The following is a 57,671-nucleotide window of genomic DNA, read 5'->3' as shown; positions in this document are numbered from 1 at the left end:
ATTCTTGTTGGTTTCAATTTCAAATCTCCATTAATCTTGTTCGTGGCTTTTTCAGTATAGCCAATAAAACACGGAATCGCAGTCTCTACCTGGGCAACAGAAGGAGGGAACTTTACGATTTCCTCTACATATACTCCAGGCGTTTTGTAAGTTGTTGCCATAATTGAATTGTTTTTTAATTATTAAATAAATATTTCTGAATAGTAATCACTATTGAATTTTGTTATTGATTTTACAGAAGGATTTGGATATTGGCTTTCTGCTGGTTGTGAGGGCGTAAAATCGGTAAGAGGGTCAATTTCAACAAAGCCAGATTGCGTTAATGGTTTTGCAGCATTGGTCTTGATGACGGTTCCTGCCTTTCGATTTATGAACTTCCAAAGCGTTTTTCGATTATCAAAATGAATTTTAAAACTTGGACTTAACATTTTCCCCAGATTGTTTACAAGGTTTCCAGAACTGTTGTCTCCTTTAGCGTTAATCGAAACCAAACCAAATACATTTTGCTGTTCTGATGGCTGTAGTATCGAAATTAAATTGGCTGTGGTTTCTCCAGATACCAAGAAAGCATTTGAAATGAGTTTATTGTCGCTTATTTTGGGAAGATATTCGAATGTAACGGGTTCAGTCAATGGTTTTGCATTGCTGAAGAGATATGCTTGAGTAAAAGCAAAATCAAGATTAGTATAATTTTCAAACTGATAATCGTTAATTTTAATTAGAAATTTTAAGTTCAAGTCGTCAGGAATTTTAATAAACGGATCCAATTCATCTGTTGCTTTCACTTTAACATAGACTCCAAAGCCTGTTTTCGTTTTTTTGAATACCATTTTGTAGTTTCTAAGTACTGTATTGGTTTCCAAAGTCGGTGTTATTGTTGCAAAGGCGTCGGTGTTATAAGGCTGCAGCATTTTTTCTTTTTTAGCATCAGACATGCTTGCAAAAGTTTCTTCGCCGTTATTCAAAAAATAATTATGAAGAACCGTTACATTAAACAGCAATCCGTATGTAGTAGCAAAACTCATGACTGTTCTTTCTTTTTAGTTATTCCTGAAAACTCGCCAATAAGCTGTCCTTCAGCCTGTGCAATATCGCGCTCGATTTGAATCATGCTCACTTTATATAAAGCTGATGGAAGCTGTTTTCCGCCCAGTGTTCCCCAGATGTAATTTAATTCTTCAAAAGTGGGTGTGTAGAGTTCTACCGTAAATCTAAAGTTGTCTACATTGCTCATGGCACTGCTGTTTCTGTTATAGATCGTATTGGCCTGGGTGAAAAGTTTTTTTCCCTGAAAAAATTCAATAATTTTTGAAATGTCTTTCAAAGAATTAATATACTTGTCTCTGTTGGCGCTAAAAAGGATAAACAGATTTAAATTGACGATACTGTTTTTATATATAGTTTTAGTATTTTCAATAATATGATTAGGGAAGTTTTTTAAAGTAGCTTCTTCATCTAAATTGATCACAGTAAGTGCCACGCCATCTTTTAAGGCTGTAGCTATATCTTCATTTTGAGACTCAAGGAAAGCAATATTTTCTGGCACAACGGTTTTTTCTAACCCGATTTCTTCGAGATAGCTGTTTACTTGTTCTGAAATTATTTGTATGACTTCAAAAATCATCTTTGAATAAAGTTTATTATAAATACTAAAGTGAAATTTTATAGAGAGAAAAAGATTCAAAGCGTAGATAGTAATTGGAAATAAAGCTTCTAACTAGACCTTAAACCGATGACTAAAACAAGGGCTGATAAGATTGGACTAAATTAGATAAAGGGCAGTGTACCATAAAAGGGGAAATATCCCCTTTTTTATTGCTTAAAATACTGTTTTTTAATCTCTTATATTCTAATGTTGTTTTTCGAAACTAGAAAGAATGGCAGACAGAAAAGGCTCCAGATTTCTCTGAAGCTTCTATTTTTGTGGGAATTGCGACACCAATCGAAAATCGGTTCAGGCAAGATTTAAGAAATGGGCAGTTTATTTTTTAAAACTTAAATTTTTATGTTTGATTCTGGCAGATGCGACAGAACAATGCTTTGTGAATTCCTTTTTTAGCTTATCTTCGCTTTTTATAGATCTCTAAAAACAATTAAATTCTTAAAACCTAATCTGTGGAAAAAAATCATGATGCTGTAGAAGAGACTCAGCTTAAACGTGGACTAACTAATCGACACATTCAGTTAATTGCCTTAGGCGGATCTATCGGAACGGGTCTTTTCCTTGGTATTGGTCCAGCGGCCGTGTTAGCAGGGCCATCTGTTATCTTAGGATACGCCATTGCCGGAATTATCGCTTTTTTTATTATGAGACAGCTTGGCGAAATGGTGGTTGAAGAGCCCGTATCAGGAAGCTTTAGCTACTTTGCCTATAAGTATTGTGGTTCATTTGCAGGTTTTGCATCAGGTTGGAATTATTGGATTTTGTATATCCTGGTAAGTATGGCCGAACTTACAGCGATTGGAGTTTATGTGCAGTTTTGGTGGCCCGAAATTCCGCTTTGGACATCCAGTTTGTTTTTCTTTCTGGTTATTAATGCCCTAAATTTTGCCTCTGTAAAAGTATATGGAGAAACCGAATTTTGGTTTTCTATCATAAAAGTGGTGGCTATTATTGCTATGATTCTATTTGGAACTTATTTGTTAATAAGCGGAACAGGAGGAGAGCACGCTACCATTCATAACTTATATAACGATGGAGGTTTCTTTCCAAAAGGATTCTTCGAAAAAACGGCAAAAGGAGATTTTCAAGGTTTATTGTCTGCAATGGCGCTGATTATGTTTTCTTTTGGCGGATTAGAACTGATCGGAATTACCGCTGCCGAAGCCGAAAATCCAGAAAAAAACATTCCAAAAGCAACCAATCAGGTTATTTATAGAATCCTTATATTTTATGTAGGTGCATTGGTTATTCTATTTGCTTTGTCGCCTTGGAGACAAATTACAACAGATAGTAGTCCGTTTGTGATGGTTTTTCAAAACTTAAACGGAATGGAATTTACGCTGTTTGGACAAAAAATCTTTTTTACAAAACTTATAGCCAATGTGCTTAATCTAATTGTATTAACTGCCGCTTTATCGGTTTATAACAGTAGTGTTTATAGTAATTCACGAATGTTATTTGGTTTAGCAGATCAGGGAAGTGCGCCTAAGTTTTTAAAGAAACTAAACAAACATTCGGTACCTGTTAATGCCATTTTAATTTCCTCTTGTTTTGCTGCGATTTGTATTTTAATAAACAAAGTGATGCCAGAAGAAGCTTTTAGCATTTTAATGTCTTTAGTAGTGTCTTGCTTGGTTATTAACTGGGTTATGATTTCGTATACGCATCTAAAATTTAGACAAACGAAAGACAAAGAAAATACCAAAACGAAGTTTGCTTCTATATTTTATCCAATAAGCAATTATATCTGTTTCGCCTTTTTATTGGGTATTTTAGCCATCATGTGGATGACAAATATGGAGTTATCTGTAGAATTAATTCCGGTTTGGTTGGGGATTCTTTTTGTGTTTTATAAGGTTTTTAAAACGAAAGAGAAATAGGTTTTCCTAAATTATTTGTACACCCCAATTAAAATTTAACTAAATAAAAAAATGAAGCAAAGAAATATCTTTCTAATTGTATGTATAACTGCACTTTTTAATTTTATCTATTCGCAAAACCCTGAAAAGAAAAAACTAGGTATAATTTTTAATATTAATGGCCCATACAGAATAACCAGACAAGTAATGTCTAATACCGTTGAAATATCAAACGTAGACAAAAAGGATATGTTTAATGGTGCTTATAAATTTTTAGAAACTGGAAAAGGAAACCCGATTGAAAGAATAATGAATGCCTATTTAAAAAATTTAGCTTCATTAAATGTTGAAATTATTCAAATAAAAGATACCGTTAGTAGAGCAAATGACCCAATTTTCGTTTGGACAAAACGACAATATGTAAACGACGATTTAAAAAAAGCAAGAGTGAAATATAATTTGGACTATTTACTTATTGTTGATGGGTATTTTGGAATAGAGTTTGAAAAAGCGGGAGTCTTTGATGGAGATAAAAGAACAAATATATTTTTGAATAATGATTTTATAAATTTAGAAACGAATGAAGCAGTTTCAGATTTTAATGTTGGGAATATTAGCAATGTGAAAAAGAAAAATATGCTAAGTCCTCCAAATTTTCCCAATTTTGATGAAAGCATGAATAATCTTTTAAATAATAAATTGTTACCTGAAATAGAACGTAAAATTAAAAAAAGAATAGTTATACCTTAAAAGTAGTTCTTTTTGTGTTTTATAAGGTTTTTAAAACGAAGGAATAAATAAGTTTAAAAAAGTCTCATTGCATTAGAAATGGGACTTTTTTTGTTATGCTAATGTCTTGTCTACAAAATACAAGCGCAACGATAGCGCAGATTTGTAATCTGTGCCCGCAAAGTATTTCTTTAATATCTTATAAATAATATATAAGATTTTTCTTTATATTTTTTATTTTTGTTTGAAAAAAATGTCTACAAAATACAAAGCAACAACAACTGACGAAGCCTATTTTATAACTATAACTGCTGTAGGCTGGATCGATATATTTACTAGATTAAATCAGAAAAATATTTTAATAAATGCTTTAAAATATTGTCAGGAAAATAAAGGCTTAGAAATTTATGCGTATTGTATTATGAGCAGTCATATTCATTTGCTCTGCAAAGGGACGAACGGTTTTGTATTATCTAATATTATTAGAGATTTTAAAAAATTTACATCCAAAAAAATAATACAAACAATAGTAGATGAACCCGAAAGTAGAAGAGAATGGATGCTGGAATATTTTCAAAAAGCCTGTGAGCATTTAAAAAAGGATCAGAATTATAAAGTTTGGCAAAATGGTTATCATGCAGAACATATTTACAGCAATAAATTTATTAAGCAAAAAATAGAATACATCCACAATAATCCAGTAAAAGATAAAACTGTTAGTTCAGCTGAGGATTATTATTTTAGCTCGGCAAGGAATTATTCGGGACTAGAAAATGATTTAGATGTTGTTCTATTATACTTATTTTGAAATGCTCAAAGTGTTGCGTTTACTCAACTTTGCGGGCACGGATTGCAAATCCGCGCAATCGGGTTTTAAATCAACTTATAAATTTTTATAAATGAGAATAAAAAATGGAAAATTTTCAAGAAAAACTCAATGAGTTTAAAAGTCAAATAAAAAGAAGAAAAATACAAACCGATACTTCTGGAATATTATTGTTTAAAGATTTTTTATCAAAAATGGAAGAATGGAATGTTACATTTGGTTTTACTGAAAATTGGGTAAATAAAATCAGCATGCAACATCATTTTTTGAATATTGTTGAATTGATAGCGCCAGATTTATTGAAAAATGTAATTTCTTTAAATGATTTTAGAAGAAACGATCCGCAAAAAGGAGATACATTTAATTTGTCTAGTGCTAGAGGGCTTGACGCAGGTTTAATTCATGCGCTATTCTGTTGGGATTTATTTAAAAACCATTTAACATTTGAAAATTTTGACAAATTACCAGATCCATATGTTCCCATTAAAGCCTTATATTTAAGAGGCCACTTCGTTAATAAATCTGACATACGAACAATTACAATAGACGATATAACTGCAATTAAAAAGCAAACAGATTTTAGATTACCGTCATTAGATCATGATTTCTTAGATTATATTGATTCTGTATGCGAAAGAAATGGAGGAAGTGGAGGAATTCCTAATCAAGAAAGAACAAATCAATTATGGGAAGAATTTAAAATGAAAAAAGGTTATTAAGCCGAAGATATTAAACCTGAACATTTTGGGTCTTTTCATCTATACCCAATTGTACAGATTACAAATCATAAGTGTTCGATTTATACAGTGGGACAAATTTCGCTATAAACTGTCAGACTTTTTATGGAAAACCGTAATTTCATGTCTGGTTTTTAGCGTAGTATTGTGAAATATTACATTAACGAATATTAATAGTAATTATTTAGAGATTTAAATATGAAGACATTTTATGCCGATGACACATATTGCAAATCAGACAAATCAGATAAAACGAATAGAATTCATCTTTTTGGTGGTATTTTAATTAGTAAAACTGACGAAAAAAAGTTGCTTAAAATCATAAGTGATGCTAAATCAAAATATACGCATCCAAATTTGCCGATGAAATGGAACTTTAAGGACACGGTGATAAAAGATAAATTTCAGGAATTCAATAGGCTTGATGAATATAAAGTTATGCTTGCCGACTCAAACTCTTGGCGCAAAGAAATAATTAAAAAGTCACTAGAATTAGATTATAAAATAGTTTGTGGAATTATTGAAAGTTTTTCAGATGATGTTAAATTGGCAAAAAAATCTAAACCAGATTTTCTAAAATATTCTTTTGAAAATATTCTAATGCGTATCGGAATTGATGCTATGAACAAAGATTATGAAACCTATGTTGTTGTAGATTGGCCTCCAGACGGCAATCCACAACCATTAGTCCAAGCATACTATAAGCTTTTTCATCAAGGGAAATCATCAGCAGGAACTCCTTCAAAATCTGGGAAATTATCGGATTGTAATTTCTTTCATTCACTTCTTTTTGCAAAATGCAATCACAGTCCGCTTTTACAATTCAGTGATTTAATAATTGGTTCTATTAAAGATTATTTAGAAGCGAAACTTTCAAAACGTCAAAATTTATTTGCCACAGAAATTTTTGAGTTATATAAATGCAAAATTAGATTTGGAAATGGAACTATGTTAGGTTACGGAATTATTCCTCCTAGTAGTAATCAATCTTTTAGAGCAAAGATTAAAAGAATTCTAGAAGAGTAAGATCAAACAAAAAGAAACTCAAAAAAGTTTCTTTTCAAATCAATATATCTCTCAAATAATTACTTCCCAATCAACTTCTCAAGCCTAACCATCATTTCCTCTTTCTCTTTCAACATCCTTTCGTACAAAGCAATCTTTTCTTCGTGAAGTTTTAAACCCTCTTTTATAGGGTTAAAAGTTGGTTGAATATAATTGAAAAACTTCTCAAAAGGCTCGGCTATGTTTTTTAAATATGCAAAGTTGCAACCATTTGCACAACATTTTGCAGGTAAGAGGAAAGTTTATCACAGGTTTTAATGCCTAAAGCTATATTAGAGAAATTAATTGTGTACATTTGAGATATGAACAAACAAATATCTTTTGAAGTATGTGGAGAATCATTTTCGGCTCCAATGCACATTTGTGGATTTTTCGATTCCAAAGAACAGCAATATGAAGTAATCGTTCCTTATATTATGGAAGGTTTAGCAGCAAATGATAAAGTCATCAATATCCTTGAAGAGAATCGTCATGGCGAACATTGCCGATGTCTGGCTGATAATGGAATATCTATTGCTGAAAAATTATCGTTGGGTCAGCTGGAAGTTTTGGCTTCTGAAAGCACTTACATAAAAGATGGCAATTTTGCTGCTGAAAAAATGTATACTATGCTAGAGCAGACCTTATTGTCTGCATCAAGAGCAGGTTATGAAAACATAAGAGCTTGTGGAGATATGGTTTGGGCTCTCAAAAATCTGCCAGGAACCGATGAGCTTTTGAAATACGAAGCCAGCCTGAATCTGTTAACTCCAAAACATGCTGTATCACTAATATGCATGTATGATATAAATAGTTTCAGTTCAAATACACTTGCAGACATATTACTTACTCATCCTTACGTCATCAAAGACGGAAAGATTAGCAAGAATCCGCAATATGTAGAACCTGTAGAATTAATTGCAAAATTTTCGGATTTCTCATCCAGTCCACTTAAATTTTAATTCGTTTTTTTTCCTACGATGCGTTTTGACTGAAAATTTTCAGATTGAAATTCTCCTTACTGTAAGAACATTTTGTACTGCAAGATTGATAGTCTAAATTGAAATGCAAATAAAAAGACTACAAAAATATTCCTAAATAAAACAAAAACAATAGATTTTGTTATTTTTATATAAGCAAACTGATTATCAGTGTGTAGTAGTTTGATTGTTAAAGAAAAAGTGGATTTTGAGGGATAATAAAAAAAAGTTAAAAGCATTCTTTATTTTAAAGTGGCACAATTCGTGCCAAGCAAAAAATCATAAATAAATAATCAGAATGCTTAATCGGTGTTCTAAAAAATTAAAAAATGATGAAAAGATTTAAATGTATGTATGTTTTTGTAGTAGTGTTAGTATCAACATTTACATATGCTCAGGAAAATTTAAAAATGTTTGTAAAAGAAAATAAAGTGTCATGTCAAGGTGTTGGCCCAATGGAATGTCTTCAAGTAAAATATGGCAATGACAAAGAATGGCAACTGTTTTATGATCATATTGAAGGTTTTAATTTTGAAAAAGGAAATCGATATGAGATCGTGGTAACAAGAACAAAAAGACCACAACCTATTCCTGCTGATGCTTCTTCTTACCAATATAAACTAAAAAGTATTGTTTCGAAAACACCTGTAAACGCAGAAAAAGGAATTTATAATACCAAAATGATCTTGACCCAGTTAAACGGAAAAAAGATAAATAGCGGTAAAGCGTTTATCACAATTAATGATGAAACGGGGACAATTAGCGGTAAAAACGGATGTAATAATTTTAATGTAAAGTATACCAAGCTTTCAAAAAATCAAATTAAAACCGATTCTCCTTTTGGTACTTTAATGGCTTGTGACAGCGAAAGCATGAAATTAGAACAAGATTTCAGCGCCGCGATAACTAAGAAAAAGTTCAAAATTGTAAAGAAAAACAATACAGTACAATTTAAAAATGCTAAGAACAAAACGGTTATGGAATTTTCTATACCAACTCAAAACCAACTGTGGAGTTTTATTGAAAAAAACAATTGGAAATTAATAGCGCTTGAAAATGTTGGACAAGATTACGGCAAAGCTTCTATTAAGTTTAATGTAGCAGAAAAGAGAGTTAGCGGCAATACAGGTTGCAACAACTTCACTGGAACTTATGAAACCAATGGCGATCATATTTCTTTTGATAAAGTAGCGGCTACATTAATGGCATGTATTGGTGAAGAAGGAAATAAAACAGAGCAAAAAATGCTATTTTATTTAAACAATAAAGACCTGCGTTTTGATGTAGCAGACCAAACCCTTAATTTTTATTTAAACGATAAATTGGTCATGATTTTTGGCATCACAAAATAAATTCAGTTTTATAAGTCATCTTAAAACAGAAGATGATTTATAAGAAATAATTACAAAACCAGTGAAGTTAATTCACTGGTTTTTTTATGGATAATTAGTTTTAAAGTTTGCGACATTTATAATATAAGAATGCTTTGTATAATGGGGGAATGCATAAATTACATCGTACTGATTTTTACTGCTTAGCTGTTTTACCAGCATATAATTTTGTAATATTGTTATGCCTGATTTTTGACAATTTTTTTCGGATTTATGGATAACAATCAATTACAAATGGAAATGGGTACTTACAAAATTCGTCAGTTACGAGATGACGAAGCCCTTCTTTACAAAGCAATGCGCTTAGAGGCGATACAAACGGAGCCTTCTATGTTTCGTAGCAGCACTCCAGCAGAAACAGACCTTACAGATGCCGAATGGCAGGAACGTGTAAAATATCCTCGTGGAGTTTTTGTTCTTTTGGATAATGACACACCAATTGGCATGACAAGCATTCTGCGATTGAATGATGATGAAGCTTATTTAGGGCAGTCTTATATAAAAAAAGAATATAGAGGAAAGGGTTTATCTGCATTTCTTTATAAAATTAGAATGGAATGGGCGTCTAAACTGCCTTTGAAAAGATTAACCGTAAGTCATCGTGAAAGTAATGTGATTTCCAAAGCTGCCAATCAACGTTTAGGATTTGTATATACCCATAAAGAAACACTCAATTGGCTTGATGGCACTACAGAAGATGTATTGTATTATGCTTTAGAATTATAAAAAAACTATAGTTCGAGCGTTTGCTTGCAAGGATAAGAAAGGACTAATGATTTATAAAAATAATTACAAAACCAGTGAAGCTAATTCACTGGTTTTTTTTATGGATAATTAGTTTTAAAGTCAAATATTTTAGGAAATAAATAATTAGAATACCAATAGAAAAATTAAGATTTAACTCATTTTTTTTAGATAAAATTCTTTCTTTTTATATGTTAAATGTAAGTTTTTTCTTTGTTTATTGATTTGTTTATTATATGTTAGCCAGAAATATAAACTACTAACCATGGAAAAAATCACAAAAATTTTACAAGCCTTTGTTGTTATCTTTGGATTGTCATTGATGACAAATTGTACACCAAATGAAATTGCAGATAACAAAAATGCCGATGCTTCTGATAAAGCTAGGATATGGTTCTATAACCATAAAAATGATTATAACGCAATTATTCTGCAATACATTGAGAATATAGATTGGGAAAACGCTATTGTCTCTTATGGAAATGACGAAGAGATAATTGAAGTGCCTTTTACACTTGATGATAATTTAAAAACGTCAAATGAAAATGCAACATTACAAAATGACAGCCATCGTCTAGTTTTTGTAAAAGACACGCAGCAAAATTTTAAAGCATATTACATTCAAATTTTCGCGGACGATGATTCTAGAAGCTTAAACAAAATTTCCGCTTATTATGGCGCATCAAATAATTTTAGTGGTAAAATTTTTAAACAAAACTTGCTTACAAATAATGTTACTGCGAAAGAATATAAAAATGGTAAAGAAGTAAAGTTATCGATATCTTCTAAAATGCGTGAAGACTATTATGATTGTACTTTTTTCGGTTATTGGGAAGGAGGTAATTTTACGCCACTTAAATTACTATATTGCGAAAGTATTGGGGGTGTAGATCCAACTATAGAAGGTGGGCCAACTGGAGGAGGTAGTGGAAGCGGCGGAACTAGTCCTAAGTCTTCAGATAGTTGTCCTGCAGGATATAGGTACAAACTTGGAGAGTGTGTTTTAATAGAAGAGGGGAAAAATCTGACGATGCCTCCCCCTCCTGATTTGCCAATTACAAGCATAAAAGATTTCCTGAAGTGCTTGGATATTTCTAAATCGGCAAAACTTACTGTCTATGCAGAAACAATGTGGGGAGAAAATGGAGTAGGACATGCATTCATTGGCATATCACAAGGAAGCAATTCTGCAGTTTATGGCTATTATCCTAAAAAAGGATTACTTGGTTCCGTGACAGGGCAAGGCATTATGGGAGATAATGGAGGGGCTCATTACAACGTATCTGCCAGTTTGGCCATTACTGGAACGCAATTGAATCGCATCATAACGCTCTCGCAGGCTTACCAGTCTGATAATTATGATATAAGTTTTCACAACTGTGCTGATTTTGCCACAGATGTGCTAAATATTGCCGGTGTTTCAACCTCTGGATATATTGATAGTCCAGACACCACTGCAGAGATATTAAAAGGCATTCCAAATTATACCACAGGATCATTTAATGCTCCTAAAACAATAAAATCATGTTTATGAATCTGAAAGTTTTAAAATTAATAACCGTAATAACTTTTTTATTAACTTTTGGCATTCAAGAAAATGGAGTGCCAAATTTTATTCTTCTAATTATATTTTTTGGCACGTTTTTGAATGATCTCTTTAATAACTCGTCATCAATATTTTGGCAAGGATTAATGGTTATTCCTACAGTTGGACTTCTTATTTTGTTTTTAAGAAGCAAAAATTATAAAATTTTGACAAGCTGTTTTGTAATTTTACTGTTTATACTGTTTTACATTACAGGAGTATTCCACTATTGCGACAGAATACATGAAGGATTTATAATTCCGGCAACCATGTTCCTGATATCCTCTATTTATGCTATAATATTGACAAGAAAAGGAGAGTCCTAATAATTTTTGGATTGATGATTATTAGTCCTTTGAAAGAATGGGTTTTGTATTTCAAAATTTACATTATAATTATATAAATAATTTAAAGTAAAAGATTTCTAAGTATGGAATAAATCGTAATTAAAGATTTTGATTATTTATTATTGATTTTGCAGATTTTAAATGTTATATTTTTGGATTGCAGTAATTTATTTCTCTATAAAATTTTAAAGAAAATGAATAAAAGTTTGTAATATCAGAATATCATATATACCTGTGGAAACACAGGTATTTTTTAATTTAAATAATATGGTAGAAGAAGTTTTAAAAAATTTGATTTACATTTTTTACCCGAAGAACATTTCATTTGAAAAGGAAAGTGAAAAGTATTTTGAAAGTGAGGAATATCTTAGATTGAATCAGACAATCAAAACTTTTCAATCGGATTCAAAAGAACTTTGTTCAAAAAATATTCTTAAGGAATTTGAAAATGATTATACTTTAAAAAATTTTCAAGATTTCACCTTATTTGATTATGGTGATAAATGCCTGACTTTTAATTTTAGTATTATTGAGGATAGGCAATTGTATACGGTATCGTTGTTGATTAGCATTATAGCTCCTTATTATGCTATTAAATGCCAAAAGAATATTATTGAATTATTTTTCTCTGAATATAGAATTGATGAATTAGAAGAATCTAATTTGGAGAAACGAAAATTAAAAGAAATTATCTCTGAAATAGAATCTATTGTTGAGAAAAAATTGTTTTACAGTAAATTCCCTAAGGAATTGTATGAACTTGTTATAGAAGATGTTAGTTTCCAAGAGGCGGACTTTGGCTATTTTAAGATGTTCAATGCTTTTTTTAATAATTTAATAATGACAGAAAATGAAGAATAAATTTTTAGTGTTCTTAACAATTTGCATCGTGCTTTTTATTTTTTTTTACTTTTCCGATTACTATTTTACCCTTAATATTGGTGACACATATTATGTTATAAATTATTTTTACTCTATACTTATTCTTTTAATAATTGGAAGTGCTATTTTCTTTTATAAGCGAAGAGAGAAATGATAGGATAACCATTGTTCACAAAACCGTTCGTAATTAATAAAAGTTTTTTTTAAATCTGTTAAGATATACTTTGTGTGCACGGATTGCAAATCCGTGCGATCTGGAACGGGTTGTTGAATAAAAAATATCTCGCAAGTTTCAGATTGCCTTGCTTATTTCTAGCATTTATCTTTGTTATTATAGTACAGTGAAAATGAGTAAAGAACTGGTAAATTATTATAGAATTGAAAAAGCTATCGGTTATTTAACCGAGAACTTTAAGGAGCAGCCCGACTTGGATGAAATTGCCAAGAAAGTATATATGAGCTCTTATCACTTTCAGCGAATTTTTACAGATTGGGTTGGTATTAGTCCAAAAAAATTTATAAAGTATCTTACTTTAGAATATCTGCGTACCAAGATTGCCGAAACTGAAAATATGATTGATGCGGCTGAGATAGTTGGATTATCAAGCCAATCAAGAGTGCATGATTTATTTGTAAGTATTGAAGGAGTAAGTCCGCAACAATATAAAACAGCCGGAAAAGGTCTTGAAATTTTTTATGGATATCATGCTTCACCATTTGGCTTGTGTTTTATAGCCGTTACCGAAAAAGGAATTTGTGCATTAAAGTTTATTGACGAAGAAAGAACCAGAAATGAATTTGAATTGTTTTCGCAACAATGGCAATTTGCTGATTTGGTTCATAAACCTGATTATACCCAACAATATATTAAGAAAATTTTTCAACCTGATAAGACAAATCCTGAAAAACTTAACCTATTAATACAAGGAACCGACTTTCAAATAAAAGTTTGGGAGGCTCTGCTTAAAATTCCATTTGGATCTGTTAGCTCCTTTCAACAGATCGCTCAACTCATCGGTCAGCCAGAAGCGGCTAGGGCTGTAGGCTCTGCGGTGGGAAAAAATTCTATCCTTTATCTTATTCCCTGCCATAGAATTATCTCAGGAGATGGAACTTTAGGGAATTACCATTTTGGTAAAGTTCGTAAACAAGCAATGATTGGGTGGGAAATGAGTAAAACTAAATTTTTATAATCAGAAGTCCATAGATTATATAGTATTGTAAATTCTGTGGCTTTTAAATGCTGCAACAGTAAATAGGAGATTCTAAATTAGCAAGAATTGGATTGTCAAACCATAATGATGAATCTACATTTGTGTTAACTAAAAATCCAAATACTATGCAAGCACTTATTGTAATTGATGCCCAAAACGAGTTCTCTCAAAACGGCAAGAGACCTGTGCCCAATCATGCTGAAGCTATTACTGCAATTAGTAAAAGAGTTGAAGAGGCAAGAAAAGAGAATCGCCCAATAGCATGGGTCAGACATTTTAACAAGCCTACAGAATCTCTTGCCTTTACGCCAGGAACATGGGGCGCTGAATTCGTTTCTGGTTTTGGCCCAATTAACGGACATGGCATTGAAAAAGAATTTCAAAAAAATGTATATGGCGCTTTCACAGGAACCGATATTGGGAAATGGCTAAAAATAGTTGATGCTGAGAAAGTATTGATTGTAGGTTTTTATACTCATGGTTGCGTTTCTACTACTGCCCGTGAAGCTATTATGGAAGGTCTTGATGTTTCGCTTGATCCAGAAGCAACTGGAGCGTGTGAAATTACCAATGAACTACTAGGAAAAATTTCAGCCGACGAAGTTCGTCGTTCAGCTTTATTGCAATTATCAAGTATGGGTGCATCAATAACTTCATTGTAGCATTTTAACCAAAGAAATAAAACGATTAAAATGACAAGAAGAGAATTGTTAAGATATAGTGCATCAGCTATTTCTATTGCTGCTATACCATCAGTATTAAAAGCGCAACTCAATACTGCAGAAAATGAATTACCGCAAAACAATACTACTATGAAAATACAAAGACTTGCTTGGGCGGGAATTAAAATTGAACTTGATAAAACAACATTGTTTATTGATGCTACTTCCTACGCAGAAGAGAAAGATAGGAAACTAACTGTGGATACCGAGTATTGCCATGCTCTTATCACACATCATCATTCTGACCATTATGATCCTGAGGCACTTAAAACAGTATTTAATAATAGAAGCCGTTTATATTGTCACCAAGATGTAATGCCTTGGCTTGATACAAGAGCATTGCAAACTCAATCTGTACCATTATACCAGCCTATAGATGTTTCGAAATGGACATCTGATTTAGTGGCTATACCGGTGCCAGCAGTAGACGGTTTCGGTCATCCGCAAGTATCTTGGATTGTACAAGGTGGAGGAAAAAAAATTATTCATTGTGGCGATACACTATGGCATGGCTACTGGCGTGATATAGCAAATGCATACGGACCTTTTGATATTGCTTTTATGCCGATCAATGCTGCCCGCTTGAACCAAGGAAAAGTAATTGATACCGGAATACCCGCTGTAATGAATCCCGAACAAGCTGTTGTGGCGTCCAAACTTTTAAATGCAAAAGTAGTTTGTCCTATTCACTACGGTCGTGCCTCTGAGAATTATTTTGAAACGCCTCAACCTGAAGAAAATTTTTTACATTTTGCAAAGGAAAGAAATGCCAAACCACTGTTATTGAAGGAAGGGGAATATATTAAATGGACTCACGTTTAACCCTGTTTCCTAATGAAATGAATATGCTTAAAAATTGCGCCATCTCCGAATCTTTTGAGATGGCGCAATTTTTATTTGCTCACAAATATATATTTCTGTTTAACTATTTTTGATAAAAGTTAAACAATTAGTATCTTTATAGTATAAATCGAGATTTTATTAAGCTGATTTAGTGAGAGAAATGGAAAAAATAGTTGTAATAGGAGGCAGTAGAGGAATTGGGAAGGCAATAGTTTTGCAACAGTTAGAAAAAAGACAGATTTTTAATATCAGCAGAACTGCTCTTGAAATTTCACATCCCAATTTAGTTCATCATTCGGCAGATGTTTTAGAGGATGTACTTCCTGAAATTGAAAAAATAGACGCTCTTATTTACTGTCCAGGCTCGATAAATTTGAAGCCGATTTCAAGTCTGAGCATCGAGGATTTTAAAAATGATTTCGAAATCAATGTTATTGGTGCAGTAAAGGCAATACAACATTATTTACCCGCTTTAAGAAGAGGTACAAATCCGTCTATTGTTCTTTTCAGTACGGTTGCCGTAAAATTAGGAATGCCTTTTCATGCCAGTATTGCCACAGCAAAAGGCGGGATTGAAGGTCTTGTAAAATCTTTAGGCGCAGAGCTGGCTCCTACGATTCGTATTAATGCTATTGCGCCAACAATCACTGAGACTCCATTATCTGCTTCTATCTTGAGAAATGATCGTATGAAAGAAAATATGATCGAGCGCCATCCGCTGAAAAACTATTTAAAGCCTGAGGAAGTGGCACAAATGGCAGATTATCTAATTTCTAGCGCCACAAGATCCATTTCGGGACAGATTTTTCAAATGGATTATGGTCTTGTTAGTTTTAAAATTTAATAGGTTAAGAAATGAAAATTCTATTAACAGGTGCAACAGGGTACATCGGCAAAAGACTGCTGCCTTTGCTGCTTGAGCAGGGGCACGAAGTAATCTGTTGTGTGCGGGATAAAAACCGATTTTATTATCCTGAAGTATTTTCAGCAAGCATACAGCTTATTGAAGTAGACTTTTTAGACCAGAAAAGTGTAGATAAAATACCTGAAGATATTGATGCAGTTTATTACCTAATCCATTCCATGTCTGGCGCTGTAAATTACGATGAGCTCGAGCGTATTGCGGCCAATAATTTCAAAGAAAAAGTAAACAGAACCAATGCAAGACAGATTATTTATTTAAGCGGTATTGTAAATGACAAATCGTTGTCAAAGCATTTGTCTTCCAGAAAAGCCGTAGAGGAAATTCTAAAATCAGGAACAACCCCAACAACAACACTCAGAGCTGGAATTATTGTAGGATCTGGCAGTGCTTCTTTTGAAATTATACGCGACTTGGTTCACAAACTGCCAATAATGATTACTCCTAAATGGCTTAACACTAAATGCCAACCCATAGCGGTTACTGATGTTTTAGAATTTTTAAGTAAAGCACTGCTTGATCCTAAAACTTACAATGAAAGTTTTGATATTGGTGGTCCCGATATTCTTACCTATAAGCAAATGTTATTGCGGTTTGCAGAAGCGAAAAAGCTTAAAAGATATATTTTTACCCTGCCCGTAATGACACCAAAATTGTCTTCCTATTGGCTTTATTTTATAACCTCAACATCCTTCAAACTTGCTTCGGCTTTAGTGAGCAGTATGAAAGTGGAAGTGATTTGCCGTGATAATAGAATTAATGATTTACTTGAGGTAAAGCCCATTACTTATGCTGAAGCATTGCAGAAAGCATTGATTAAAATTGATGAAGATGCCGTGGCCTCGAGCTGGAAAGATTCGCAGATAAGCGGACAGTTTAAGGGAAGTGTAGAATATTATCTGAAAGTACCCAAAAAAGATTGTTTTATTGACAGAAGAAAGAGAAAAATTACGGATCGTGATGCTGTTATTTCAAAAATTTGGTCAATAGGCGGAGAGACTGGATGGTATTATGCAGACTGGCTATGGAGTCTGCGCGGTTTTATAGATAAGATTTTTGGTGGCGTAGGAGCAAGACGGGGCAGGACAAATAGACAAAATATTCATGTGGGTGATGTGCTGGATTTTTGGCGCGTAGTTTATGCCGATAAAAAGCAAGGAAAATTAATCTTGTACGCCGAAATGAGATTACCAGGAGAAGCTTGGCTGGAGTTTAAAATTTTCAAGAATACCTTGTACCAAGCAGCAACCTTCAAACCGAAAGGAATAGCAGGTAAGCTGTATTGGTATGCTGTATTGCCTTTTCATGGTTTTATCTTTAATGGTATGATCAATCAATTAATAAATCAAGAGCGATAGTTCTTTTTTTAAATTAAAGAACAGCTATTTCTTAGACGACCTTTGCGTTAACCTGCTTTGTGGGCACAGATTGCAAATCTGCGCTAACAGACTCTTGTGGGAGTGTTCTTCTCCAGATAGCGGTAATTTCTGCCATTATAGACAGTGCTATTTCTTCTGGTGTCTTGCTTCCAATGGCTAGGCCAGCGGGACCATGAAATTTATCAAATAGGGAGTCGTCAAAAATTAAATCGCTTTCAATAATGGCATTTAATAATTTTTCTCTGCGATGAACAGGACCTAGAAGACCAATGTAGCGTGCTTTTGACGGAAGAATGCTGAGTAAAAATCGTAAATCTTTAGAATAATTATGGCTCATGACCATAATAGCAGTATGGCTACAGAACAGATCCTGATCCAGATCTTCTGGTTTCATTGTTAGTACAGATTTTGCAAAAGGAAAATCAGTGCCATTTACAGAACTGTATTCAGAGCCTATTATAATGACTTCCCAGCCTAAGAAAGATGCCATTTGGCTCAATTTTTCCGCATCATGTTCGACCCCAAAAATGCAAAGTCGGTTTAACGGCTCTATTAATTGTTTAAAAATCGGATTGACTGACTCTTCATCATAATTAGAATGATAAATCATGGTGTCTTTAAATTCAAAGGAAGTCCCAAAATCTGGATTGCTTATTTCTTCTGTAGTGAATGAAGAAGTTAAATAAAAAGACTGTCTCTGTTCAATGGCATTCTCAATAAGATCGATCAGTTCGCTATTAGGAGAAAAGCGTTCGAGTAAAATATAAATGCTTCCTTCGCAACCCAATCTATAGCGTCCGTCGTATTTGAATACTTTTGGGCATCCTGAAGAAAATACACTAGTTGACTGCCTAATAACTTCCTGCTCTACGCATCCTCCGCTTAATGCTCCAGTTGTGTTTCCATATTGGTCAATAAGCATTCGGGTTCCTTGTTTGCGATAAGAAGAGCCTTCTGTGTACACAATAGTTGCCAAAACCGTCTGTATATTTCTTTCGTGGGCCTTTTTATATGAATCGATTATTTTTAGAAATTCGTGGGTCATTTCTGCTGTTATTTAATCTTACCTGTCCGAAAATAGAACAGGTAAGATTTTATTTCTAAGTACGAAATTATTTGTTTGGTGCAATATCTCCGCGGCGGATAGGCACATGAACAGCTTTATACTGTGAAGCAAATTTTCCGTTTTCTGAAGCTGCTTTGGCAGTGAAGAAATTTTCTAGGGCAATCGCTACTTGGAAAGAGAAATCAGTTGAATATACATTCGGATCCATTGAGGTTCCGCATTCTATATTCTGAAACCATTCCATCCATTTTTTATTTCCTCCTCCAACAGGCGGATTTACACCTCCGTCTGGGGCTGCATTAGGAGGAACAAGTGAGGTTACAGCAGGATATTGCGCTGCATTATGGCATGACATGCACGAAACAGTATTAAGATCGGCCGGACCATCCAATCTGCCATTCCATCCAAGATGCTGAGGAGGCAGACTCGGACTTTCAAAAATTACCGTCTCTTTCAAATCTTTGTTTACTTCCGTTTTGATCGGCGGATAAGGTGATGTTTTGTTTATTTTGTTTTCAGGATCGTTCCCCCAAGTAAGACCTACAGGCACAAGATTCATTAATTTGTTTTTCTTGTTCAGTTTTCCGTTGTAGCAGAATGTTCCAAACACCCATCCAGTTCCCTGAGGATTGCTCGGACTTCTGTCTGCTCTAGGATCACGTACAGAAATATCCATTTGAAGAAGATGCACATCTGCAACCACTCTCTTATCCGATTTCCAGAAATTTTCAGTAATATACGCTTTCCATGTCAGCGGATTTACAAGATAATCTACAAAATCAGTCCCTTTAGGAGCATCGGTAAAAAGGAGTTTGATAAATACAGTACCTGTTGGGAATCCACCATTATCATAACGTTTGTCCAATACTTTTATATTAGGGGTTTGCGGAGATTTCCACATTTTGCCCATAGCATAACCAGCTTTATCATTTATTAGTGTTATCGCGTAAACCGAATAATCACCCTCAATTCCTTTAAGTCCTGGTCCTAATTGAAGAGGTCCAAGCGGTGCTTCTTTAATCAAGCCGTGAAAGCCTTCTGTACCTCCGTTTGGCGGATACGCATTTGGTCCTTCAACACTTGGATGCAGCCACGGAATATGGTACCAGTTACGAACTTTGTTTTTGTATGGATTCCATTCCTCAGTGTTTCCTTCAAAGCCATAATCGCGCACCGCTTCAATATATTTCAAAGGTTCTTTCTTGAAATCGATATCCAAAAATTTAGGCATTTCCTCTGGCAATTCCGTTGGGAAATCTGTTTTTAGACGAAAAATAGGCTGATCAGAATATTTATCTCGATATTCCTGAGGGCTTACCATGTAACCAAAGTCAGGAAATCCATCCTCTTCATAATTTCTTTGTTCCAACGCAGCTAGGGCAAGGTTCTTTTTTTCTGCTACAGGTTCCTCGCGTTTTTTGTCGCAAGAAACAAACAAAACAGAAATTGCTATAATAAGCGGACTTAATTGTTTCATAAATTAAAGATTGGGTTAATAGTTTATTTATTTGGCTAAATTGTTTTCGGTAATCTCACAAGCTCTTTGCACTTCCTGTACAGTGGCTGGAGCATCAAGTCGGAATAGAGGAGACAGACCGCGCTCTATTCTTGAAGCTCTTATGGCATCTTTTATGGCAAAGAAAACGCTGTTGGCCAGTACGAGAGGAGGTTCGCCCACTTCTTTGGCTGAAAATATCTGGTTAGGATCTTCGGGTATGCCAAGAACAGATTTCTCATCTCTTGGAAAAAGGTAGGTATTCATTTCAAGAGGAATTGTAGTGATAGCAGGAATTTTGTAGCGCCAAGTGTTGGTTGAATTTAATCTTCCGATATCCGGACCATCTGTTTCTGATACTAATTTTTCAGTTAAAAGATATCCGATTCCTTGAACAAAAGCACCTTCGATCTGTCCTATATCTATTGCAGGATTCATACTCCATCCCATATCATAAATAATATCAGAGCTGATGATTTTTACTTCTCCTGTAAGAATATCTACTTCGGTAACCGAACATGCCACAGAATAGGTGAAGCCTACAAACGAATCAACACCACCGCCAAGCGGAGCATCTTTGATACGTTCGATGCCCGGAATATTAGGCTGGTCGTTTTCTGTTTTGAACGTCATAGCAGGAATCTGCACTTCGCCACCTTTTATTTTGGCATTAAAAGTAGCGATAAGGTTTATCCTTTGAGAAGCGGCTAAACTGATTAGATTCTGCCAAATCATGGATTTGTTTCCTGGGTTTGGATTAATTTTTTTAGCCCAACCTTTATTTTCACCTGCACCGTAATTCCAAAAATCTATGTTTTTGTTTTTGCACCATTCGTCACCATTTTCATTCAGCATTTGGTAGCCAAATTCCATAAGCCTAGATCGCATTTCTTCGCAGGTTTGTTTTACGGCTTCGCACGAATAAGGAGTTCCTGTAGAACCTCCCGTACTTGTTGGGTTAGGAGTGATGCTTGTATTTACATTGTCAATAAATATCATCTCCATTGGAATTCCCAATACGTATGAAGCTACTTGTTGTGCTTGTGTAACCAGACCTTGTCCAATTTCAACACCTCCTTGATGAATAACAACGGTTCCGTCAGCTGGATTAATTGCGACAACAGCAGCTGATTGTTCCAGCATAAGCAGATTGTATCCTGATCCATATTTTACAGGGATCATAGAAATACCTCTTTTAAACCATTTGTTTTCTTTGTTGAACTTTTGAACTTCTGCATATTTAGCTTCAAAATTTGACACTTCTTTAGCGTAAGCCCATACCTGCTTCATATAGCAGTAAGTAAGCGCTTGGCCAAAAGGAGTCACATCTCCACGGTCGTAAAGGTTTTTTTCACGCAGATCTTCAGGTCTCATATTAATGGAAACAGCCGCATCATCTATGGCATTTTCGACAATATTTTTTCCTTGTACATCTCCAAAGGCACGCATTGCTGTGCTAGGTGCGGTATTAGTTCGGCATACATCAATTTGGCTTTCAAAATTTTTAATTCTGTAAGCATTGTCGGTACGCAATTGAATGCAATTGGATACGATAAACGAACAATCATAAAAAGCACCGCCATCGCCCCACATTTTAAGCTGGAAGCCATGAAGAATTCCTTTATTTTCTGGTTTATATTGACCAGTGTCAACAGCAATTTCGTATTCACCATAATAAGCATGGCGTTTTCCTATCATGGCAGTATCTTCGTCACGTGGCATTGCTATTCTCACAGGCTTTTTAACAGCTTTTGCAGCAACTGCAGTAGGTCCTGCAACAAAACGCGTTTGTTCTGTTTTTCCTCCAAATCCTCCTCCAACAGGCGGAACATTGACTTCTACTTGATGATGATACATTGCTAGTGCTGAAGCGACGGTATCGTGCATTCCTCCCGGACTTTGAACAGAGGGCTGTACTTTTATTCGCCCTTCATCTACAGGAGTTGCAATACAGGCCTGTGGCTCCATATAAAAATGAGCCTGTCCGCCACAAAGCTGCGAAGAAGTAACCACCGTACACGGAATATTGTCTACATCCTCTTGTCTTTCGGTTATGGAATGTTCCCGTACTAGAGTTTCAAGTTTGTTGGTGTGTTGTTTTACCCAGTCAAATTGGCTTCCTGGGCGTGTTATTTTCCAGATATGAGATATAAACGGAGTTGTAATAGGAGCATCGGGAAAGATGCTTCCTTTTTTAATTGCATCAAGAAAATCGAAAATCGGCTCGCTCCATTGTCCCGTCCAAGGACTTCCTGGTCTTGCATACTGAACATATTTTTCTGAAACTTCTGCGGCAATTCTAATGGCTTCCTGTTCGTTTGAGGCAAGTATCAAAGCAATAGATTGCCCTACATAACTCACCAGTTGTTCTGCAAAAAGAGGCTGGTCATTTCCCATTCCCTGATAATTACGTCCTCCATTTTTAACATTTTCAGCGGTAATAATATCGCTAAAAGCAGGATATTCCTTTTTAAGGTGTACTCGCAATTCTTCAATCTCGACTTCTTTACCATTTACCACAAAAGAATAGTTCATCAGAGCTTTGCGGCTTTGTACAAATGCACCGTTTAAGGTTTGCGGAGGCACAGGAAGTTCATGTGTGTAATGAATTTGCCCAGAAGTCTGGTACATAGCTGTAACTTTGATGTAAGGCTGTGCAACTGGCGCTTTATAATCTTGTGTTTTATAATGTTGAACTCCATCACTTACCGGCCATTGGTTCCATTTGTTTTCTGCGGCAGAAATTAGGTTTTCTGGAATCTGGACTCCTTTTGCAACTAAAGCATTTATGATTGATTTGTAAAAAAAGGAAACTGCTAGTTGTGTTCGGTATTCCTTTGTAAAACCTTCATTAGGAACTTCGCTCATGCGTTTTTCCTGAAGATCGAGTTCTTTTTGCACTTCTTTTGCTAGAATTATTGAAAGTTTATCGACATCTTTCAGTTCCAGTTTTTTATTTAACATTGCTTTTTCGGTCTCTGCAGCTCTCCACGGATAAGGCGCAATACCTCCAAATGCAATTACTGCCGACTCAATATTGTATTTATCATTAATAGTAAAATTGGTCGTAGCATTTACAATACTATGAGCGTTTACTTCACGAAGTGCCACTTTTTGGGCAAATACAACAGCATTATCATTTTTTAATGGAATTTCATACGAGCTAAGAACAATTTGATCTGCAAGTTTTGAATTAGCTTTGATAGCGTCAAGAAGTTCTTGGGCTGTTTTTGTATAAGCTATAAATTGTCCATTTTTTTCTAATTGGAAATAGCTGATTTTTATATCTAAAGCAAATAACACAGTAAAAAGGTCTGAAGGAAAAGGTTCGCCTGTGCCTTTTGGAATATGTTTCAAGACTAGCATGGTATTTCCGCCAATTGTTGCCGCATTACGCACAATTCGGCCAGCGGTTCTGCGTGCCATATAATCTAATGCTTCCAGCGCTGTACTATCCGATTTAGATTTCTTTTGAGAGCCTTCTCTTGCTTTAATGCATTCAGAAAGTATTTCAATCAAACTGCTATAAGTAGTGCTGGCTGATAGCTGAAGGTAATTATCTTCTATTTTATTTTTTGCGTTTAATTCTGGGATGAAACGAATGTCAGCGTAAAAAGTAATGGGCAGATACTCATTTTTGTAAATTCCGTACGAGGTGTTTGCATGAACTAATCTAACGTCTGGTTTTTCGTTTAAAATTTCTGCTAATTCTTCCAATGTTGCTGGAGTAGCCCAGCGAATTCCCGAAACGCCTATAGCTGCATGTTGGGCTTCTTTTGGGAAAGGAATTTCTAGTTTGCCTGGAAGCTGAGCTTTACCAACGGGATCAAGTGTGCAGGACATTCTTTTTTTCTCATCTTCAGCATCCCAGTCAGAAGCAAAAGTTTTCATTCCGGTAAGGATGGAACGATAACCTGTACAACGGCATAAATTACCATCAAGGCACTGTTCGATTTCTTTTTTGGTTGCTTTCGGGTTATTGATTATGAACTCTGACATATTCATTACAAATCCTACGCTGCAGTAACCGCATTGACTTCCGTTGTTAAGTGCCAATTGGTAAGCGACTGGATTTATCCCTGTATGAGTTTCTTCAGATGGAAACTCAGAAACATTTTTTATAAGTTTAATTTGTGCGACACTGCTTCCGTCATGAGTGGCTCGGGCAACTTGTTTTTGAACAGCGAGAAGTTTGTCTCCTGCTTGTTTTTCGGCCTCTTCTAATACAGGAGAATAGTCTTCACCTGGAGGAGCAGGCATACGTGTTGAACTGGTTTTTTGTACAAAATGTTCTGGGTCTGGTTTACGGGCAGAACCAGTTCCTTCAATAGTCGTGATCGATAGTCCTCCTATGGAACATACGGGTCTTAGACAGGAGTTTATGGCCAAATGCTCAGGTTTCTTTTCTTGAGAATTCCATTGTGATAGAATCACTGTGCAACCGCCACAGCCTCCTTGTCCGCATGGTTTCTTTGGTCCGCAAAGACCTACTTCGGGAGATCTTAAATAATCAATTAAAAGTAAATCGGGAGAAGGATTTTCTATAACCGCAGGTTTCCCGTTTAAAAAGAAATTTACCGTGTTTTTCATAGTAGCAGAGGAATTGATTTGGTTTTTGTTTTTCTAAACTTTAAAAAATGAAATAGATCATTATGGAATTCAGCAACTAACCAAATTGGAAATTTTGCTGTATTGTACTCATATATTTTTTGGCGTAGAAATCTTTTCTTCGTTATTGAAATCTCTCTGTCATGCTTCTCCTCAGTAGTATTTCAATAGGTATAGAAGTATAGAAATGGGGATTGTAATAATGTCTTATCAATAGGATCTAAAAGCCAGGTTTATCTGAAAAAATAGGTTTTCTATAAATATTCATTTATTAAATTAGAACAAATGTATGGTGGCATTTTAAATTATCAGCAGGTAGTAATACGTGTTTTTTTAAGATTAACCCTATAAATAATCTTTACGCAGCAATTGCTTAAACCCTAACTGTGCTTTAAAATATTAAAGATGAAATAAAGAATTGTATGGGAGAATCTGTTAAAAGAAGTTTTTTCCTTTTGGGATTTTAATGCTACATTTGAATAGTATCTAACGTATAAATCACATCATGAAGCAATCGCAAAACGTCACTGACTATCCTAACAACAATACTATTTTTATGGTATGGAAATTTATACATCAGGAAGAAGCAAAGACTTCATTTGAAAAGCTTTGCGCGCTGGTTGGCAATTTGAACAATTCTTATAATATAAGAGTGCCCGACGGGAAGACCAGTTGCGTTATGGGAATTGGCCATGATGCATGGATAAAACTTGGTTTGCCATTGCCATTGCCTAAAGAATTGGTGAACTTTGAAACTATTGCAGGAGCTAAGCATACTGCAATATCTACTGCAGGTGATCTGCATTTTCATTTAAGAGCTTCAAATGCTGCCGTTTGTTTTGACATGGCCATTGCTATCACCAAAGTTTTAGGAGATGTTGCAGAATGTCTGGAAGAGGTTCATGGATTTCGCTACTGGGACGGCCGTTCTATAATTGGCTTTGTTGATGGCACAGAAAATCCAGTAGGAGAGGAAAGAGAGCATTTTGCATTGGTCGGAGATGAGGATCCTGTTTATAAAGGAGGCAGCTATTTATTTGTTCAGAAATATTTTCACAATATGAAGAACTGGGAAAGCTTGACAACAGAAGAGCAAGAGAAAGTAATTGGAAGGTCTAAAATGGATGATATTGAAATGGACGATGACGTGAAACCTGCAAACTCGCATAGCGCTCTCACGGCTATTACAGATGAAAATGGCAACGAACTTAAAATTGTAAGAGATAATATGCCTTTTGGAAATCCTTCTAAAGGTGAAATTGGAACGTACTTTATTTCCTATGCAAGCACTTTTAGCACAACAAAAAAAATGCTTGAAAATATGTTCATTGGCGATCCAGTTGGCAATTATGATCGAATTTTGGATTTTAGCACAGCGCAAACGGGAACATTGTTTTTTGTTCCAACATTAGATGTATTGGACGAATATGGACAATCTTAATCTTAGATAGATTATAATTTAAGAAAAAAAAATCATCAAAACGAAATGATGCAAATTGAAACCATTATCGAAGAGAATATTCATTGCTTTTTGCTCGATCTGAAAAAAGAAGGGGAAAGTGAAAAGGAAGCCATCTTAATTATTGAAAAATATATTAAGAATGGTAAAATAAGTAGTGAAGAAGAAAATATCCTTAAAACACAACTCTTCGATTCATTAAAAATCTTAGGTATCGGTATTCCTTTTGTATTAATTCCGGGAGCTTCGGTTCTAATGCCAATATTGATAAAAGCAGCAGATAAATACCATATCGAATTAATGCCTTCTGCATTTAATAATTCGGAAGAGGAGAAATGATAGCTTTAAGTTAGTCAATTATGGTTTGTTTTACTTTTTGTGTCTGGTTTAGCGGTATGCTTGCCAATTCGCAGATGGTAGCTTCAATCATTTCACACATACTGCTAAGAGCGAGGTCATTTGGCTCAGTTCCAAATGGTTCTTCGATTTCATCGGCAATAGCTTCGAAGGCAACAAAAGTGTAGGCAATAAAAACCACAATAAACGGGGTGAGCCATTGCAGACTGTCTACCAATCCAAACGGCAATAGAAAACAGTAGATATAAACGGTGCGATGCAGCAAAACACGATAGGTGTAGGGTATAGGTGTAGATGCAATTCTTTCACAACCGCCAACAATGTCAGTTAATGCATCCAGATTTTCATCAAAACGTGCCTGCTGAATGGAATCAATTTTGTTTTCCTCTCTTGTCTTTTGAATCCATTCTCCCATGAGTTTGGTAAGAACAATGGGTTTGTACTGTCCTTGTGAAACTATTGCAAATTGTTTTTCTGTAAGACGTGTTTTTAAATCATCATTAGCATCAGTATCTCTCAGTTGGTGTTTTAGTGCATATCCAAAAGAGCGTAATAACGAAATAAATTCCAATTTTGCTGCATTCGCTGTATTTGAATCTGTCAAAGTCATGGTCTGCCTTGCTAAAGAGCGGGTATGATTTAATAGTGCTCCCCAGAGTTTTCTTCCTTCCCAAAATCTATCATAGCTAACATTGTTGCGAAAACCAAGAAACAAAGCCAGGACAAATCCAAATAAAGTCAATGGCGTCGGATTAAGGGGTATTTTAAATGAAAAAATCATTCCGTGAAAATACACAATCACTAAAGACAGAATGAACAATATAGTCAGCCTTGGCAATAGTCGAGGCAGAACTGACTCATGCCAGACAAAAAGCATTTTCAGCCAGTTTTCCTTGTTTTTTATTATCATAATTTATTTTGAGTGAATTCCTAAAACAGTCCTTTATTAATACAGAGTCATCTGTAAGATTGGTGGCTACAATTGATTTATTTTCTCGTAAATTTTAGGATCGTGTTTTTTGATTTTAATTTTCACATATTTTGATGCTGGCATATTACTGTCTTTAACCACGTTATTGACAGAAACCAAAACATTGGTTTCTGGAAAATAAGTAACAGCGTTCTTTTCTGGTATTTGGTATTTCACAACGATAAACAAAGGAGCGATACGTTCAATGTCATCATCATAATTAAATAAATCAACCTTATCGCCAGCTTTTAGACCCGCCTTTTCAATATCATTTTGATTCATGAAAATTACTCTGCGCTCATTTTTTATACCGCGATAACGGTCATCAAGTCCATATATGGTAGTATTAAATTGATCGTGTGTTCGGGTCGTTGCCATTAAATACTCGTCTGGAGCTAGTGCATTGTTTGGTATTGAAGTTAAGGTAAAGGGAACGCGGTCTCCAAATTTCTTTGTAATAAATTGTCCGTGACGAGCGGCATTCGGCAGGTAAAAACCTCCTTTTTCGCGTGCTCTTACATTATAATTTTCAAAACCTGGAATACATTTTTCTATATCGTCTCTTACGGCATCATAACTATCATGATATTTCTGCCAATTTACTACAGATTTGCTTCCTAAAGTTGCCATGGCCATTTTGCAGACAATCTGTGTTTCATTAATAAGATTGTCAGATACTGGTTTGAGTATTCCTTTTGAGGATTGCACAACACCCATCGAATTTTCGGTAGTTACAAACTGGGCTTCACCATTGACAATATCAATATCGCTTCGCGACAATGTTGGCAATATAAGAGCTTCCTGTCCGTGAACAAGATGACTGCGGTTAAGTTTGGTTGATACGCAAACCGTCAGATTAAGTTTTCTTAAAGCGCTGGCAGTGTAAGTAGTATCGGGTGTAGCCGATAAAAAGTTACCTCCCATGCAAAACAGCACTTTTATTTTTTCTTCGTGCATTGCTTTAATGGCGCGAACAACATCATAGCCATGAGTTCTAGGCGGATTAAAACCATAAAATGCCTGCAGACGGTCAAGCTGTTCTGCGGTTGGTTTTTCGTCAATCATCATGGTTCTATTTCCTTGTACGTTGCTGTGTCCGCGAACAGGGCAGACACCTGCTCCAGGCTTTCCAATGCTGCCTTTGAGTAACAGAATGTTTAAAATTTCCTGAATCATGTCGACACCGTTGGGTTGTTGGGTTAGCCCCATTCCCCAGCAGACAATAATTCGTTTTTTGAAAGCTAAGATTTCGGCAGCTTCATAAAGCAATTCTTTTGAGACTCCAGAAAGAAGAGCAAGATCATCCAGATTGTAATCATCAAACTGTTTAAGATAGGCATCATAACCCGTCGTTTTTTCTTTGATGAATTCGTAATCAAATACTTTTCCTGGGTTTTTCTTTTCCAATTCAAATAAGATAATTTCGAGCGCTTTTAGCAGCGCCATATCACCATTAATCTTTACAGGCAGGTAAAGATCTGCCAGTTTAACACCGCTTCTAAGAACTCCATTGATTTCCTGCGGATTTCTAAATCCCATTAAACCCGCTTCCGGCAAAGGGTTGATCGCAATAATTTTGGCTCCGTTTTTTTTGCCTCTTGATAAAGCGCTCATCATGCGGGGCGCATTGGTTCCTGGGTTTTGGCCAATGATTACAATAACATCTGTATCATAAAAGTCATCGAGTGTTACGGTGCCTTTTCCAATTCCGATGGTTGGCCTTAAAGCTGTTCCAGAGGTTTCGTGACACATATTGGAGCAATCGGGCATATTATTGGTGCCGTATTCTTTTGCAAAAAGCTGGTAAAGAAAAGAGGCTTCATTGCTTGTTCTTCCAGAAGTATAAAAAGCTGCTTCATCTGGAGATTCTAATGCGTTAAGATGTTCGGCTATTTTTTTGAATGCATCATCCCAACTTATCGGCTGATAATGTGTGCCATTTTTAGGCAAATACATCGGATCGCTAAGTCGTCCCATTTTGCCAATCTGATAATCATCTAATTTAGAAAGTTCAAAAACAGAGTTTTCTTTAAAAAAATCAGCGGTAATCTTTTTTGTAGTTGCTTCTTCGGCCAGTGCTTTTGCTCCGTTTTCGCAATACTCGCCCAATGCAGATCTTTCATCATCGGGATCAGGCCAAGCACAGCTTGGGCAGTCAAAACCACCTGCTTGATTCATCTTAAACAAAGCTTTTGTACCTCTTACAAGGGTTTTTTCTTCAATAAGATCACTAAAAGCAGCCACAACAGCAGGAACACCCGCTGCCCAATCTTCTACCTTTGTTAATTTTAGGTCTAAAAGTCGGTACGGATTTTCGGCGTCAGGAACTTTTATATTTTTATCGCCGTTATTTTTGTCATTCAGCTCTTCTTTCATGGCTTTTCTGTTTAATTGAAAAATTGGTGCTAGTTTAAATAATGATTGGCTTACTCTTGATGGGTTTCTATTGATACCGTATCGGAAGAATTATAGATATTGACTCGATCTTCTTTAAGAAATCCCAAAAGTGTAATATTAAATTCTATTGCTAATTCTACTGCAAGACTTGATGGAGCTCCAATTGCTGCAACCACCGATATGCCCGACATAGCCGCTTTTTGGATGAGTTCAAAACTGGCTCTTCCGCTAAGAATCAAAATGTGTTTGTTTAACGGCAATAAGTTTGCTGCTAGGGCCGAACCAATGAGTTTATCTAAAGCATTATGTCTTCCTACATCTTCGTGCGATAAGATTAATTCGCCGTCAGCCGAAAAAAGACCGCATGCATGAATACCGCCTGTTGCGGCAAAATCGCTTTGCGCTATTCTTAACCTTTGAGGCATTTGATAAAGTGTCTCTAAAGAAAGGTTTAATTTGGGTTTGTTTGCAAAACTAAAAGAGCTGACTGTTTTTATCGCTTCAATAGAGCCTTTTCCGCAAACTCCACAGCTTGAAGTGGTATAAAAATTTCGTTCTGCCTTCATCAAATGAGGTACAAAATCTTCTTTGAGTTCAATTTGAATGCTGTTTTTCTTCTGTATTTTACATCCTGTCTCTAAATGATAAGCGTCTTTTACATTATCATACGATGAAATAATTCCTTCCGTAAATAAAAAACCTATTGCAAGTTGTATATCATTGCCAGGAGTTCTCATTGTTACCGAAATGTTTTTCAGTATCCTTTGATTTTCAGGTCCGTACTGTAGTAGTATTTCCAAAGGTTCTTCAACAGAAATAATATCTGGAAGTGTCGTACTTTTAAAGCTATTGATCCTTTTGATTAGTACTTCTTTAACCGAAACTAATTCCAAATTATTCATTTCCATGTAAGCTGATATAAAAAGAGAAGTAAATTTACTAAAATAAAAGATTCGATTTAATCTTAGTCGAGTTGCGAACATAAAATAAAAGTTTAATTTTACTTTTTAAATTTACTTCCCAGTTGCACTATCAAAATAATCCTTCCTAATTATTTTGATAGGGTACAGGTTCAGAATACTATTTACTGACACTCATTTTCATTTACATAACTCATAATTTCATGTATCAATTTGTAAAATATATTTTGTTGCTATTGACAGCATCATTAAGTCTGGTTTCTTGCAAACAAAAGCAAGGAGACAAAATTAAAGTTGGTTTTTCGCAGGCAATGTCTACAGACGATTGGCGCAAACAAATGAACAGTTCTATAAAAATTGAAGCTTCGTTGCGGCCAGAAGTCGATTTAACAATTAAGGATGCCAATAATAATGTAGAAAAACAAATAGAAGATATTGAACGTTTTATTTCTAACAAAGTCGATGTTATTATTGTTTCGCCAATTCAGTCCAAACCTTTAACGGCAGTGGTAGAAAAATCAATTAAGGCAGGAATTCCTGTTCTTGTTGTAGATCGAAAAATAGAAGGAGAAAACTATACGGCTTATCTTGGAGCAGATAATATAGAAATTGGCCGAATCGCAGCGCGATATATAGTCTCGCACAGTAAGGGTTCTGGTAGGATTATAGAAATCACAGGCGCCAGCGGATCGTCTCCGGCTTATGAAAGAACGCTTGGTTTTAGCCAGATCATCAATGAAAACAAGCGTTTCACAATTGTAAATACCATTCAAGGCGATTGGGAAAAAGAATCGGTTAAAGCGCCTCTAAAAGCAATTCTCCAACAAAATCCTAATGTAGAATATATATTTGCTCAAAACGACAGAATGGCTCTAAGCGCTTGGGAAACAGCAAAAACTTTGGGTTTAGAAAAGAAAATTAAGTTTATTGGCGTTGATGCTTTAAATACCGTAAATGGTGGAATTGAATTAGTAAAAAGCGGCGTTCTTGACGGCACAATTTTGTATCCAACTGGCGGAAATGAGGCTTTGAAATTGGCCCTTAAAATGTTTAACAAAGAATCAGTAGCAAAAAATAACATTCTGAATACCATTGTAATTGATAAAAACAATGCTGAAATTATCGAAAACCAAATGGACAAAGTCGATCAGCAGCAGCTGGTCATAGAGTCGCAGCAAAGCGCTATCAAAGTGCAGGAAAAAGAATATGCTTCGCAGAATAATCTGGTTCGATTGCTTAGTTTTTTTCTGGTCATTATTCTGAGCTTAACGATTTATAGCATTTACTCGACGATTTCGATTTCAAAAAAGAAAAAGCAATTGGAGAAAATCAATCAGACTGTAATCGATCAGAACAAAGAAATTCAGGAAATGGCTCAAATTGCCGCAAAAAGTAATGAAACAAAACTGAATTTCTTTACAGGACTATCGCACGAATTTAAAACACCGATTACTTTAATAATGAGTTATGTGGAATCTTTAATTGAGAATGAGAAAATTAAAGGAACAGCTTTAATCGATGAAGTGAAACTAATCTACAAAAATTCAAACAGATTATTGCGATTGATTAATCAGTTATTGGATTTTAGAAAAATTGAAGAACAGAAATTTACGCTAAGAGCCTCCAATACTAAAATTTATGATTTCACCAGTGAGGTTATGGCTAATTTTAAAGGAGAGGCAGCCCGCAGAAACATTGATTTTCAGTTAATCTGCAAAAACAAAAGTTTAGAATTGTTCATTGACCGAGGTTTAATGGATAAAGTCTATTTTAATTTACTGTCAAATGCTTTTAAGTTCACGCCTGATAATGGTAGAATTACTATTTCAATAGTCGAAAATCAGGACAATACGGTAAAAATTCATTTCAAAGATTCTGGAATCGGAATTCCTGATGATGAGCTTTCAAATGTTTTTGATCCTTTTTTCAGAGCTTCAAATAATAATAAAAACAGTTCAGGAATTGGTTTGCATTTGTCTAAAGAATTTGTGCTTCTGCATCAAGGAAAAATCGAATTAAAATCAAAACAGGGAAGCGAGTTTATTATCACCTTATTAAAAGGAAGCAGCCATTTACAGCCTGGAGAAATTATTCAGAAAGTAGAAAACCTAACCAGTATTCCGAGTTTAATTACAGATAATTTGAATATTGAACCTGATTTAAAAGAAATAAACACTATTTCTGATGCCGAAAAACATTCGCTTTTAATCATTGAAGACAATATCGATCTGGTTCATTTTTTAAAGGCTAAACTTTCAAATGAATATATAGTGTATACTTCTGATGGAAGCGATGCCATAGAAAAAGCCTTGGAAATTATTCCCGATATTATCATTTGCGACATTAATTTAGTAGAAAAAGACGGTTACGAAATCAGCAGGGAATTGAAGAAAGACTTGCGTTCCTCTCATATTCCGATAATAATTTTGACAGCACAAAGCAATAAAGAATCGGTTTTAAAAGGACTTCAGAGTGGAGTAGACCAATATTTGACAAAACCGTTTAGTCTTTCGATTCTGAAACAATCTATTTCAAGTCTGCTTTTCAACAGAGAAAAACTACGTTACTATTATACGAATAATATTTACCGAGTTGAACCCGAATCTAAATTCGGGAATCAGGAACAGGCTTTTATTACCAAAATGAATGAAATTATTACGAAGAATGTTGAGAATCCGAAGTTTTCTGTTGAAGATTTAGCCGATAAATTGGGAGTTTCTAGAGTTCAATTGTACAGAAAAGTAAAAGCCATTATCGGAATTAATATCAGCGATCATATTAATAATGTCAAATTAGAGAAAGCAGCAGAGCTTTTAAAGTCAAATGAAATGAATATTTCGGAGATTGCGTACTCGCTTGGATTCTCTTCTCCGAACTATTTTTCTACAGCTTTTAAGAATAAATTTGGAATTTCTCCTAAAGAATATAAAATGTCTAATTAATTTCTCTTTGAAATTGTTTCCTTTTAAGTATCAATTTCGAAGCTTATGTAACAAAATCGAAACTACAAGGTTTTCGTAAAATGATTTTGATTTTTGTAAAATACTGAAAATAAAGTATTTGTGTTTAAAATGTCAATCTATCAATATTTAAAGAAATAAATTGTAACATCATTAAAAATAAGTTGTTTTTTTTGCAGATATCTTAGCAACAAGTTTTTAATACATGTACAATGAATAAGATATTGATTTGGTCTGTTACTGCTGCGTTGGCAGGTTTTCTTTTCGGTTTTGATACCGTAGTTATTTCTGGAGCTGATAAACAGTTACAGCTTCTTTGGCATTCATCTGATGCCTTTCATGGTTCAGTTGTTATGGCAATGGCACTATGGGGAACTGTGGTTGGTGCAATCTTCGGTGGAATTCCAACTAATAAATTAGGACGTAAAAAAACGTTATTCTGGATTGGTATTTTATATTTTGCTTCGGCAATTGGAGCTGCTTTTGCCAATAATCCATTTGTGTTTGCCGCTTTCAGATTTATTGGAGGTTTAGGAGTGGGCGCTTCAACTATTGCCGCTCCAGCTTATGTTTCAGAAATTGCTCCTGCTGATAAGAGAGGACGTTTGGTAGCTCTGTACCAGTTTAATATTGTATTGGGTATTTTAATCGCTTTTATTTCCAATTATTTTTTGAAAGATATTGGCGAAAATGCATGGAGATGGATGATCGGCGTTCAGGCAATTCCTTCTTTGGTTTACATTCTTTTTATTGTAACGATTCCAGAAAGTCCGAGATGGCTTTTATCTAAAAACCGTGATGAAGAAGCGCGTAAAGTTTTGTATGCAATAGATCCAACGGCAAATATTTCCGATTTAATAGATGATACCCGTGAAAACGGTGCAGGCAAACACGAAAATATTTTCATGAAGAAATACCGTTTCCCTTTAATTTTGGCTTTCTTAATTGCCTTTTTTAATCAATTTTCTGGAATTAATGCCTTTCTATATTATGCGCCAAGAATTTTTGAAGAAGCTGGTTTAGGACAAAATACAGCATTGCTAAGCAGTATCGGAATTGGAGTTACCAATCTTATTTTCACCTTAATCGGTGTAGCATTAATCGACAAATTAGGAAGAAAGTTGTTAATGTACATTGGTTCTGTTGGATATATTATTTCTCTTGGCTTAGTATCGGCTTCTTTTTATTACAATTGGGGCGGTTTGTCAGTTCCTATTTTCCTTTTCTTGTTTATTGCTTCGCATGCCATTGGTCAGGGCGCTGTAATTTGGGTTTTCATTTCAGAAATTTTTCCAAATCACATTCGCGCGTCGGGACAAGCATTTGGAAGTTCTGTACATTGGGTTCTGGCTGCGATTATTCCGTCTCTAATTCCAATGTTATTTTCAGAAATCGGACCAGAAGTTGTATTCCTTATTTTTACGCTAATGATGGTATTGCAATTGTTATTTGTAATTTTTCTGATGCCTGAAACCAAAGGAATTGCTTTAGAAGCGCTAAGTGAAACACTAACTAAAAAAAATAACCACAAAAATGAAATCAAAGAAACATCTCCCGTTAGCTCTTTATAGTGCCGCTTTACTATCGATAGCAGGATTTAAACCTTCTTCTGCAACTGCACAAACTGCTGCTGTAACCGTATCGAACACAGCAGAAGAACAAATGTATCGCCCAAACTTTCATTTTACGCCAAAAAAAGGCTGGATGAATGATCCCAACGGAATGTTTTTCGCCAATGGCTATTACCATTTGTTTTATCAGCATTATCCAGACGGAAATACATGGGGACCAATGCACTGGGGACACGCCATTTCTAAAGATTTAATAAAATGGGAAGAATTGCCAATTGCGATTTATCCTGATAAAGACAAATATATTTTTTCTGGAAGTGCTGTTGTGGATACGCACAATACCTCTGGTTTAGGAACAGGAAAAACGGCTCCAATTATCGCAGTGTATACGCTGCACGATATGACGAAGGAGAAAGAAAACAAAATAGATGTAGAACAGCAAGATATTGCTTTTTCGAATGATAATGGGGTTACATGGCAGAAATTTGAGGAAGGAAATCCTGTCGTGAAAAATCCTGGAATTCGAGATTTTCGTGATCCGAAAGTTTCTTGGGATGAAACACACAAACAATGGATTATGGTGCTGGCGGCGCAAGATAGAGTACAGTTTTACAAATCCTCTAATTTGAAGAATTGGGAGTTGCTCTCTGACTTCGGAAAAAACATCGGTGCTCACGGAGGAGTTTGGGAATGTCCGGATTTCTTTGAAATAAAAGTCGAAGGAACAACAGAAACCAAATGGGTTTTAATTGTAAATCTTAATCCAGGTGGGCCAAACGGAGGTTCTGGTGTCCAGTATTTTGTTGGAGATTTTGATGGAAAAACATTCACGATGGATAAAAGTTTTGCTGACAGAGTAAAAAATGAAAAAGCCGTTTGGGCAGATTATGGAAAAGATAATTATGCCGGAGTAACTTGGAATAATGTGCCAGCTTCAGACGGAAGAAGATTATTTATAGGATGGATGTCAAACTGGGAATATGCACAGCAGGTTCCGACAACAATATGGAGAAGCAGCAACACGATTCCGCGTGAATTGCAATTGGTAAAAAAAGGAAACTTCTATAACTTGGAGAGTAAACCAGTAAGAGAATTAAATAATTATGTTGCCGAAACCATTAAAGTGCAAAATTTAAACGAAAAAGGAACTTTAAAAGTAATCGAAAGCGGAAAAGCAGATTTAACGAAAGCCGTTATTAGTCTGGATTTAAAAAACCTGAAGCAGGACGATTATACTTTTACACTTTCAAATTCAGATGGAGAATCTTTAAGTTTTGGTCTAAACAACAAAGAAAATTATTTGTTCATTGATCGTTCTAAAGCAGGAAGAATTGATTTTTCAGATAAGTTTGCTTCAAATGTAAGCAAGGCGTTTTTGGAGGGAAGCCAAAAAAGTGCTGTTTTTAAAATTATTTTGGATAAAACTTCAATTGAGATCTTTTATAACAACGGCGAAAAAGTGATGACAGAAATCTTTTTCTTAAACAAACCATTTTCAGCTCTTTCGCTTTCTTCAAAAGAGAAAATAGAATTAAAAAATGGAATTGTTCAAGTACTGGACATTAATAAAAAGCAATAACACAATCGAATAAAATTTTTCTAATCCAATCCAAAAAAAGATCGTATTGCCGTAAGAAGGATAATCTCTTTCAGGATCGTTACATCTATTTTTCAAAATAAAAAACTGCTAAAGAGTGGGCAGTTAAACAATAACTAACTATTAAAAATAACCTTAACCAAACCAAGAATTTATGAGAAATAAGATTTTTTATTTTCTATTTTTCTTTTTTCCAATGCTCATGATGGCGCAGGAAAACGGAATAAAAGGAACGGTAATTTCCTCTGATGACGGAATGCCGCTTCCTGGTGCAACAGTAATGATTTCGGGAACCAATACCAGTTCGGTTACCGATTTTGACGGGAATTTTTCCTTTCCAAACATTGCTCCTGATGCTGTGCTTGTAGTTTCTTTTGTGGGATTTAGCCCGCAGTCAGTACCAGTTAAAGGACAAAAAACAATCAATATAACGCTAAAAGTCGACAACAATCAATTGAATGAAGTAGTCGTAACGGGATATTCTAAACAAAAGAAAACAGATATTACCGGAGCTGTTGCGGTGGTAAACATGAAAGACGTTATGAAACAGCCAGAACCAAACCCTATTAAAGCTTTGCAGGGAAGGGTTGCGGGTGTAAAAGTATCGTCTGATGGTTCGCCAAGCGGAGGAAATACCAAAGTAGTAATTCGTGGTGTTGGAACTTTAAACAACACTGATCCGCTTTACGTAATCGACGGAATGCCTACAAAATCGGGAATGCACGAATTGAATCCTAATGATATAGAAAGCATTCAGGTTCTAAAAGATGCTTCGTCTGCCAGTATCTATGGTTCGCGAGCTTCAAACGGTGTAATTATCATTACAACCAAAAAAGGAAAAGAAGGCAAAATGAGAATCAATTTCAGTACATATTCTTCATTTTCTGACTATTCGAGAAAATTAGATGTGCTGAATGCCAATCAGTTTGGGCAGGCGCTTTGGCAGGCCAATATTAATGATGGTCTAAATCCGAATAATAATAATCTGCGTTATCAGTTTGATTGGTCGGTAAACAATAATAAACCGCAATTAAATAAAGTTCTGGTTCCAGAATATTTAGATAACGAACAAACTTTAAAAGCATCAAATACAGACTGGTACGATGCTATTTCTCAAACAGGAGTTGCCAATTCGTATGATTTGTCTGTTTCTAATGCATCAGATAAAGGAAATTATGTTTTTTCTCTTGGCTATTATGATAATGAAGGTGTGGTGAAAACTACCGATTTTGAAAGAATTTCTGCGAGAATGAACAGTTCTTACAAATACTTTGACGGAAAATTAGTGATTGGCGAAAATTTCAGCTTAAACCGCACCAACGAAGTGACAGATCCTGGAGTTTTAGATCCTGCATTGCGAGCTTTACCTATTATTCCGGTACATACTGTAGACGGAAAAGGATGGGGAGGACCTGTTGGAGGAATGAACGACAGACAAAATCCAGTTCGTCTTTTAGAATATAACAAAGACAATAAATACGATTATTTACGCCTTTTTGGTAATGCTTACGCCGATTTGGAAATTATTAAGAATCTGCACATTAAAACGAGTTTCGGAATGGATTACGGTTTTTATAAAAAACGCACTTTACAAAGAAGCTACAAATCAGGGTATTTGCAAAACGACCAGACTTCTGTTACGATTGATCAATCTGTGAGTGACAAATGGACTTGGACGAATACGGCAATCTATAGCTTGAATTTCGGAAAAAACAATCTGAATCTGATGGCAGGAACAGAGATGTATAAAGATACGTATGATACCAATACACTGCGTAAAAACGACTTTTTGATCGAAACGCCAGATTATATGTATCCTGATGCAGGTACAGGAGAATCTTTTACAAGCGGAACTTCAACCGTATATTCTTTGCTTTCTTATTTTGGAAAAGCAGATTATGAGTTTGACAATCGTTACCTGCTTTCGGCTACAATTCGTCGCGATGGTTCTTCTCGTTTTGGTAAAAACAATCAGTTCGGGACATTTCCAGCAGTTTCTGCGGGGTGGAGAATCAGCAATGAGAATTTCATAAAAAATAACGCTCCTGTTTTTTCTGATTTAAAATTAAGAGCAGGATGGGGGCAAACCGGTAATCAGGAAATCAGCAATACAGCCGTTTATTCGCTTTATTTGGCAAGTTATGCAGGCGGAAGTCCGACTTGGGCTACTTCTTTTGGAACGGCTTATGATATTGCAGGAAACGGAAACGGATTGCTTCCGTCAGGTTTTATTGCAACACAATCTGGAAATGATGATTTAAAATGGGAAACGACAACGCAAACTAACGTTGGTCTGGACTTTGGTTTATTCAAACAAAAACTAAGCGGATCTGTAGATTATTACATCAAAAAAACAGATGATATTTTGGTTTTGCCTCCGTATTTGGGAGTTATTGGAGAAGGTGGAAATCGTTGGGTAAACGGAGCTTCTATGGAAAACAAAGGTTGGGAGTTTTCATTAGGCTATCATGACGAAACCTCATTTGGACTGAAATATGATATTTCTGGAAATATTTCGGCAAACAGAAATAAGATTACACAATTGCCAGATGAAGTAAAAAACAATTATGGCGGAAACGGACTAGACGATAATATTTTGGGACGTCCGATTAATTCAATGTATGGCTACGTTACTGATGGATTGTTTACAAGTCAGGATCAGGTGGATAACTCGGCAATTCAGGAAGGAAAAGGCCTTGGAAGAATTCGCTATAAAGATTTAAACGGAGATGGAGTAATTACAGATAAAGACCGTACATGGATTGGGAATCCAAACCCAGGATTGCTGTACGGAATCAATTTGAACTTAGCTTATAAAAACTTTGATTTTACCACTTTTTGGGAAGGCGCGACAGATGTTGATGTAATTAATAACACAAAATATCAAACTGATTTCTGGAGTGTTGATGATGTAGGATCAAACAAAGGAACGCGATTATTGAATGCTTGGTCTTTGGATAATCCAAATTCAACTATCCCTGCATTGACAACAGTAGATAGAAATGCAGAATCAAGATTCTCGACTTATTATGTAGAAAACGGCAGTTATCTTAAACTAAGAGTTTTACAGTTTGGATATAATTTTCCAAAAGAATTGCTTAAAAAGCTAAATATGGAAAGTTTCAGATTGTATATCAGCGGTCAGAATCTATTGATTATTGATTCGAAAGGCTTTACAGGAGTCGATCCAGAAAATGCTGGTTTTGGATATCCGCAACCAACCACTTTTACTGCTGGTCTTAATTTTACTTTATAACAAAAGATTAAAAAATGAAAAAAATACTATATATAGCAGGATTTGCAGTGTTGGGGTTCTTTGCTTCCTGTTCCGATTTTTTAGAAAATGATCCTCGTGGCGTATTATCAGAAAAAGATATTGTTACGCCCGAAAATGTCGAAGGATTTATGAATGCGGCTTATGCGCAGTTAGGAAATGACCATTATGATTCTCCGTACAGTTTGTGGCCGTTTGGAAATGTTCGTTCTGATGATGCTTACAAAGGCGGAAGCGGTACAAACGACATTCAGGATTTTCACTTTTTCGAAGTTTCAAATAATATTCGTCCTGATTTTGGAGAATTAGACAGTTTTTGGTACATCAGTTATGTAGGGGTTTCTAGAGCCAATAAGGCTTTGAAAGCTTTGGAACAAATCTCAGAAGCAGATTATCCGCTGAAAAAAACACGTATGGCTGAAATGCGTTTTTTAAGAGGGCATTTTTACTTTATGCTGAAAATCATGTTTAGAAATGTGCCTTATATTACCGAAGATATTGCAATAGAAGATTACAAAACGATTTCAAACAAAGCGCTTTCAAACGAAGAGCTTTGGGAAAAAATTGCAGAAGATTTTCAGGCAGCAGCCGACAATTTGCCAGATACGCAACCAGAAGTGGGGCGTGCGACTAAAAAAGCAGCATATTCTTATTTGGCAAAAACAAGATTATATCAGGCATATACTCAGGATGAAACTTTTAAAGTTACAGGAATTAATCAGCAGCATTTGCAGGAAGTAATCGCGGCAACCGATAAAGTAATTGGAAAAGCGTCATTAGAGCCTGATTTTGCTAATAACTTTTTGCCAGGAACTTATGAAAACGGACCAGAATCTATTTTCTCTATTCAGTTTTCAGACAACGACGGAACTTTATACGGAAGATTGAATTTTTCTGACGTTCTTTCTACACCGCAAGGTTTAGGCTGTTGCGATTTTCATAAACCAAGCCAGAATTTGGTGAATGCTTTTAAAACAGGCGCAAATGGTTTGCCAGAGTTTGATACGTACAACAATGAAGATTTTGATTATAAAAATATAGATGCTAATACAGTTGATCCAAGATTGTACCATACTGTAGCGATGCCAGGGCTGCCATATAAATACGATCCTGAATTTCTATATGTCGAAGCTTGGGTACGATCTCCTGGAACTTATGGCTATTATGCTTCTTTAAAAGAAAATGTGGCTCCAAATTGCACTTGCGTCGTAAATATCGATCCGTTTTATGGAAATTCAAAAAACAGAATTCAGATTCGCTATGCTGATGTGATTTTGATGCGTGCCGAAGCTTTGATTGAGTTAGGAAGACAAGCTGAAGCTTTGCCGTTGATTAATGAAATCAGAGAAAGAGCAGCGCAAAGTACAGGAAGATTGCCTTATGTGAAGAACTTCAAAATTAATACGTATGTTGACGGAAGCAATTGCAACTGGACACAGGATTTTGCCCGCAAAGCTTTACGCTGGGAACGCCGTTTAGAATTGGCAATGGAAGGAAGCCGATTCTTCGATCTTGTTCGCTGGGGAATTACAGATCAGGTTATGAATGATTTTTATGCAAAAGAAAAGATAAAACGCACCTATTATCAGGACGCCTTTTTTGATGCGCACAAAGAAGAATATTGCCCAATTCCGTTGAAGCAAATTAATTTCAGTCAGGGATTGTACAAACAAAACCCAGGTTATTAATCTTTAAAAAATCAGCAATATGAAAAAAGCTTTAAATAAATATTGGGCCAAAGTGTCTGTGGTATTGGCAATGATTTTTGTGATTACTGCCTGCGAAAATGGTTTTGAAAATGGCGGATTCGATGTGAGTTCGCCATCCAATGTACTTTCTTTCAAACTTAATGGAGTATCAGGAAACATTGATCAGGTTACAGGTAAAATTACCGTTGTAATGCCTTATGGGTCAGATATAACAGCTGTAAAACCTGAAGTTGTTCTTGAAGAAGGGGCAACATCAAATCTCGATTTAAATGCAGCGATTAATTTTACTAATCCAGTAAAATTTAGAGTTGTGAATGGGAATTTATATAAAGACTATACCGTAACCACAACCGTTTTAAGTCCGATTAAAAGTTTTACGATTAATGGTGTGGCAGCGACTGTCAACGACATTAGCAAAACAATTAGTATGACGCTTCCTGAAAATACCGATTTAACGGCGCTAAAACCTGTAATAGAAGTAACATCTGGCGTTACCATTTCGCCAGCTTCAGGAACCGCAATTGATTTTACTAATGCTGTAACTTTTGTAATAACCTTAAATGGAAAAAGCGTTAATTATACCGCAAATGTTGGAGTTCCAGTTGCAGGATTAACGGTTGCTTTTTTAGGAACTGCGGCAACAAGAGCCGGAATTACCAATATGGATGAAATAACGGCTTCAAATTGGTTGTTTGATACTTTTCCAGGGGCTAAGTATATTTCTTTTGAAAGCATACAGAACGGAGCAGATTTAAGCGGTATCGATGTAATTTGGTGGCATTTTGATTCGGCTGCAAACTTGCCTTCTGTGGCTTATAATCCTGCGGTTACTAATGCTTTGAAAAATTTCAGAACAAATGGCGGCAACCTGCTTTTAACTTCGTTTGCTTCACAATATGTTGATGCTTTAGGAATTGTTCCGTCAGGAAAAGGGCCAAATAATGTTTTTGGTGATTTTCCTCCAAATGGATTTGTTGACGGAAATTCTTGGGGAATGTCGTTTGTAGGCCACGAAAACCATCCAGTATTTCAAGGCTTAACTACTTATGAAGCAGGAAAAGCCAATTTATTGCAAAGCGGCACTTTCAGATTAAATCATACTGCTTGGTGGTTTTTGCCAGAATGGGGCGGATACACTAACGGAGAAGGATGGAGAAATCAGACTGGAGGAACCAATCTGGCTAGTGAAGCTTGGGATAATGCCTTAGACGGAAGAGTTACAATTGCTGAGTTTCCAAATTCAAGCACAAATAAAAATGTCATCGTTATCTCGATGGGAGCTTACGATTGGTACAACGAGACCAACAGCAACGGAGTGCCAAGTCAGGCTAATGAGTTTATTGGCAATATTAAGCAGCTGACACAAAACAGTATCAATTATTTAGCAGTAAAATAATTCAATTTGAATTCAATTAAAATGAAGTACAAAAATATAATTACAATTGCCTCGCTTTTCTTTTCGCTGATTTCTTGCAGTCAGGATGAGAACTATATTGGTGGTTCCATTTCGGGAGGCAATTCTGAAATAGCAAGTGTTTTTCCTGTTCCGCCTGCGCAATGGATGGGCGCAAAAGACCCGTATTACAGCGCGGGTTATACAGGAGATATTATGCCTTTTTTCGACAGCGGAAAATTCCATATTTACTTTCTCCATGATGCGCAAAATAAACCAGCAGGAAAAGGATTTCATGATATTCACGAATTTCAGAGTACAGATTTGGCACATTTTACCTATCAAGGCCAAATTATTCCGTATGGTACAACTCTCGAACCTGATTTTGCCGTTGGTACTGGATCGGTTGTCAAAGTAGGCAGTCTCTATTACTTCTATTATACAGGGCACAATGAAAATCCGGCTTTTATTCAGTCAAATGCTAGAGAAAGTGTGCTATGTGCGACAAGCAGCGATTTGAAAAACTGGACAAAAGTTCCGTCTTTTAAAATCACAGCTCCAGCGGGCTATTACAATTATGACTTTAGAGATCCGCATGTGTTTTATAACGACGAACTGAAGAAATATTCGATGCTGGTAAGTACGCAGACAGAGCCAGGAAGAAAAGCCGTTTTGCTGCATTTTACAAGTGCTGATCCTGCATCTGGAAAATGGGATGTTCAGACTCCGCTTTACACCACAACTCCTGAAGATAATTACCTGATGATGGAATGTGCGGATATTTTTAAAATGGGAAATTATTGGTATTTGCTGTTTTCTGAAAACTGGAGCGGAAATAAAGGCACGCATTACAGAATGGCTTCATCAATTAATGGTCCGTGGATAAAACCTGAAAATGACAGGATTGACGGAGAATATTTTTATGCAGGAAAAACCGCTTCTGATGGAAACAAAAGATATGTTTTTGGATGGAATGCCAGAAAAACGCCTGAGAATGATTTAGGAAACAAGGATTGGGCTGGAAATATGGTAATTCATGAATTGACTCAGAATTCAGATGGAACTTTAGGAACGCAATCGCCAAAATCAGTTGTAAACTTGTTTTCTAAAAAGAATGTTATGGCCGAAGTCGATGCGATTTCGCCTAATGCAACAGCCAACAACGGAACTTATTCTTTGTCTGGTGATACAGATAAAGCAATGGTTACTTTTAAAAGCATTGGAAAAAAAGCGAGAATAAAAGCCGAAGTTACTTTAACAAAAGCTTCTGGAACAACAGGATTTGTTTTTCATACGAACGAAACAGGAAGTTATTATAAAGTGGCTTTTGATATTGCCAATGGTAAAATAAGCGGCTATAATTCGGCTTCGCAAGAAATGACACGTTTGCCTTTTGCTTTTCAAATGAATACAAAATATGATGTTGAGATAATTGCCGAAGGAAGTGTTGTGGTGTTTTACATTAACGGAAAAGTGGCGCTTACCAACCGCATTTACGGAAGAGACAAAAACAAATGGGGCATAATTGCTGAAGGACAAACGAGTACAATTGCAAATCTTCAGGTAACGCAACCAGAATAGACTAATAATAAAAATAATTTTAGAATGAATAACGGAAAAAACCTTAAGGCGGTGGCATACGGAGAGGTACTTTGGGATGTTTTTGACAATGAAAAAAAGATTGGTGGAGCTCCATTGAATGTGGCATTACGCATGAAAACGCTAGGTTGCGAGGTAGCCATGATAAGCTGTGTAGGAAATGATGAAGACGGAAAAGCCATAAAAAGTCAGGTAAACAAACTGGGACTTGAAACCGATACTATTGTCGTTTCTGAAGATTTTCCAACCGGTTTGGTTAATGTAACATTAAACGAACGTGGATCTGCAACTTACGAAATTAGTTATCCATCTGCTTGGGATAAAATCGTTTTGAATGATTTGGCTAAAAAAACAGTTGCTATTGCAGATGTATTGATTTACGGAAGTTTGGTTTGTCGCGACAATATTTCAAGAAGTGCTTTAAATGAATTGCTTCAAAATGATGTTTATAAGGTGTTTGATGTTAATTTAAGAAAACCGCATTATTCTTATGATACTCTAAACCAGCTAATGCTGTCAGCAAATTTTATTAAATTTAATGACGAAGAATTGCTTGAAATTGCTAAGGCGATGAATTCTCCTTTTGAAAGCTTGGAAGAAAATATGGCTTTCATTGAAGAAAAGACAAATGCATCTGCAATGTGTGTAACCAAAGGAAAACACGGCGCTTTACTGCTATGGGAAGGTAAAATATACAAGAATGATGGTTACCCGATTGAAGTTTCTGATACGGTTGGTGCGGGAGATTCTTTTCTGGCCGCCTTGATCACTTCCTTATTAAACGGAAAAGAGGCTCAGGAATCAATTGATTTTGCTTGTGCCATTGGAGCTCTCGTTGCTGAAGCGCCTGGAGCAAATCCGGAAATTGCACCTTCTAAAATTGAAAATTTACTATTAAGAGTTAAAGTTTGATTTTTTTGTTTTAAAAGAATTCATACTATTCCATTAGTTTGAATAAACTTGTTTTTTGAAGAAAAGCCCAATATTTTAAGGATATTGGGCTTTTTACTTATCAAAAAATGTTACCTGTTTTTTTTAAATTGGCTTTTTGAAAGAGAGCGATAAATCTAAAAGGATAGAGAAGGAGAAGGGAGCCATTTGCAATTAATTTTTATATTTGATAACTAAACTAAGAAAATGAGCGAAAAAACGAAACCGTATGCTTTAATAACAGGTGCCAGCAAAGGAATTGGAAAATCAATTGCTTATGAACTGGCTAAACAGGGTTATCCCTTATTGCTTGTTGCAAGAAGTAATGAGAAATTAAAGGCATTATCTGATGATCTTCAAGTAAAATATAATGTCAATGCTTCTGTTTTATCGATTGATCTTTCGATAAATGGCGCATCGCTACAAGTGGCCAATTGGGTAAAAACGAATAACTATCCCGTGGGCATTTTAGTTAATAATGCTGGTTATGGAGTGTGGGGCGATTTTAGTCAGTCTGCTCTAAGCGATCAGCTTGGCATGATGCAACTGAACATGAATGTGGTTGTAGAACTTTCACATTTATTAGTGCCTATACTTTCACAAGAAAAACAAGCCTATATTTTAAATATATCCAGTACTGCTGCATATCAAGCTGTACCTACACTAGCTGTTTATTCAGCTACAAAGGCTTTTGTTTTATCGTTTACCCGTGCTTTGCGTTTTGAACTCGCCAAAACTTCAATTTCTGTTACCTGTTTTAGCCCTGGTCCAGTTGATACTGGTTTTGCTTCAAGAGCTGGTTTAGATGCTCTTAGCAAAATGGCTGAAAAGTTTAATATGCAGCCAGATGAAGTTGCAAAAATTGCTGTAAAGGCGATGTTCAACAAAAAATCAGAGGTTATTCCAGGCTTTACGAATATTATTTCTGTTTATGCCAACCGTGTGCTGCCAAAGGCTTTCATTGAAAAAACGGCTGCTGGGATTTACAAAATTTAATTTTTTCGAAAAAAAAATAAAAAAAATATTGATTGTAAAAGAAAATTTATATTATCTTCGTATTGAATCTCTACTAATTCGATAGAATATGTCTAATAAAAGAAATAAGTTTATTTTCTCTAAAAGCAGAATGCAGGCAAACATGCGAATGTGTTGTTGTTGCTGTTGTTGCTGTAGCTAACTTTTAGATAAAAATTTCAAAACTATTATTTCATTTATTAAATATAATTATCATGGTATCTTCATATAAAACATTTACCCTTGCTGAACAATTAACTGACGAGCAAATCAACTTTTTTAACCAACATGGTTTTATTCATTTCAAAAAATTTATAAATCCAGAAACAGTTTCCTCAATCATTGACGCCTCGAAAGAGGTAGAGCAAAAATGGATTGACAATGCCCTTGAAAAAGTAAATGGAGTTCCAATTAAATACGGGAAAGATCTTGATGGATCTCCTATAGTACAGCGTTTCGCTTTTATTAACCAGCATCATCAAACTTTAAGCGGTCTTTTGCTTGATCCAAGGTTTAATGGTTTGTTGCAATTGGCAGGCGATGATGCAAGATTAGGCACTGAAGAAAAAGACGGAATGGTTTTTAATCATTATATCAATGGTCCAGAAAGTAAGTTTACCAAAATGGGCTGGCATACAGATGGTTTGAGAGATATTTTTTATGGTGCAAAATTAAATCCAATGCTCAATGTGGGGATTCATTTAAGTACTTTAAAACCTGAAAACGGTGGTCTTAAAATTATTCCCGGCACGCATAAGCAAAGCATTTACCAAATGCTTTTTCGTAAAAAATACTTTCTAGATCATAAAGCCGATCCAGAAGAAGTTTCGATCAATCCAGAAGCTGGCGATTTAACTATTCATGATGGACGTTTGTGGCACAGAGTAGCACAATCAGCTATCCGTGGCGAAGAAAGCAGGAGAAGAGTTATTTATGTTCCTATTATAGCAGGAAAATATGCTCCTAAAAATGAGAACAGCCCAACAGTATTCTATCAACGTTTTGCTGGTATTGTTAAATAATCATGCTGTTTATTCTCGCATTTAGTTATCTGGTTAGATCAGGTAAACTAAAAAGAGTCACCGATTCTTTTAAAAATATTCATAGAAAAGTAAAACTAAAAATTATTCAGCTTGAATTGACAATAGTATCAGGTTTACTAATATTCGGTTATTAATGGGAACAGTAACACAAGTTGAAAATCAAAGTGAAATTGTACAAAGAACATTTTCAGACCGCAAGCGAACTAATATTTTAAAGAGAGCAGAGCAGTTGGCGATTGTATTTTTGCTTCCAAAGGTGCCTAAATTCATTTCGCCAAATGCCCTTACGTTAATAGGCACTCTTGGTTCGGCGTTGATTTTTATTGCCTTTGTTTTAGGCTCCTATTTAACAAATTGGTATTTGCTTTTGGGTATTATTGGCTTGGCTATAAATTGGTTCGGTGATTCTTTAGACGGAAGATTGGCTTATTATAGAAACATTCCGCGCCGCTGGTATGGTTTTGCTTTAGATATTATTGCCGATTGGATTAGTATTGTGCTTATAGGATTTGGCTATTATATTTATGCTGAAAAGTACACACAAATACTAGCTTTTGCTTTTGTATCCTTGTATGGATGGTCTATTATAATCAGCCAATTGCGCTACAAAATCACAAATGAATACACTATAGATTCTGGCTTTGTCGGTCCAACAGAACTTAGGTTTATTATTGCTTTAATTGTAATCGCTGAAGTTTTATTTCGCGGATCAATTAAATATTTAGTTGGCTTAATCACTGTTATATTGCTTGTAATTAATATTATAGACAGTTTAAAACTTTTGAAGTTGGGCGATTTAAAAGATAAAAAACAAGACTGAGATGTTCAGGAGAAAATCTGTTTTGACTTTTCTACAAGCACAAGTTGCGGCATTTTTAGGTGGCATTACCGATTATGGCTTAATGATTCTGTTTACAGAAGTATTTCAATTGCATTTTACCTTTTCTATTCTAATCTCTGGAACCGTTGGCGCAATTATCAATTTTAGCATCAATAGACTTTGGGTGTTTAAAAATCAATGCGGTTATAGCAATCCTATTAACAATCAGCTTTTTAAATTTGCATTGGTTGTACTGGGAAGCATTTCTTTAAAGTCATTTGGCACACTAATGATGCAAAAAATATTTCAACTCGATTACAGAATCGGAAGATTAGTTACGGATATTTTTGTATCTTATGGTTTTAATTATCCATTGATTAAATATTGGGTTTTTAAATCAAATGAAAAACAGAATGCAGTCGAGTCCAATTAGTGTATAAATATTTCCTTATGAACATCTTATCATTTAAATATTTTAGAAAATCTCTAATCGTTGCAACGATTTTATTAAATGTAATTTCTGAAGATTTATGGGCACAATCCGAAAATCCGTCACCATTACATTTTCCAACGCCTAAAAACATAGATAATATGCTATTTTATGTTCAGCGTGATCCCAATACAAACACTGCTATTTATGCCGTCAATTATCAAGAAAATGGAAAAATTGATCAAAGCAATCCTATAAAAGCCTATTGGATTCGATATGCGGAGAAGGGAGAAAAAAAAGATTTTAATTATATACAGCGTAAGTTTGCTTATGGTATTGAAAGTAAAACTTTAAATAATGAGGAGTTTCAGCTTCAATTTGTGTCTTATAAAAAGATGTCTTTAACTTTGAAAAAGATAGATTCAGATCAAAAATATCATGCTTTTGTCAATGTAAATCAGAAAAAAATACAAGTGGAAAAAATATTTGTACGCATTGAAGGCGGTTCTTTTTGGTTGCCAAATGTTAAGTATGCTGAAGTTACCGGAATAGAGACATCTTCAAATAAAAGAATTACAGAAAGAATGCTATTGAAATAAGATTTCAATAAGTTTATTGCCAGAAGAGTAAAATCAGATCGTTGTATTTGAAAAAGTTCCACTCAAAATACTATTACATTTTTTTAACGAAAGAATTATAAAAGGCGCCAATTGTTTTCAATTGGCGCCTTTTTGTTTAAACGGTTCTAAAGACAATTTATAAACCATGCTTATTTTAAATCTATTCAATAAACTTATTGAATAGATTTAAATGCTTATTTTTGCTGAAATAAAATATAGCATTATGAAAATATTTCAAGTTTTAGCATTCGCATTTTTTTTAATGATGGCCAGTTTTTCTTTTGGTCAAAGTAGAGTAGAGCCATGGACCGCATCACAGATAATGGAACCATCATTGTTGGCTTGGCAAATTAAAAATCCGTCAAAAGGATTGCCTTTAATTATTAATATTGGGCCAGATGCAACTATTAAAGGCTCTGTTGATATTGGACCTGCATCTGAAAAGGAAAATATTGATAAACTCAAGAGTCTTTTAGCAAAGCAAAAAAAGACCAAAGAGATTGTAATTTATTGTGGGTGCTGTCCTTTCGAAAAATGTTCCAACATAAGACCTGCTTTTGAGTTGCTGAACAAAATGGGATTCAAAAATCAAAAGGTTTTGGGAATCAAAAAGAATATAAAAGTCAACTGGATCGATATGAATTATCCTGTAAACTGATTTTGTAAAATGGATGCAAATAAAAGAGATTTTAAAAATGCAATCTATGGCCAACTTGCCAAAATAACAAAAGCATTGGCGAATCCGCATCGGATGGAAGTTATTGATTTGTTGGCGCAAGGAGCTTTTTCTGTAGAAGAAATTGCTCAAAATACAGATATGAGTGTGGCCAACGCATCTCAGCATCTGCAAGTATTGAAGGCTGCGGGATTGGTTGATATTAAAAAGGAAGGAAATTTTATCTTTTATTCTTTAAGCGATGAAAAAGTGTTTGATGCCTGGAGAAATTTAAGAGATTTGGGAGTAAAACACAATGGGGAAGTTCTAGCGACAATAGATGAATTTAGAAAAAATCATCACGCTATGGAACCTGTCACCATGGATGAACTTTTCCAAAAGATTTCCAATGGTGGTGTCTTGCTTTTAGATGTCCGTTCTACAAAAGAATTTATGCGTGGCCATATTGATCAGGCACTCTCTATTCCGTTTGATGAGTTGTCTCTACGAATGGGCGAATTATCTAAAGAGATGGAAATTATTGCTTATTGCCGTGGGCCATTTTGTGTCTATGCCGATCAAGCCGTGGAATTACTTCTAAAAGAGGGTTTCAGGGCCAATAGAATGGCAGAAGGATATCCAGACTGGAAATCAGAGAATCTTCCTGTAAGTGTTTAAACATTTAAAAGCCCAAAAAAAGGTTTAATCTGCTGCTGAGATTTATAAAAAGAAAAAAGTTTAAAAATATATGGAAATAGATAAAAAGGAACATTGGGAAACTATTTATAAGACCAAAGAATTGAAAGAGGTAAGCTGGTACCAGCCTGTTCCTCAGACTTCATTAGATTTCTTAAAAAAATATAACATTCCTCTTGATGCGAAAATCATCGATATTGGTGGAGGAGATAGTTTTTTGGCTGATAATCTTCTCAAGCTTGGATATTCGGATATAACAGTTTTAGATATCTCAGAAGAGGCGATTTCAAAAGCCAAAAGGCGTTTAGGCAGCGATGCCAAAAAAGTAAATTGGATTGTATCTGATGTAACAGATTTCAAGCCAGAGGTTAAATATGACTTTTGGCATGATCGCGCAGCTTTTCATTTTTTGACTGTAGAAAAAGACATCTTAAAATATCAGGAAATTGCAAGAGAAGGATTAGCCAAAAATGGAATTTTGGCAATTGGCACTTTTTCTAAAACTGGACCATTAAAATGTAGTGGAATAGAGATTAAGCAATATTCTGAACAATCTTTAGAAGAGCGATTTAAGCCTGATTTTACATTGATCGATAAATTTACAGTTGACCATAATACTCCTTTTGGAACTGTTCAGAATTTTGTATTTGGAATTTTTAAAATCCAAACAAGAAGCCAAGAGGTTGATAATTAATTAAGTGACATTTTATTTTATGTTGTGGCAAAAACAAACAGCCAATATTGTAAAATTTGTAATTGTTTGATTTATAAGTGTTAATGTTTTTTGTTGTAAGGTTTTGTTTAGTAAATTTATTGTAAATTCTTATAAATAAACTTACATATGAAAAAAATTGTCTTAAGCCTGGCACTGTCTGCGGCTTTATTTTCGTGCAAAGAAAAACCTGCTGAAACATCAACTGAGAAAAAAGCATCAGATACTGTGAGCAAGCCTGCTTCTAATCAGCCAATACTTCGTGAAAAAGTTTTAACTGCCGCAGAACAAAATGCGCTTACGCCAGATGCGGTGATCACAGCCCTTAAAGATGGGAATCAGCGTTTCATAAACAATGATTTGACTCTTAGAGACCATTCTTCTATGGTTAGAAATGCTACTGAAGGGCAGTTTCCGAAAGCAGTAATATTATCATGTCTTGACAGCCGCATACCGGTAGAGGATGTATTTGATCGCGGTATTGGAGATATCTTTGTAGCACGTGTGGCTGGAAACTTTTCCAATACAGACATTTTAGGCAGCATGGAATTTGGCTGTAAAGTTTCTGGAGCAAAAGTCATACTTGTATTGGGGCATGAGTCATGCGGTGCCGTCAAAGGCGCAATAGACAATGTTCAGTTAGGAAATATCACGCCAATGCTTGCCAATATCAAACCTGCTATTGGCAGAGTGAAGGACTTTAAAGGAGAAAAATCCTCAAAAGATGAAGCTTATGTAGAAGCGGTTGCAAAGCAAAATGTGTTGTTCACTATAGAGAATATCAAAGCGAAAAGTCCTATTTTAAAAGAAATGGAGGATAAAGGCCAGATAAAAATAATTGGCGGCTATTATGATCTGCATACTGGTAAAGTTGAATTTTTGTAGGTCCCAAATATGATAAGGTTTAGTGGCGATATCAATGGCTTTATGAGCAGAAAAGGCATCTTGATGCTGGCTTTTTTTTATAGTTTAGTATTAAGTGCCCAGACAGACAACACTTTTACAGGATGGGGTGCTGTTTTTGCGTCCTATAAGTTGAATGAAAAGCTCAGTATTCATTTCGATACACAGTTGCGAAGCAGTGATGAGATAGAACATGTACAGAGTTTTATAATACGCCCTGGACTGAATTATCATGCTTCCAAAAATGTAGTACTCACCATCGGATATGCCTATGTAGGAAATCGACGGGTTATAGAAACGGCTTCTGATATGGTGCCCGAGCATCGTATCTGGGAACAGTTTATTTTTAACCAGAGATTTAAAGGCGGGCATTTTACATCTTTGCAGCACCGTGTGAGACTAGAAGAGCGGTTTATTGGCAAATCTTATCTTGAAAATGGATCAATAGTAAATGACGGTTCGGAATTTTCTCTGCGTCTTCGCTATTTTCTTCGAACAATCTTTCCATTAATAAAAACCGATAATTTCACTAATGGCGCTTTCGTGTCATTGCAGGATGAGCTTTTTGTCAATCTGGATAATGCGCCTACACTAACTAATGGAGGCTTCTTCGATCAGAACAGGGCATATATATCTTTTGGATGGCGCTTCAGCCCAAAATTTGATTTGGAAGCGGGGTATATGTATCAGTATATAAATGGCAGAAATGTCAATGTAAACAATAATATTATTCAGTTAGCAGCCTATTTAAGGCTTTAATCCAGAGACCATAATAGCCTATAATTTAATACAAAAAATAGCAATGCTTAATGCAACATTAAGCGTTGCTTAAGAGGCAATTCAGAATTAATTCAGGATTTATTGCCAATTTTGGTATGAATTTAAATTGCTTATTATGAAATTCTTATGCCTTTTTTTGCTTCTAGTTTCTACATCTTTTTTAACGGCTCAAAACTTCAAATTATCTAAAGAAATTAAAGTTGCTGGCGATCTCGGATGGGATTATTTATCAGTAGATGAAGCGGCGCAAAGATTATTTGTGTCTCATGGAAATGTAGTCAATGTTATTGATTTAAAAACCGATGTAACAATAGCTACAATTTCAGACACAAAAGGTGTCCATGGTATTGCGATTGCTAATGATCTTAATAAAGCTTTTATAACTGACGGAGGTGATAATGCGGTTACGATTGTTAATTTGACCACTCTTGAATTAATGGAAAAAGTGGCAATTCAGGGCATAAAACCTGATGCCGTTTTGTATGATAAATTTTCAAAGAAAGTTTTTATTTATAATGCTAAAAGCAGTGATGCGACAGTTCTCGACGCTATTACTAATAAAATTGTAAAAACAATTCCGCTTGACGGAAAACCTGAATTTTCTGCAACAAATAGTAAAGGACTGATTTATGTAAATATTGAAGATAAAAATCAAATCAAAGTTATTGATGCTGCTAAATTAGAAGTAATAAAGACGTTTGATATCAGTCCTTGTGATGAACCTTCAGGATTGGCTTTTGACGAGGTAAACGATAGACTTTTTAGTGTCTGCGGAAATTCAATGCTAGTTGTAACTAATGCAATTACAGGAAAGGTTGTAACTACGCTGCCAATTGGCAAAGGTTCTGATGGTGTTTTCTTTGATGCCAAAAGAAAACTAATTTTCAGCTCAAACGGTGAAGGAACTTTGACCGTAATTAAACAAAAAGATAAAGACAGTTATGCCGTTGCAGAAACTGTTACTACTGCAAAAGGCGCCCGTACAATTACGATGAGTAAAGCTACGGGAGTACTATATATGCCAACGAGTGAATTTGGAAAAACTCCTGAGGTGACAGCAGAAAATCCTCATCCGCGTGCGACAATTACTCCTAACTCTTTTAAGATTTTGGTGGTGAAGTAATCTCCTATAATTCTTGAAGTCTATAGACATGAAATGGTGTTTTTTTTTCATACTTGTTTGGGTTGGTGCCAGATCTTTTTCTCAAGAGAAAGATTTGAGCTATTTTATACAAAAAGCCAGAACAAATTCTCCTTTATTGGCTGATTATCAAAATCAGATTAAGATTTCTACTCTTGACAGTCTAATTAATCGAGCAGCTTATAAAACTCAGGTTGCAGGAAATTTAAATGCAAATTATGCGCCTGTAATTAACGGTTATGGATATGATACCGCTTTGAGTAACGGACAAATGGTTTCGGCACTAGTTGGAGTTAATAAAAGGATAATGAGCAAAAACCAGCTCAACTCTCAAGCAGATTCTTTTAAATTAATTAAAGATGCGCTGATCATCAATAAAAAAATAGCGGTTAAGGATTTGGACAAAAGCATAATAGCCCAATATATTGCCGCTTTTGGTACCGAAACACAAATGGAATACAACAACAAAATCATCTCTCTTTTGAAAGAGGAAGATGTGATTCTGAAAAAACTTGCCAGAAGTTCTATTTACAAACAAACAGATTATCTAATTTTTAATGCAACAGTCAAACAACAAGAATTGGCAGCTTTGCAACTTAGACAGCAATATCAGAACGATTTGGCTTTGCTCAATTATCTTACTGGAGAAAAAGACACTGCTTTTGTAAAACTAAAAAACCCCGATTTAACGATAAAAATAGATAAAGAACAAGGCAGTATTTTCTTTAAACAGTTTGAAGTTGACAGCTTAAAAATAAAAAATTCAGACAAGCTTATCGACAATACCTACAAACCGGCTTTATCTCTTTTAGGAGATGCTGGATATAATTCGAGTTTTGTTTATCAGGGATATAAAAATTTTGGTTTTAGTGTGGGTTTAGGTTTGAGTATTCCAATTTATGACGGAAATCAGAGAAGCCTTCAACACCAAAAAAACAGTATGGCGCTAGCTACCATTGACAGCTATAATAAGAATTTTAAAAGGCAATACGACCAACAGCTTTTATTGCTCGATCAGAAATTTAATCAAAGCGCAGAAACCAGCAAAATGCTGCAATCACAGCTTTCTGTTGCCGAAACTCTTATAGAGGCAAACAAAAAACTCTTGCTTACTGGAGACGCGCAAATCACAGAATATATTATTGCGCTTAGCAACATTATTTCGATTCAGGACGCAATGGCGCAAAATACCGTTAATAAGCTACAGATTATTAATGAAATTAATTACTGGAAATCAAATGAATAAAAAGAGATATACAATCGTAATGCCCTTATTGACACTGATTGTTATTTTGGGTTCGTGCAATAAAAAATCTGTGCCGGAAACTCCTATCGAGGTAAGTGTGCCCGTAACTGTAACGCATATTGATACTACAGCAATAGAAAGTTTTGTTGACTTGAATGCAACCACAACCTATTTGATTAAAAATACTATAAAAGCGAATACAACAGGTTATTTGGAAGTTGTGAAAGCGGTATCTAATGATTTTGTACAAAAGAATCAGTTGCTTTTTTCCCTTAAAACCCGTGAAGCAAAAGTACTTGGAAATACGATTAATAAACTGGATCGCAGCCTCAATTTTGGCGGTGCCATAAACTTAAGAGCAACTTGTGATGGGTATATAACGGCGGTCAATGTTCAAAAAGGCGATTATGTTCAGGAAGGCGATGCATTGGCAATTATAAATGATGCAGAGAGTTTTTCGATTGTGCTTAGTCTTCCATACGAATTGAAAAGATATGTAAAAGTCAACGAATTATTAAATGTGTATTTACCTGATGGAACAATTATTAAAACAAAAGTTCAAAAATACATGCCAACTGTTGATCCGGCATCCCAGACACAGAATGTTATTTTGAAAACACTTCAAAACTCAAACATTCCTGAGAATTTAATTGTGAAAGTCAGAATTGATAAAACAACTTTAAATAAAACAATCAGCCTGCCTAAAGAAGCCGTTTTGAGTGATGAAACGCAAACAGACTTCTGGATTATGAAAGTTATAGGGAAAGATCATGCAGTGAAAGTTCCGATCAAGAAAGGAATTGAATCTTTGAAAAAAATAGAGATTTTGTCTCCAAAATTAAAGCCATCAGATCAAATTTTACTTACAGGGAATTATGGTGTTGGAGATACCATCAAAATAAAAATCACAAATAAATAAGCTAGTATGCTGCCTTTTTTTGCACGACATAAAAACGGATTAAGTACAATTATCTTCCTAATTATTTTGGGAGGGATTTTTTCGTACTCCAAAATGCAAACCGGATTATTTCCTGAAATCACATTTCCTAAAATAAAAATTATTGCCGATGCTGGTCAGCAGCCCGTATATAAAATGATGATTACGGTTACTAAACCTCTGGAAAGTGCCATTAAAAAAGTACAGGGATTAGAAACCGTTAGAAGTACAACAAGCAGGGGAAGTTGTGAGATTTCGGCATTTATGGACTGGCAATCTGATATCGATTTGAGTAAAACCCGAATAGAAGCGCAGATCAATCAAATTAAAAATGATCTTCCGCCAGACTTGCAGGTTACGGTCGAAAAGATGAATCCGTCGATACTTCCAGTTATTGGTTATGCTATTGAAAGCAAAGACCGATCTGCTATAGATTTAAAAAAGATTGCTACTTATACCATAAAACCATTTTTATCGCAAATTCAAGGAACGAGCGAAATTA

Annotated in this window: 48 protein-coding genes and 1 pseudogene (2 of these 49 cut by a window edge); 39 read left to right on the top strand and 10 right to left on the bottom strand. The window is 35.2% G+C overall.

The window, feature by feature from the left end; all coding sequences use genetic code 11:
• The 3 genes in view from J7574_RS11840 to J7574_RS11830 are tightly spaced (at most 21 nt apart) and all read right to left on the bottom strand, a layout consistent with a single transcriptional unit that may run on beyond the window.
• A protein-coding gene (locus J7574_RS11840) for a phage tail sheath C-terminal domain-containing protein (RefSeq protein ID WP_290968357.1) crosses the window boundary here: on the bottom strand, positions 1-161 show its beginning. The gene continues 1,939 nt to the left of window position 1, outside the view; only the first 161 of its 2,100 coding nucleotides appear in the window; it begins with the start codon at positions 159-161; the stop codon falls past the left edge of the window.
• A gap of 21 nt (positions 162-182) precedes the next feature.
• Positions 183-1,025, bottom strand: coding sequence for a hypothetical protein (locus J7574_RS11835; RefSeq protein ID WP_290968356.1), 843 nt, complete (start codon positions 1,023-1,025; stop codon positions 183-185).
• On the bottom strand, positions 1,022-1,624 hold the full coding sequence (locus tag J7574_RS11830; RefSeq protein WP_290968355.1) for a DUF4255 domain-containing protein: 603 nt from the start codon (positions 1,622-1,624) through the stop codon (positions 1,022-1,024). The genes J7574_RS11835 and J7574_RS11830 overlap by 4 nt, the downstream gene beginning before the upstream one ends.
• Positions 1,625-2,115: 491 nt before the next feature.
• Between J7574_RS11830 and J7574_RS11825 the strand changes: the two genes are divergently transcribed.
• From J7574_RS11825 to J7574_RS11805, 5 genes are all read left to right on the top strand, one after another.
• Positions 2,116-3,543, top strand: a complete 1,428-nt coding sequence (locus J7574_RS11825) for an amino acid permease (RefSeq protein ID WP_290968354.1) — start codon at positions 2,116-2,118, stop codon at positions 3,541-3,543.
• A gap of 51 nt (positions 3,544-3,594) precedes the next feature.
• Positions 3,595-4,272, top strand: a complete 678-nt coding sequence (locus J7574_RS11820; RefSeq protein ID WP_290968352.1) for a hypothetical protein — start codon at positions 3,595-3,597, stop codon at positions 4,270-4,272.
• Between the two features lie 232 nt (positions 4,273-4,504).
• Positions 4,505-5,059, top strand: a complete 555-nt coding sequence (locus J7574_RS11815) for a transposase (protein ID WP_290968350.1) — start codon at positions 4,505-4,507, stop codon at positions 5,057-5,059.
• A 104-nt stretch (positions 5,060-5,163) separates the two neighbouring features.
• Positions 5,164-5,796: a hypothetical protein gene (locus J7574_RS11810; protein WP_290968348.1), complete on the top strand. Its 633-nt coding sequence runs from the start codon at positions 5,164-5,166 to the stop codon at positions 5,794-5,796.
• Between the two features lie 216 nt (positions 5,797-6,012).
• Positions 6,013-6,840, top strand: coding sequence for a DUF3800 domain-containing protein (locus J7574_RS11805; protein WP_290968346.1), 828 nt, complete (start codon positions 6,013-6,015; stop codon positions 6,838-6,840).
• Positions 6,841-6,899: 59 nt separating this feature from the next.
• Here the strand turns inward: J7574_RS11805 and J7574_RS11800 are convergent.
• Positions 6,900-7,019: pseudogene (locus tag J7574_RS11800) on the bottom strand (XRE family transcriptional regulator); the annotation flags it as partial.
• A 162-nt stretch (positions 7,020-7,181) separates the two neighbouring features.
• Here J7574_RS11800 and J7574_RS11795 point away from each other — a divergent pair.
• The 10 genes from J7574_RS11795 to J7574_RS11750 all read left to right on the top strand — a co-directional run bounded on the left by J7574_RS11795 (position 7,182) and on the right by J7574_RS11750 (position 17,846).
• A complete protein-coding gene (locus J7574_RS11795) occupies positions 7,182-7,820 on the top strand; it encodes an MEDS domain-containing protein (protein ID WP_290968344.1) in 639 nt (212 codons plus the stop codon).
• Positions 7,821-8,167: 347 nt separating this feature from the next.
• Positions 8,168-9,190 carry an META domain-containing protein gene (locus J7574_RS11790; protein WP_290968342.1) on the top strand — a complete coding sequence of 341 codons (1,023 nt, stop codon included), beginning with the start codon at positions 8,168-8,170 and terminating at the stop codon, positions 9,188-9,190.
• A gap of 273 nt (positions 9,191-9,463) precedes the next feature.
• Complete coding sequence (locus J7574_RS11785; RefSeq protein ID WP_290968340.1) at positions 9,464-9,955, top strand: GNAT family N-acetyltransferase; 492 nt, start codon at positions 9,464-9,466, stop codon at positions 9,953-9,955.
• 340 nt (positions 9,956-10,295) lie between these two features.
• Positions 10,296-11,507, top strand: a complete 1,212-nt coding sequence (locus tag J7574_RS11780) for a hypothetical protein (RefSeq protein ID WP_290968339.1) — start codon at positions 10,296-10,298, stop codon at positions 11,505-11,507.
• Positions 11,508-12,172: 665 nt separating this feature from the next.
• Positions 12,173-12,766 (top strand): hypothetical protein, encoded by a 594-nt coding sequence (locus J7574_RS11775; protein ID WP_290968337.1) that lies wholly within the window; start codon positions 12,173-12,175, stop codon positions 12,764-12,766.
• Between the two features lie 368 nt (positions 12,767-13,134).
• Positions 13,135-13,980 (top strand): methylated-DNA--[protein]-cysteine S-methyltransferase, encoded by an 846-nt coding sequence (locus J7574_RS11770; protein ID WP_290968335.1) that lies wholly within the window; start codon positions 13,135-13,137, stop codon positions 13,978-13,980.
• Between the two features lie 146 nt (positions 13,981-14,126).
• A complete protein-coding gene (locus J7574_RS11765) occupies positions 14,127-14,663 on the top strand; it encodes a cysteine hydrolase family protein (protein ID WP_290968333.1) in 537 nt (178 codons plus the stop codon).
• Positions 14,664-14,693: 30 nt separating this feature from the next.
• On the top strand, positions 14,694-15,545 hold the full coding sequence (locus J7574_RS11760) for an MBL fold metallo-hydrolase (RefSeq protein ID WP_290968331.1): 852 nt from the start codon (positions 14,694-14,696) through the stop codon (positions 15,543-15,545).
• Positions 15,546-15,726: 181 nt separating this feature from the next.
• Complete coding sequence (locus J7574_RS11755; protein ID WP_290968329.1) at positions 15,727-16,410, top strand: SDR family NAD(P)-dependent oxidoreductase; 684 nt, start codon at positions 15,727-15,729, stop codon at positions 16,408-16,410.
• Between the two features lie 11 nt (positions 16,411-16,421).
• Positions 16,422-17,846, top strand: a complete 1,425-nt coding sequence (locus J7574_RS11750) for an SDR family oxidoreductase (protein ID WP_290968327.1) — start codon at positions 16,422-16,424, stop codon at positions 17,844-17,846.
• Positions 17,847-17,877: 31 nt separating this feature from the next.
• On the opposite strand, the gene J7574_RS11745 is transcribed toward J7574_RS11750, so the two are convergent.
• From J7574_RS11745 to J7574_RS11735, 3 genes are all read right to left on the bottom strand, one after another.
• Entirely contained in the window at positions 17,878-18,912 is a 1,035-nt protein-coding gene (locus J7574_RS11745) for an XdhC family protein (protein WP_290968325.1), read from the bottom strand.
• A gap of 67 nt (positions 18,913-18,979) precedes the next feature.
• A complete protein-coding gene (locus J7574_RS11740; protein WP_290968324.1) occupies positions 18,980-20,410 on the bottom strand; it encodes a hypothetical protein in 1,431 nt (476 codons plus the stop codon).
• A 27-nt stretch (positions 20,411-20,437) separates the two neighbouring features.
• Entirely contained in the window at positions 20,438-25,018 is a 4,581-nt protein-coding gene (locus J7574_RS11735) for a molybdopterin cofactor-binding domain-containing protein (RefSeq protein WP_290968322.1), read from the bottom strand.
• A 523-nt stretch (positions 25,019-25,541) separates the two neighbouring features.
• Here J7574_RS11735 and J7574_RS11730 point away from each other — a divergent pair.
• Together J7574_RS11730 and J7574_RS11725 are read left to right on the top strand one after the other, a co-directional pair.
• Positions 25,542-26,477 carry a Dyp-type peroxidase gene (locus tag J7574_RS11730; RefSeq protein WP_290968320.1) on the top strand — a complete coding sequence of 312 codons (936 nt, stop codon included), beginning with the start codon at positions 25,542-25,544 and terminating at the stop codon, positions 26,475-26,477.
• 45 nt (positions 26,478-26,522) lie between these two features.
• A complete protein-coding gene (locus J7574_RS11725; RefSeq protein ID WP_290968318.1) occupies positions 26,523-26,834 on the top strand; it encodes a hypothetical protein in 312 nt (103 codons plus the stop codon).
• A 10-nt stretch (positions 26,835-26,844) separates the two neighbouring features.
• Here the strand turns inward: J7574_RS11725 and J7574_RS11720 are convergent, their stop codons facing one another.
• From J7574_RS11720 to fdhD, 3 genes are all read right to left on the bottom strand, one after another.
• On the bottom strand, positions 26,845-27,762 hold the full coding sequence (locus tag J7574_RS11720) for a bestrophin family protein (protein ID WP_290968317.1): 918 nt from the start codon (positions 27,760-27,762) through the stop codon (positions 26,845-26,847).
• Positions 27,763-27,828: 66 nt separating this feature from the next.
• Positions 27,829-30,198, bottom strand: a complete 2,370-nt coding sequence (locus J7574_RS11715; RefSeq protein WP_290968315.1) for an FdhF/YdeP family oxidoreductase — start codon at positions 30,196-30,198, stop codon at positions 27,829-27,831.
• A gap of 50 nt (positions 30,199-30,248) precedes the next feature.
• The gene (gene fdhD / locus J7574_RS11710) at positions 30,249-31,127 is read right to left on the bottom strand and encodes a formate dehydrogenase accessory sulfurtransferase FdhD (RefSeq protein WP_290968313.1); all 879 of its coding nucleotides are present in this window, start codon (positions 31,125-31,127) and stop codon (positions 30,249-30,251) included.
• Between the two features lie 215 nt (positions 31,128-31,342).
• On the opposite strand from fdhD, the gene J7574_RS11705 reads away from it, so the two are divergent.
• The 22 genes from J7574_RS11705 to J7574_RS11600 all read left to right on the top strand — a co-directional run.
• Positions 31,343-34,081, top strand: a complete 2,739-nt coding sequence (locus J7574_RS11705) for a substrate-binding domain-containing protein (protein ID WP_290968311.1) — start codon at positions 31,343-31,345, stop codon at positions 34,079-34,081.
• Positions 34,082-34,311: 230 nt separating this feature from the next.
• Complete coding sequence (locus J7574_RS11700; protein ID WP_290968309.1) at positions 34,312-35,670, top strand: sugar porter family MFS transporter; 1,359 nt, start codon at positions 34,312-34,314, stop codon at positions 35,668-35,670.
• Positions 35,633-37,249 carry a glycoside hydrolase family 32 protein gene (locus J7574_RS11695; RefSeq protein ID WP_290968307.1) on the top strand — a complete coding sequence of 539 codons (1,617 nt, stop codon included), beginning with the start codon at positions 35,633-35,635 and terminating at the stop codon, positions 37,247-37,249. The genes J7574_RS11700 and J7574_RS11695 overlap by 38 nt, the downstream gene beginning before the upstream one ends.
• A 172-nt stretch (positions 37,250-37,421) precedes the next feature.
• The gene (locus J7574_RS11690; protein WP_290968305.1) at positions 37,422-40,523 is read left to right on the top strand and encodes a TonB-dependent receptor; all 3,102 of its coding nucleotides are present in this window, start codon (positions 37,422-37,424) and stop codon (positions 40,521-40,523) included.
• A 14-nt stretch (positions 40,524-40,537) separates the two neighbouring features.
• A complete protein-coding gene (locus tag J7574_RS11685; RefSeq protein ID WP_290968304.1) occupies positions 40,538-42,229 on the top strand; it encodes a RagB/SusD family nutrient uptake outer membrane protein in 1,692 nt (563 codons plus the stop codon).
• Positions 42,230-42,248: 19 nt separating this feature from the next.
• Positions 42,249-43,646, top strand: coding sequence for a DUF4960 domain-containing protein (locus J7574_RS11680; protein ID WP_290968303.1), 1,398 nt, complete (start codon positions 42,249-42,251; stop codon positions 43,644-43,646).
• A 21-nt stretch (positions 43,647-43,667) separates the two neighbouring features.
• Positions 43,668-45,224: a glycoside hydrolase family 32 protein gene (locus tag J7574_RS11675; RefSeq protein WP_290968301.1), complete on the top strand. Its 1,557-nt coding sequence runs from the start codon at positions 43,668-43,670 to the stop codon at positions 45,222-45,224.
• A gap of 24 nt (positions 45,225-45,248) precedes the next feature.
• Positions 45,249-46,154 (top strand): carbohydrate kinase, encoded by a 906-nt coding sequence (locus J7574_RS11670; RefSeq protein WP_290968299.1) that lies wholly within the window; start codon positions 45,249-45,251, stop codon positions 46,152-46,154.
• A 225-nt stretch (positions 46,155-46,379) separates the two neighbouring features.
• Positions 46,380-47,168: an SDR family oxidoreductase gene (locus J7574_RS11665; protein ID WP_290968297.1), complete on the top strand. Its 789-nt coding sequence runs from the start codon at positions 46,380-46,382 to the stop codon at positions 47,166-47,168.
• A 233-nt stretch (positions 47,169-47,401) separates the two neighbouring features.
• The gene (locus tag J7574_RS11660; protein ID WP_290968295.1) at positions 47,402-48,208 is read left to right on the top strand and encodes a phytanoyl-CoA dioxygenase family protein; all 807 of its coding nucleotides are present in this window, start codon (positions 47,402-47,404) and stop codon (positions 48,206-48,208) included.
• A gap of 154 nt (positions 48,209-48,362) precedes the next feature.
• Positions 48,363-49,049, top strand: a complete 687-nt coding sequence (locus J7574_RS11655) for a CDP-alcohol phosphatidyltransferase family protein (protein ID WP_290968293.1) — start codon at positions 48,363-48,365, stop codon at positions 49,047-49,049.
• A 1-nt stretch (position 49,050) separates the two neighbouring features.
• Positions 49,051-49,482, top strand: coding sequence for a GtrA family protein (locus tag J7574_RS11650; protein ID WP_290968291.1), 432 nt, complete (start codon positions 49,051-49,053; stop codon positions 49,480-49,482).
• A gap of 17 nt (positions 49,483-49,499) precedes the next feature.
• Positions 49,500-50,078 carry a DUF4833 domain-containing protein gene (locus J7574_RS11645; protein ID WP_290968290.1) on the top strand — a complete coding sequence of 193 codons (579 nt, stop codon included), beginning with the start codon at positions 49,500-49,502 and terminating at the stop codon, positions 50,076-50,078.
• A 244-nt stretch (positions 50,079-50,322) separates the two neighbouring features.
• The gene (locus tag J7574_RS11640) at positions 50,323-50,757 is read left to right on the top strand and encodes a rhodanese-like domain-containing protein (protein ID WP_290968288.1); all 435 of its coding nucleotides are present in this window, start codon (positions 50,323-50,325) and stop codon (positions 50,755-50,757) included.
• A gap of 9 nt (positions 50,758-50,766) precedes the next feature.
• Entirely contained in the window at positions 50,767-51,432 is a 666-nt protein-coding gene (locus tag J7574_RS11635) for a metalloregulator ArsR/SmtB family transcription factor (RefSeq protein ID WP_290968287.1), read from the top strand.
• 70 nt (positions 51,433-51,502) lie between these two features.
• A complete protein-coding gene (locus tag J7574_RS11630; RefSeq protein WP_290968285.1) occupies positions 51,503-52,144 on the top strand; it encodes a trans-aconitate 2-methyltransferase in 642 nt (213 codons plus the stop codon).
• Between the two features lie 147 nt (positions 52,145-52,291).
• Positions 52,292-53,047, top strand: coding sequence for a carbonic anhydrase family protein (locus J7574_RS11625; protein ID WP_290968283.1), 756 nt, complete (start codon positions 52,292-52,294; stop codon positions 53,045-53,047).
• A 42-nt stretch (positions 53,048-53,089) separates the two neighbouring features.
• A complete protein-coding gene (locus tag J7574_RS11620; protein WP_290968281.1) occupies positions 53,090-53,824 on the top strand; it encodes a DUF2490 domain-containing protein in 735 nt (244 codons plus the stop codon).
• A gap of 136 nt (positions 53,825-53,960) precedes the next feature.
• Positions 53,961-54,968, top strand: a complete 1,008-nt coding sequence (locus J7574_RS11615; RefSeq protein WP_290968280.1) for a hypothetical protein — start codon at positions 53,961-53,963, stop codon at positions 54,966-54,968.
• A gap of 28 nt (positions 54,969-54,996) precedes the next feature.
• Positions 54,997-56,232, top strand: a complete 1,236-nt coding sequence (locus J7574_RS11610) for a TolC family protein (protein WP_290968279.1) — start codon at positions 54,997-54,999, stop codon at positions 56,230-56,232.
• A complete protein-coding gene (locus tag J7574_RS11605; protein WP_290968277.1) occupies positions 56,201-57,151 on the top strand; it encodes an efflux RND transporter periplasmic adaptor subunit in 951 nt (316 codons plus the stop codon). The genes J7574_RS11610 and J7574_RS11605 overlap by 32 nt, the downstream gene beginning before the upstream one ends.
• Before the next feature lie 6 nt (positions 57,152-57,157).
• Positions 57,158-57,671: the 5' end (the start) of an efflux RND transporter permease subunit gene (locus J7574_RS11600; protein ID WP_290968275.1), read on the top strand. The gene runs 2,534 nt beyond the window's last position; only the first 514 of its 3,048 coding nucleotides appear in the window; it begins with the start codon at positions 57,158-57,160; the stop codon falls past the right edge of the window.

The organism is Flavobacterium sp. (assembly GCF_017744675.1).
GTDB lineage: Bacteria > Bacteroidota > Bacteroidia > Flavobacteriales > Flavobacteriaceae > Flavobacterium.
This window is presented reverse-complemented; position numbering and strand designations above follow the sequence as displayed.

What these genes read in the sequence shown, in the direction of transcription:
- J7574_RS11830 (WP_290968355.1), bottom strand. Translation starts at nt 1,624, where the DNA reads ATGATTTTTGAAGTCATACAAATAATTTCAGAACAAGTAAACAGCTAT.
- J7574_RS11655 (WP_290968293.1), top strand. Translation starts at nt 48,363, where the DNA reads ATGGGAACAGTAACACAAGTTGAAAATCAAAGTGAAATTGTACAAAGA.
- J7574_RS11625 (WP_290968283.1), top strand. Translation starts at nt 52,292, where the DNA reads ATGAAAAAAATTGTCTTAAGCCTGGCACTGTCTGCGGCTTTATTTTCG.
- J7574_RS11705 (WP_290968311.1), top strand. Translation starts at nt 31,343, where the DNA reads ATGTATCAATTTGTAAAATATATTTTGTTGCTATTGACAGCATCATTA.
- J7574_RS11805 (WP_290968346.1), top strand. Translation starts at nt 6,013, where the DNA reads ATGAAGACATTTTATGCCGATGACACATATTGCAAATCAGACAAATCA.
- J7574_RS11700 (WP_290968309.1), top strand. Translation starts at nt 34,312, where the DNA reads ATGAATAAGATATTGATTTGGTCTGTTACTGCTGCGTTGGCAGGTTTT.
- J7574_RS11695 (WP_290968307.1), top strand. Translation starts at nt 35,633, where the DNA reads ATGAAATCAAAGAAACATCTCCCGTTAGCTCTTTATAGTGCCGCTTTA.
- J7574_RS11740 (WP_290968324.1), bottom strand. Translation starts at nt 20,410, where the DNA reads ATGAAACAATTAAGTCCGCTTATTATAGCAATTTCTGTTTTGTTTGTT.
- J7574_RS11645 (WP_290968290.1), top strand. Translation starts at nt 49,500, where the DNA reads ATGAACATCTTATCATTTAAATATTTTAGAAAATCTCTAATCGTTGCA.
- J7574_RS11660 (WP_290968295.1), top strand. Translation starts at nt 47,402, where the DNA reads ATGGTATCTTCATATAAAACATTTACCCTTGCTGAACAATTAACTGAC.
- J7574_RS11720 (WP_290968317.1), bottom strand. Translation starts at nt 27,762, where the DNA reads ATGATAATAAAAAACAAGGAAAACTGGCTGAAAATGCTTTTTGTCTGG.
- J7574_RS11620 (WP_290968281.1), top strand. Translation starts at nt 53,090, where the DNA reads ATGAGCAGAAAAGGCATCTTGATGCTGGCTTTTTTTTATAGTTTAGTA.
- J7574_RS11715 (WP_290968315.1), bottom strand. Translation starts at nt 30,198, where the DNA reads ATGAAAGAAGAGCTGAATGACAAAAATAACGGCGATAAAAATATAAAA.
- J7574_RS11760 (WP_290968331.1), top strand. Translation starts at nt 14,694, where the DNA reads ATGACAAGAAGAGAATTGTTAAGATATAGTGCATCAGCTATTTCTATT.
- J7574_RS11795 (WP_290968344.1), top strand. Translation starts at nt 7,182, where the DNA reads ATGAACAAACAAATATCTTTTGAAGTATGTGGAGAATCATTTTCGGCT.
- J7574_RS11755 (WP_290968329.1), top strand. Translation starts at nt 15,727, where the DNA reads ATGGAAAAAATAGTTGTAATAGGAGGCAGTAGAGGAATTGGGAAGGCA.
- J7574_RS11820 (WP_290968352.1), top strand. Translation starts at nt 3,595, where the DNA reads ATGAAGCAAAGAAATATCTTTCTAATTGTATGTATAACTGCACTTTTT.
- J7574_RS11675 (WP_290968301.1), top strand. Translation starts at nt 43,668, where the DNA reads ATGAAGTACAAAAATATAATTACAATTGCCTCGCTTTTCTTTTCGCTG.
- J7574_RS11780 (WP_290968339.1), top strand. Translation starts at nt 10,296, where the DNA reads ATGACAAATTGTACACCAAATGAAATTGCAGATAACAAAAATGCCGAT.
- J7574_RS11665 (WP_290968297.1), top strand. Translation starts at nt 46,380, where the DNA reads ATGAGCGAAAAAACGAAACCGTATGCTTTAATAACAGGTGCCAGCAAA.
- J7574_RS11770 (WP_290968335.1), top strand. Translation starts at nt 13,135, where the DNA reads ATGAGTAAAGAACTGGTAAATTATTATAGAATTGAAAAAGCTATCGGT.
- J7574_RS11745 (WP_290968325.1), bottom strand. Translation starts at nt 18,912, where the DNA reads ATGACCCACGAATTTCTAAAAATAATCGATTCATATAAAAAGGCCCAC.
- J7574_RS11730 (WP_290968320.1), top strand. Translation starts at nt 25,542, where the DNA reads ATGAAGCAATCGCAAAACGTCACTGACTATCCTAACAACAATACTATT.
- J7574_RS11750 (WP_290968327.1), top strand. Translation starts at nt 16,422, where the DNA reads ATGAAAATTCTATTAACAGGTGCAACAGGGTACATCGGCAAAAGACTG.
- J7574_RS11680 (WP_290968303.1), top strand. Translation starts at nt 42,249, where the DNA reads ATGAAAAAAGCTTTAAATAAATATTGGGCCAAAGTGTCTGTGGTATTG.
- J7574_RS11835 (WP_290968356.1), bottom strand. Translation starts at nt 1,025, where the DNA reads ATGAGTTTTGCTACTACATACGGATTGCTGTTTAATGTAACGGTTCTT.
- J7574_RS11785 (WP_290968340.1), top strand. Translation starts at nt 9,464, where the DNA reads ATGGAAATGGGTACTTACAAAATTCGTCAGTTACGAGATGACGAAGCC.
- J7574_RS11765 (WP_290968333.1), top strand. Translation starts at nt 14,127, where the DNA reads ATGCAAGCACTTATTGTAATTGATGCCCAAAACGAGTTCTCTCAAAAC.
- J7574_RS11815 (WP_290968350.1), top strand. Translation starts at nt 4,505, where the DNA reads ATGTCTACAAAATACAAAGCAACAACAACTGACGAAGCCTATTTTATA.
- J7574_RS11635 (WP_290968287.1), top strand. Translation starts at nt 50,767, where the DNA reads ATGGATGCAAATAAAAGAGATTTTAAAAATGCAATCTATGGCCAACTT.
- J7574_RS11690 (WP_290968305.1), top strand. Translation starts at nt 37,422, where the DNA reads ATGAGAAATAAGATTTTTTATTTTCTATTTTTCTTTTTTCCAATGCTC.
- J7574_RS11810 (WP_290968348.1), top strand. Translation starts at nt 5,164, where the DNA reads ATGGAAAATTTTCAAGAAAAACTCAATGAGTTTAAAAGTCAAATAAAA.
- fdhD (WP_290968313.1), bottom strand. Translation starts at nt 31,127, where the DNA reads ATGGAAATGAATAATTTGGAATTAGTTTCGGTTAAAGAAGTACTAATC.
- J7574_RS11685 (WP_290968304.1), top strand. Translation starts at nt 40,538, where the DNA reads ATGAAAAAAATACTATATATAGCAGGATTTGCAGTGTTGGGGTTCTTT.
- J7574_RS11790 (WP_290968342.1), top strand. Translation starts at nt 8,168, where the DNA reads ATGATGAAAAGATTTAAATGTATGTATGTTTTTGTAGTAGTGTTAGTA.
- J7574_RS11670 (WP_290968299.1), top strand. Translation starts at nt 45,249, where the DNA reads ATGAATAACGGAAAAAACCTTAAGGCGGTGGCATACGGAGAGGTACTT.
- J7574_RS11615 (WP_290968280.1), top strand. Translation starts at nt 53,961, where the DNA reads ATGAAATTCTTATGCCTTTTTTTGCTTCTAGTTTCTACATCTTTTTTA.
- J7574_RS11775 (WP_290968337.1), top strand. Translation starts at nt 12,173, where the DNA reads ATGGTAGAAGAAGTTTTAAAAAATTTGATTTACATTTTTTACCCGAAG.
- J7574_RS11630 (WP_290968285.1), top strand. Translation starts at nt 51,503, where the DNA reads ATGGAAATAGATAAAAAGGAACATTGGGAAACTATTTATAAGACCAAA.
- J7574_RS11610 (WP_290968279.1), top strand. Translation starts at nt 54,997, where the DNA reads ATGAAATGGTGTTTTTTTTTCATACTTGTTTGGGTTGGTGCCAGATCT.
- J7574_RS11725 (WP_290968318.1), top strand. Translation starts at nt 26,523, where the DNA reads ATGATGCAAATTGAAACCATTATCGAAGAGAATATTCATTGCTTTTTG.
- J7574_RS11735 (WP_290968322.1), bottom strand. Translation starts at nt 25,018, where the DNA reads ATGAAAAACACGGTAAATTTCTTTTTAAACGGGAAACCTGCGGTTATA.
- J7574_RS11650 (WP_290968291.1), top strand. Translation starts at nt 49,051, where the DNA reads ATGTTCAGGAGAAAATCTGTTTTGACTTTTCTACAAGCACAAGTTGCG.
- J7574_RS11605 (WP_290968277.1), top strand. Translation starts at nt 56,201, where the DNA reads ATGAAATTAATTACTGGAAATCAAATGAATAAAAAGAGATATACAATC.
- J7574_RS11640 (WP_290968288.1), top strand. Translation starts at nt 50,323, where the DNA reads ATGAAAATATTTCAAGTTTTAGCATTCGCATTTTTTTTAATGATGGCC.